The organism is Nocardia sp. NPDC055029 (assembly GCF_053608525.1).
Genome location: NZ_JBSGVQ010000024.1, coordinates 55,450 through 109,303, shown reverse-complemented (window position 1 = coordinate 109,303; position 53,854 = coordinate 55,450). Strand labels below are relative to the sequence as shown.

49 protein-coding genes and 1 riboswitch (1 of these 50 cut by a window edge) are annotated in these 53,854 nt (G+C 69.7%); of the genes, 33 read left to right on the top strand and 16 right to left on the bottom strand.

From position 1 onward, the window contains the following. Positions 1-59 precede the first annotated feature (59 nt). Together ACWF9G_RS21095 and ACWF9G_RS21090 are read right to left on the bottom strand one after the other, a co-directional pair. Positions 60-488, bottom strand: a complete 429-nt coding sequence (locus ACWF9G_RS21095; protein ID WP_452517221.1) for a DUF3040 domain-containing protein — start codon at positions 486-488, stop codon at positions 60-62. Positions 489-613: 125 nt separating this feature from the next. Then, positions 614-1,063 carry an SAV_6107 family HEPN domain-containing protein gene (locus ACWF9G_RS21090; protein WP_452517220.1) on the bottom strand — a complete coding sequence of 150 codons (450 nt, stop codon included), beginning with the start codon at positions 1,061-1,063 and terminating at the stop codon, positions 614-616. Positions 1,064-1,179: 116 nt separating this feature from the next. On the opposite strand from ACWF9G_RS21090, the gene ACWF9G_RS21085 reads away from it, so the two are divergent. The 7 genes from ACWF9G_RS21085 (at position 1,180) to ACWF9G_RS21055 (ending at position 8,396) form a co-directional block, all read left to right on the top strand. Beyond that, on the top strand, positions 1,180-1,812 hold the full coding sequence (locus tag ACWF9G_RS21085) for a GNAT family N-acetyltransferase (RefSeq protein ID WP_379310683.1): 633 nt from the start codon (positions 1,180-1,182) through the stop codon (positions 1,810-1,812). Then, positions 1,809-3,386 carry a phytoene desaturase family protein gene (locus tag ACWF9G_RS21080; RefSeq protein WP_452517218.1) on the top strand — a complete coding sequence of 526 codons (1,578 nt, stop codon included), beginning with the start codon at positions 1,809-1,811 and terminating at the stop codon, positions 3,384-3,386. Before ACWF9G_RS21085 ends, ACWF9G_RS21080 begins: the two co-directional genes overlap by 4 nt. Next, entirely contained in the window at positions 3,383-4,243 is an 861-nt protein-coding gene (locus ACWF9G_RS21075; protein ID WP_452517217.1) for a carotenoid biosynthesis protein, read from the top strand. The genes ACWF9G_RS21080 and ACWF9G_RS21075 overlap by 4 nt, the downstream gene beginning before the upstream one ends. A gap of 133 nt (positions 4,244-4,376) precedes the next feature. Then, on the top strand, positions 4,377-5,123 hold the full coding sequence (locus ACWF9G_RS21070) for an LppM family (lipo)protein (RefSeq protein ID WP_379310699.1): 747 nt from the start codon (positions 4,377-4,379) through the stop codon (positions 5,121-5,123). A gap of 1 nt (position 5,124) precedes the next feature. Further along, positions 5,125-6,297, top strand: coding sequence for a glycosyltransferase family 2 protein (locus ACWF9G_RS21065; RefSeq protein WP_452517214.1), 1,173 nt, complete (start codon positions 5,125-5,127; stop codon positions 6,295-6,297). A 212-nt stretch (positions 6,298-6,509) separates the two neighbouring features. After that, complete coding sequence (locus ACWF9G_RS21060; protein ID WP_452517212.1) at positions 6,510-7,745, top strand: lipase family protein; 1,236 nt, start codon at positions 6,510-6,512, stop codon at positions 7,743-7,745. A gap of 48 nt (positions 7,746-7,793) precedes the next feature. Next, a complete protein-coding gene (locus tag ACWF9G_RS21055; RefSeq protein WP_452517210.1) occupies positions 7,794-8,396 on the top strand; it encodes a DUF6892 domain-containing protein in 603 nt (200 codons plus the stop codon). 180 nt (positions 8,397-8,576) lie between these two features. On the opposite strand, the gene ACWF9G_RS21050 is transcribed toward ACWF9G_RS21055, so the two are convergent. Beyond that, the gene (locus ACWF9G_RS21050) at positions 8,577-9,275 is read right to left on the bottom strand and encodes a hypothetical protein (protein WP_379310689.1); all 699 of its coding nucleotides are present in this window, start codon (positions 9,273-9,275) and stop codon (positions 8,577-8,579) included. A 212-nt stretch (positions 9,276-9,487) separates the two neighbouring features. Continuing rightward, positions 9,488-9,582: riboswitch (SAM riboswitch) on the top strand. 16 nt (positions 9,583-9,598) lie between these two features. Between ACWF9G_RS21050 and ACWF9G_RS21045 the strand changes: the two genes are divergently transcribed. From ACWF9G_RS21045 to ACWF9G_RS21010, 8 genes are read left to right on the top strand one after another with little or no spacing between them, the layout of a single operon-like run. Further along, positions 9,599-11,218 (top strand): ABC transporter substrate-binding protein, encoded by a 1,620-nt coding sequence (locus ACWF9G_RS21045; RefSeq protein WP_452517208.1) that lies wholly within the window; start codon positions 9,599-9,601, stop codon positions 11,216-11,218. Positions 11,219-11,220: 2 nt separating this feature from the next. Beyond that, positions 11,221-12,252, top strand: a complete 1,032-nt coding sequence (locus tag ACWF9G_RS21040; protein WP_452517206.1) for an ABC transporter permease — start codon at positions 11,221-11,223, stop codon at positions 12,250-12,252. A 56-nt stretch (positions 12,253-12,308) separates the two neighbouring features. Continuing rightward, entirely contained in the window at positions 12,309-13,199 is an 891-nt protein-coding gene (locus tag ACWF9G_RS21035) for an ABC transporter permease (protein ID WP_379310692.1), read from the top strand. Then, the gene (locus tag ACWF9G_RS21030; RefSeq protein ID WP_452517204.1) at positions 13,196-14,953 is read left to right on the top strand and encodes a dipeptide ABC transporter ATP-binding protein; all 1,758 of its coding nucleotides are present in this window, start codon (positions 13,196-13,198) and stop codon (positions 14,951-14,953) included. The genes ACWF9G_RS21035 and ACWF9G_RS21030 overlap by 4 nt, the downstream gene beginning before the upstream one ends. Further along, positions 14,950-16,071, top strand: a complete 1,122-nt coding sequence (locus ACWF9G_RS21025; protein ID WP_452517202.1) for an LLM class flavin-dependent oxidoreductase — start codon at positions 14,950-14,952, stop codon at positions 16,069-16,071. Before ACWF9G_RS21030 ends, ACWF9G_RS21025 begins: the two co-directional genes overlap by 4 nt. Next, on the top strand, positions 16,068-17,435 hold the full coding sequence (locus tag ACWF9G_RS21020) for an NtaA/DmoA family FMN-dependent monooxygenase (RefSeq protein WP_452517200.1): 1,368 nt from the start codon (positions 16,068-16,070) through the stop codon (positions 17,433-17,435). The genes ACWF9G_RS21025 and ACWF9G_RS21020 overlap by 4 nt, the downstream gene beginning before the upstream one ends. After that, the gene (locus tag ACWF9G_RS21015) at positions 17,432-18,241 is read left to right on the top strand and encodes a DUF1684 domain-containing protein (protein ID WP_452517198.1); all 810 of its coding nucleotides are present in this window, start codon (positions 17,432-17,434) and stop codon (positions 18,239-18,241) included. Before ACWF9G_RS21020 ends, ACWF9G_RS21015 begins: the two co-directional genes overlap by 4 nt. Next, positions 18,238-19,389: an LLM class flavin-dependent oxidoreductase gene (locus ACWF9G_RS21010; RefSeq protein WP_452517196.1), complete on the top strand. Its 1,152-nt coding sequence runs from the start codon at positions 18,238-18,240 to the stop codon at positions 19,387-19,389. The genes ACWF9G_RS21015 and ACWF9G_RS21010 overlap by 4 nt, the downstream gene beginning before the upstream one ends. 95 nt (positions 19,390-19,484) lie before the next feature. Here the strand turns inward: ACWF9G_RS21010 and ACWF9G_RS21005 are convergent, their stop codons facing one another. Next, positions 19,485-20,354: a hypothetical protein gene (locus ACWF9G_RS21005; RefSeq protein WP_452517194.1), complete on the bottom strand. Its 870-nt coding sequence runs from the start codon at positions 20,352-20,354 to the stop codon at positions 19,485-19,487. 230 nt (positions 20,355-20,584) lie between these two features. Between ACWF9G_RS21005 and ACWF9G_RS21000 the strand changes: the two genes are divergently transcribed. Then, positions 20,585-21,187, top strand: a complete 603-nt coding sequence (locus tag ACWF9G_RS21000) for a DUF2867 domain-containing protein (protein ID WP_452517192.1) — start codon at positions 20,585-20,587, stop codon at positions 21,185-21,187. Positions 21,188-21,231: 44 nt separating this feature from the next. Beyond that, positions 21,232-22,716 (top strand): AAA family ATPase, encoded by a 1,485-nt coding sequence (locus ACWF9G_RS20995; RefSeq protein WP_379309525.1) that lies wholly within the window; start codon positions 21,232-21,234, stop codon positions 22,714-22,716. Positions 22,717-22,720: 4 nt separating this feature from the next. On the opposite strand, the gene ACWF9G_RS20990 is transcribed toward ACWF9G_RS20995, so the two are convergent. Next, positions 22,721-23,722 carry a methylenetetrahydrofolate reductase gene (locus ACWF9G_RS20990; RefSeq protein WP_379309524.1) on the bottom strand — a complete coding sequence of 334 codons (1,002 nt, stop codon included), beginning with the start codon at positions 23,720-23,722 and terminating at the stop codon, positions 22,721-22,723. Positions 23,723-24,003: 281 nt separating this feature from the next. On the opposite strand from ACWF9G_RS20990, the gene ACWF9G_RS20985 reads away from it, so the two are divergent. The 4 genes from ACWF9G_RS20985 (at position 24,004) to ACWF9G_RS20970 (ending at position 29,543) form a co-directional block, all read left to right on the top strand. Then, entirely contained in the window at positions 24,004-25,158 is a 1,155-nt protein-coding gene (locus tag ACWF9G_RS20985; RefSeq protein WP_452517230.1) for a polyprenyl synthetase family protein, read from the top strand. Positions 25,159-25,165: 7 nt separating this feature from the next. Further along, on the top strand, positions 25,166-26,740 hold the full coding sequence (crtI, locus tag ACWF9G_RS20980) for a phytoene desaturase family protein (protein WP_452517190.1): 1,575 nt from the start codon (positions 25,166-25,168) through the stop codon (positions 26,738-26,740). Between the two features lie 101 nt (positions 26,741-26,841). Beyond that, positions 26,842-28,494, top strand: coding sequence for an alpha-(1->6)-mannopyranosyltransferase A (locus tag ACWF9G_RS20975; RefSeq protein ID WP_452517188.1), 1,653 nt, complete (start codon positions 26,842-26,844; stop codon positions 28,492-28,494). Then, positions 28,491-29,543, top strand: coding sequence for a phytoene/squalene synthase family protein (locus ACWF9G_RS20970; protein WP_452517186.1), 1,053 nt, complete (start codon positions 28,491-28,493; stop codon positions 29,541-29,543). The genes ACWF9G_RS20975 and ACWF9G_RS20970 overlap by 4 nt, the downstream gene beginning before the upstream one ends. A 12-nt stretch (positions 29,544-29,555) precedes the next feature. On the opposite strand, the gene ACWF9G_RS20965 is transcribed toward ACWF9G_RS20970, so the two are convergent. Next, positions 29,556-29,915 carry an ArsR/SmtB family transcription factor gene (locus ACWF9G_RS20965; RefSeq protein ID WP_379309520.1) on the bottom strand — a complete coding sequence of 120 codons (360 nt, stop codon included), beginning with the start codon at positions 29,913-29,915 and terminating at the stop codon, positions 29,556-29,558. Between the two features lie 90 nt (positions 29,916-30,005). Here ACWF9G_RS20965 and ACWF9G_RS20960 point away from each other — a divergent pair, with 90 nt between their 5' ends. Continuing rightward, positions 30,006-32,186 (top strand): heavy metal translocating P-type ATPase, encoded by a 2,181-nt coding sequence (locus ACWF9G_RS20960; RefSeq protein WP_452517184.1) that lies wholly within the window; start codon positions 30,006-30,008, stop codon positions 32,184-32,186. Positions 32,187-32,293: 107 nt separating this feature from the next. Here ACWF9G_RS20960 and ACWF9G_RS20955 read toward each other — a convergent pair whose 3' ends face one another. Next, positions 32,294-32,662, bottom strand: coding sequence for an Rv2175c family DNA-binding protein (locus ACWF9G_RS20955; protein ID WP_379309518.1), 369 nt, complete (start codon positions 32,660-32,662; stop codon positions 32,294-32,296). Positions 32,663-32,822: 160 nt separating this feature from the next. Between ACWF9G_RS20955 and pknB the strand changes: the two genes are divergently transcribed. Further along, a complete protein-coding gene (gene pknB / locus ACWF9G_RS20950; RefSeq protein ID WP_452517228.1) occupies positions 32,823-34,760 on the top strand; it encodes a Stk1 family PASTA domain-containing Ser/Thr kinase in 1,938 nt (645 codons plus the stop codon). 73 nt (positions 34,761-34,833) lie between these two features. Here pknB and ACWF9G_RS20945 read toward each other — a convergent pair whose 3' ends face one another. Next, complete coding sequence (locus ACWF9G_RS20945; RefSeq protein ID WP_379309516.1) at positions 34,834-36,219, bottom strand: class II 3-deoxy-7-phosphoheptulonate synthase; 1,386 nt, start codon at positions 36,217-36,219, stop codon at positions 34,834-34,836. A 280-nt stretch (positions 36,220-36,499) separates the two neighbouring features. Here ACWF9G_RS20945 and ACWF9G_RS20940 point away from each other — a divergent pair, with 280 nt between their 5' ends. Continuing rightward, complete coding sequence (locus tag ACWF9G_RS20940) at positions 36,500-36,997, top strand: polyadenylate-specific 3'-exoribonuclease AS (protein ID WP_379309528.1); 498 nt, start codon at positions 36,500-36,502, stop codon at positions 36,995-36,997. A 65-nt stretch (positions 36,998-37,062) separates the two neighbouring features. Here the strand turns inward: ACWF9G_RS20940 and qcrB are convergent, their stop codons facing one another. The 4 genes from qcrB to ctaE are packed head-to-tail and all read right to left on the bottom strand — an operon-like array spanning position 37,063 to position 41,351. After that, positions 37,063-38,688, bottom strand: coding sequence for a cytochrome bc1 complex cytochrome b subunit (gene qcrB, locus ACWF9G_RS20935; protein ID WP_379309515.1), 1,626 nt, complete (start codon positions 38,686-38,688; stop codon positions 37,063-37,065). Further along, positions 38,685-39,824: a cytochrome bc1 complex Rieske iron-sulfur subunit gene (gene qcrA / locus ACWF9G_RS20930; protein WP_379309514.1), complete on the bottom strand. Its 1,140-nt coding sequence runs from the start codon at positions 39,822-39,824 to the stop codon at positions 38,685-38,687. The genes qcrB and qcrA overlap by 4 nt, the downstream gene beginning before the upstream one ends. After that, a complete protein-coding gene (gene qcrC / locus ACWF9G_RS20925; protein ID WP_379309512.1) occupies positions 39,821-40,684 on the bottom strand; it encodes a cytochrome bc1 complex diheme cytochrome c subunit in 864 nt (287 codons plus the stop codon). The genes qcrA and qcrC overlap by 4 nt, the downstream gene beginning before the upstream one ends. A 55-nt stretch (positions 40,685-40,739) precedes the next feature. Beyond that, the gene (gene ctaE, locus ACWF9G_RS20920; RefSeq protein WP_452517181.1) at positions 40,740-41,351 is read right to left on the bottom strand and encodes an aa3-type cytochrome oxidase subunit III; all 612 of its coding nucleotides are present in this window, start codon (positions 41,349-41,351) and stop codon (positions 40,740-40,742) included. A 248-nt stretch (positions 41,352-41,599) separates the two neighbouring features. Here ctaE and ACWF9G_RS20915 point away from each other — a divergent pair, with 248 nt between their 5' ends. Together ACWF9G_RS20915 and trpD are read left to right on the top strand one after the other, a co-directional pair. Beyond that, positions 41,600-42,019: a hypothetical protein gene (locus tag ACWF9G_RS20915; RefSeq protein WP_452517179.1), complete on the top strand. Its 420-nt coding sequence runs from the start codon at positions 41,600-41,602 to the stop codon at positions 42,017-42,019. 93 nt (positions 42,020-42,112) lie between these two features. After that, the gene (trpD, locus tag ACWF9G_RS20910) at positions 42,113-43,174 is read left to right on the top strand and encodes an anthranilate phosphoribosyltransferase (protein WP_452517177.1); all 1,062 of its coding nucleotides are present in this window, start codon (positions 42,113-42,115) and stop codon (positions 43,172-43,174) included. A gap of 9 nt (positions 43,175-43,183) precedes the next feature. Here trpD and ACWF9G_RS20905 read toward each other — a convergent pair whose 3' ends face one another. The 4 genes from ACWF9G_RS20905 to ACWF9G_RS20890 all read right to left on the bottom strand — a co-directional run bounded on the left by ACWF9G_RS20905 (position 43,184) and on the right by ACWF9G_RS20890 (position 47,345). Beyond that, positions 43,184-43,459: an Lrp/AsnC family transcriptional regulator gene (locus ACWF9G_RS20905; protein WP_379084093.1), complete on the bottom strand. Its 276-nt coding sequence runs from the start codon at positions 43,457-43,459 to the stop codon at positions 43,184-43,186. A 4-nt stretch (positions 43,460-43,463) separates the two neighbouring features. After that, complete coding sequence (gene trpF / locus ACWF9G_RS20900) at positions 43,464-44,015, bottom strand: phosphoribosylanthranilate isomerase (protein WP_379309508.1); 552 nt, start codon at positions 44,013-44,015, stop codon at positions 43,464-43,466. Between the two features lie 70 nt (positions 44,016-44,085). Further along, the gene (locus ACWF9G_RS20895; protein ID WP_452517175.1) at positions 44,086-45,870 is read right to left on the bottom strand and encodes a DEDD exonuclease domain-containing protein; all 1,785 of its coding nucleotides are present in this window, start codon (positions 45,868-45,870) and stop codon (positions 44,086-44,088) included. A gap of 248 nt (positions 45,871-46,118) precedes the next feature. Continuing rightward, entirely contained in the window at positions 46,119-47,345 is a 1,227-nt protein-coding gene (locus ACWF9G_RS20890; protein WP_452517173.1) for an ATP-binding protein, read from the bottom strand. Positions 47,346-48,012: 667 nt separating this feature from the next. On the opposite strand from ACWF9G_RS20890, the gene ACWF9G_RS20885 reads away from it, so the two are divergent. The 7 genes from ACWF9G_RS20885 to ACWF9G_RS20855 all read left to right on the top strand — a co-directional run. Further along, the gene (locus ACWF9G_RS20885; protein WP_452517171.1) at positions 48,013-48,582 is read left to right on the top strand and encodes a C40 family peptidase; all 570 of its coding nucleotides are present in this window, start codon (positions 48,013-48,015) and stop codon (positions 48,580-48,582) included. Between the two features lie 227 nt (positions 48,583-48,809). Continuing rightward, a complete protein-coding gene (locus tag ACWF9G_RS20880) occupies positions 48,810-49,823 on the top strand; it encodes an NlpC/P60 family protein (protein ID WP_379309504.1) in 1,014 nt (337 codons plus the stop codon). Between the two features lie 7 nt (positions 49,824-49,830). Then, positions 49,831-50,844: a hypothetical protein gene (locus ACWF9G_RS20875; protein ID WP_452517169.1), complete on the top strand. Its 1,014-nt coding sequence runs from the start codon at positions 49,831-49,833 to the stop codon at positions 50,842-50,844. Between the two features lie 32 nt (positions 50,845-50,876). Further along, positions 50,877-52,004, top strand: a complete 1,128-nt coding sequence (locus ACWF9G_RS20870) for a glycosyltransferase family 4 protein (RefSeq protein WP_452505353.1) — start codon at positions 50,877-50,879, stop codon at positions 52,002-52,004. 43 nt (positions 52,005-52,047) lie between these two features. Continuing rightward, the gene (locus ACWF9G_RS20865; protein WP_379309500.1) at positions 52,048-52,443 is read left to right on the top strand and encodes a polyketide cyclase / dehydrase and lipid transport; all 396 of its coding nucleotides are present in this window, start codon (positions 52,048-52,050) and stop codon (positions 52,441-52,443) included. A gap of 53 nt (positions 52,444-52,496) precedes the next feature. Then, a complete protein-coding gene (locus ACWF9G_RS20860; RefSeq protein WP_379309499.1) occupies positions 52,497-52,934 on the top strand; it encodes an SRPBCC family protein in 438 nt (145 codons plus the stop codon). Then, on the top strand, positions 52,931-53,854 hold the 5' portion of the coding sequence (locus ACWF9G_RS20855) for an ArsA family ATPase (RefSeq protein ID WP_452517226.1). 357 nt of this gene lie beyond the right edge of the window; only the first 924 of its 1,281 coding nucleotides appear in the window; its start codon is at positions 52,931-52,933; the stop codon falls past the right edge of the window. Before ACWF9G_RS20860 ends, ACWF9G_RS20855 begins: the two co-directional genes overlap by 4 nt.

Sequence of the window (53,854 nt, the reverse complement as noted above, 5' to 3'; positions counted from 1 at the left end):
CCGCACCCCATCGGGTGCGGCGCCGCCTTCGATGCCGTTACGCTCCGGCTACAGCCGAGCTACTCCTGCTCGAACCTTCGGCGGAACCGATCCTCCATCCGCTCGGAGAAGCCGCCCGACTTGCGGGGGCGGTTACCGCGCCCGGTCGAGCCACCCGACGGGCCACTGCCCGCGGCGGGAGTCTCGGTCGAGTCCGGACGAGCGGACCTGCGCAAGTTGCCGATCATGAGCAGGACGCCCGCACCGAACATGGCGATGAAGCCGACGAGACTGATGATCGGGAAACCGCCCGGCTTGAACGGGGCGGCGATGCCGGCGACGAGCAGGAACAGGCCGATGGCGAACAACGCCGCGGCTTGCAGTCTGCGTCGACTCGACGTGGAGCGAAGTCGTCCGCCGCGGACGGACGAGGCGAACTTCGGATCCTCAGCATAGAGAGCGCTCTCGATCTGTTCGAGCATGCGCTGCTCGTGCTCGGAGAGTGGCACGGTACCTCCCCCGGCACTAGGCGTGGCTGGTCGCCTCCGGGTAGGCGACGGGTAGCCGACCTTGGCGGCTATCTGCTCCCCATGATACGAGTTCGATCGAAGCCGTACCACCTACTCGGTGATAACTAAGCAGTCATGTCCCGGTCGCGACTCGGCTGCGGGCGTGTCTTGGCCGCGGCGACCAGCGCATCGTCGACGTCGTACAGGAATGCGCCGACCCGTGAACAGAACTCGTCGGCTCGGGTGTCGGTGATCGCGCGGTCCAATCCGGCCTCCAGATCGGCCCGCAGCTGCGAATGGGCCTCGAAGTAATCCGCCCACATCGCGAACTCGGGTGTCGCGCGTCTCAGCAATACCCACGCGCTGCGCGACCTGGCCCGCGGCGCCCGGTCGGCGCCGGTGAGCGCGATCATGGCGCCCGCTGCGCGCAGGGCGGCCAGGTAGGCGGTGCGGAATCGCTCGCCCGGCTCGTGTTCCCAGGCCGAATCGGTGAGCAAGGCGTCGGCCTGACGTAGCAGCCCGCCCGCGCGACCGTCGTGCCCCGTGTGCTCCCGACCATCGTTGCGACCAGCCATCTGCTGCCCCTTTCGCCCCTCGCACAGATCGAACAAGCATTCGAACGTTTGAATTGAGATTGAATATAGGGACACCCACCGACAACTTCCGCGCCTGCGCGCCATCGACGAGAGCCATGACAGCCGTCAAGCCCAATCACACCCCCGCACCCGTCGTCGTCGACCTCACCGTCGCCGCCCTGCGGTCGCGCCTGCACGACGCCCTCTCGGTGTATGTCGCCGCGATGGACTATCCCCGCGGCACCGAACACCACCGCGCGCCGATGTGGACCGAGCACACCACCCGCGCGGGTTGGCGCGCCGTGGCCGCCCTGCTTCCCGACGACTCGGGTTCGGTCGACCTGCGCACCGCCCCGATCGTCGCGATCGCCTACGGCTACAGCGGCGCACCGCGCCAGTGGTGGCATCAGCAGGTGCACACCGGAATGCGCCGGTGCGGCTGGCCGGAAGCGGCCGCCCGCGACCTGCTCGCCGACTATTTCGAGCTCACCGAGTTGCACGTGCACCCCACCGCGCAGGGTCGCGGGATCGGGTCGACGCTGCTCGAGCGCCTGCTGGCGGATCGGCCGGAGGCGGCCGTGCTGCTGTCGACGCCGGAGGTGCCCGAGGAGGCCAACCGGGCGTGGCGGTTGTACCGGCGGGCCGGATTCACCGATGTGATCCGCGATTTCGTGTTCGCGGGCGACACCAGACCGTTCGCCATCCTGGGGCGGCGGCTGCCGCTGCCCGCGTCCGGCAGCCGAGCGTGAGGTCGGCGGGAACGACGGTCGTCGTCGGTTCCGGTCACAACGCGCTGGTCGCCGCCTGCTATCTGGCGCGGGCCGGGCAGCGGGTGCAGGTGCTGGAGCGCGACGAGGTGCCCGGGGGCGCGGTGTCGACGGTCGAGCGGTTCCCCGGTCATCTGGTGGATCGCGGGTCCTCGGCGCACATCATGATCCGGCACACCGGGATCATCGAGGAGCTCGAGCTCGAGCGATTCGGGTTGCGCTACATCGACTGCGATCCCTGGGGTTTCACGCCGTCCGACGGCGTCCGCCCACCGATCGTCTTCCATCGCGATCTCGACCTGACCTGTGCCTCGATCGCCGCGGCCTGCGGTACACGCGACGCCGACGCCTATCGCCGATTCGTCGCGGTGTGGGGTGAGCGCAGCGCGCGGGTGATGCGGTCCTTCGGTGGTCCGCCGACGCCGGGCAGGCTGCTGCGCTCGTTCTGGGGGCTGGACGCGCGCGACGGCGGCAGCGCGCTGTCGCGGGAGTTCCTGCAGTCCGGTGACGCGCTGCTGGACTACTGGTTCGACGACGAACGGCTCAAGGCGTCGCTGGCCTGGTTCGGCGCGCAGTCCGGCCCACCGATGTCGGAACCCGGCTCGGCGCCGATGGCCGGTTTCGCCGCACTCATGCACACCCTGCCGCCGGGCCGTGCCGTGGGGGGAAGTGGGGCGCTGTGCGCCGCCCTGATCGCCCGGCTGCGCTCCGACGGCGGGGAACTGCACACCGGTGACGCCGTCACCGCGCTGCGCCGCACCGGCGGCGGCTGGCAGGTCACCACGGAATCCGGCCGAAACCTGCACGCCGACACCGTGGTCGCCGGCTCCCACATCCTGGCCACCCTGGATCTGCTGCGCGCGGGCAGTTTCGACGCCGGCACCCTCGACGACTGGCAGCGCCGGATCCGAGTCGGCCCCGGCATCGGCATGGTGGTGCGTCTGGCCACCGACCGGCTACCGGAATACCCCGGCGCCTCCCCCGCCGAATCCGCCCGTGGCCTGCAGTTCCTCGTCTCGGACCGGAATCAGCTGCGCCTGGCCCACGGCGCGGCACTGGCCGGTTCGCTGCCGCCGCGGCCGGTGGTGCTGGCGATGAGTTTCAGCGCACTCGACCCCACCATCGCGCCGCCCGGCGAACATCAGCTATCACTGTGGGCGCAGTGGCACCCCTACGAGCTCGCCGACGGCAGCGACTGGGCAGCACACGCCGAGCACGAGGCGGATCGGATCATCGCCGAGGTCGACCGGTACGCACCGGGATTCGCGTCCTCGGTGCGGCAGCGGTTCGTGCAGACCCCGGTCGATCTCGAACGCGAGATGGGACTTCGCGGCGGCAATGTCATGCATGTGGAGATGTCGCTCGACCAGATGATGCTGTGGCGGCCGCTGCCTGAGCTGTCGGGTCAGCGCGTCCCGGGTGCTCCCGGCCTGTATCTGACAGGCGCGTCCACCCATCCCGGCGGCGGAGTGTCCGGTGCCAGTGGACGCAGCGCCGCACGGCTTGTTCTCGGCGATCGCCGGACCCGCCTGTTCTCGCTACCGCACAGACGATGAGGCCACTCGCGAACCGGTTCGGCTACGGCGCCGAGGCGTTCTGTCGTTGGCTGCGCGCCGATCCGCAGCGCGCGCTGCCGACCGCCACCGCGATTCTGCTGGTACTGGTGCAGATCGCCTACCCGTTGAGCGCGGGCACGATCCGCGATCGGATCACGATCGTCGTCGTGGTGCTCTCGGCGGCGACCGCCCTCCTGCACGCGGCGACGACCCGCGGATGGCGCTGGGCCACCGGGTTCTTCGTCGTCGTCTCCGGGCTCGGGCTCACCGCCGAGACCATCGGTACGGCCACCGGGTTCCCGTTCGGCGGCTACGCCTACGCCGTCGACCGGATCGGGCCCGCGCTCGCCGAGGTTCCGCTGGTCGTCCCGCTGGCCTGGACCGGCGGGCTCTACCCGATCTGGATCGTCGCGGGTCTGATCGTGCACCGCGACGCGAGCCTCGGGGCGGCCGCGCGACGCGCCGGGCTGTTCGTCGTGGGTGCGGTCGGCTGGGATCTGTTCCTGGATCCGCAGATGGTGGCCGACGGCCAGTGGACCTGGCGGGTCACCGACGCGGGGCTGCCCGGTCTCCCGCAGATCCCGTACACCAACTACCTCGGCTGGGCGCTGGTCGCCGCGTTGATGGCGCTGCTGCTCACCGTGCTGGACCGGCAGGTGCCGCCTGCCCGTGACCCCTCGGTGGCGGTCCCGGTGGCCGTGTTCGTGTGGACCTGGCTGGGCTCGACGCTCGCGCACGCGGTCTTCCTCGGACTGCCCGCCTCCGCGATCTGGGGTTTCCTCGGCCTGGCGCCGCTCGGCATACCGCTCCTGCTGCGTGCCCGATCGCGCGAAAGTGACGCGGACCGCGCGAGCTGAGGCGCCACGGCCCGGAATCATGGGCGAAATGCCTGTTCGGCACGGGTCCGCGCGACCTGGTGGGCCCGTCGTGTGTGTTCTCGGGCCCGGGCCTGGCACGATGTCAACCGTGCAGCCGAGTCTCGTCGCCGACATGCCCACTCCTTCGCCGCGTCGTCATGGGCCCGCGCGGCGCGTCGCGGCCGTCGCCGTCCTGCTGGCACTGCTGGTGCCCGCGCTGGCCGGGTGCCTGCGCGTGCAGGTGTCGATGGGCGTGTCGTCCAACGACCGGGTGTCGGGGCGGATCGTCGCCGCCGTCGTGCCGACCGGCCCCGACGACAAGGGTCCGCAGCTGAAGGCGCCCGATTCGGTGGCGGCCAAGGTCCGCGTCGAGACCTACGACCAGGACGGGTACGTCGGCACGCAGGTGTTCTTCGACGACCTGTCCTTCGGCGAGGTCGGCCAGCTCGGCGGCCTGTCGGATCAGACCCAGGGCATGTTCACCCTGGAGTTCCAGCGCAACGGCGACCTGGTGAGCCTCACCGGCCGCGTCGACCTGGAGTCGGTGCCGCCGCACGGCTCGGACGTGCAGTTCTCCATCGCGTTCCCGGCGCGCGTCGCCAAGACCAACGGCACCCGCGAGGGCGACAGCACCGTGTCGTGGAAGCTGCCCGCCGGTGAGGTCTCGACCCTGCGCGCCGAGGTGAAGTACGCCGACCCGAACACGCGCTCGTTCGCGGGCTGGGCGGGCATCGTCGGCGGCATCACCCTCGCCGTCGCCGCGCTCGTCGCGGGCCTGGCCTTCCGCGACCGCAATCCCGGCCCGCCGAACGCGCCGCGCGGCGGTTTCTCGCCACAGGAGATGTGGCGCGAGATCACCAGCCGCAGGCTGGGCCGCTGACATGGGCGCGGCGGTCCGCTACCTGACCTGGGCAGGCACCGGTCTGGCCGCGCTGGGCGCGACCACCGCCGCCTACAACCTGGTCACGTTGCGCACCCTGCCGCGCCGGGTCGCCGGCGTGATCGAACCCGTGACGGTGTGCGTGCCCGCCCGCGACGAAGCCGACCGCCTGCCCGACCTGATCGCCGACCTGCGCGCCCAGACCGGCGTACCGCGCCTGCGGGTGCTTATCCTCGACGACGCCTCCACCGACAACACCTACGAGGCCGCCCTCGCCGCCATCGGCGACGACGACCGCTTCAGCGTGCTCCGCTCGGCCGCCCACCCGGCCCCCGGCTGGACCGGCAAGGCCGCCGCCTGCGCCCGCCTCGCCGCCCGCACCAACGCGGCGGCCTTGGTCTTCGTCGACGCCGACGTCCGCCTCGCCCCGCACGCCGTCGCCGCGGCTGTCACCGAATTGCGCAGGCGCGCAGCCGGTCTGGTGTCGGCCTGGCCGGTGCAGGAGTCGGGGACGACCGCCGAGCGCCTGGTCCAGCCGCTGCTCGCCTGGTCGTGGGCCTCGACGCTGCCGCTCGGCCCGGCCAACCACAGCCTGCGCCCGTCGACCGCGGTCGCGTGCGGGCAGTTCCTCGCCGTCGACGCCGAGGCCTATCGCGCGGGCGGCGGTCACGCCGCCGTCGCCGCCAGCGCCACCGAGGACCTCGACCTGGCCAGAGCTCTGCGCCGCGCGGGCCACGGCACCGCCCTGGTGACGGCCGGTCCGGCAGCGAGCACCCGGATGTACACCGGCGCAGGCGAACTCACCGACGGCTACACCCGCTGGCTCTGGTCGGCCTACGGCGGCCGGATCGACGCGGGCGCCGCGATCGGAGCCCTTGCCGCCCTTGCCTATTGGATCCCCCCACTCGCCGCCCTCTGCGGTCGAGGCCGGACCCGCCGCGCCGGCCTGCTGGGCTACCTCACCGCGGTAGCGGGCCGACTCGCCGCCCGCAGCACCGAAACCCGCCGCGCACCCACTCCCGCCGACATCACGTCGGCGGTGGCCCACCCCCTGGGCGTAGCCCACTACCTGATCCTGTGGACACGCTCGCACCACCACCACCGCACCGGCAGACTGCACTGGAAACAACGCCCCCTCGTCGCCCCGCAAACCACGACCGCGCGGCGCGCCTGACAGTTCCGTGTCAGCACGGATGTGGTGGACCAGTGGGCAGCCTGACACTGGACCCAGTCGACCACTTTCGAGCTGTCACATCGCATGCGCAGTGTCATTTTCGCGCATTCGGCCCCGTTTCGGCGTGTCGCTGGTAGTTTGCCGGCGGTAGCGATTGAATACCGCCTGGCTGGTCGACGAATTGCCCCGCACAACCAGTGGAGGTCAAGGTCGTGAAGCGTCCGTTTCTTGCGTTCCTCGGTAGCCGAGGCAGCGGTTGGACCCGCGTCCTCGGTGCGTTCGGCGGTGCCCCACTCGCGCTGCTGCTCGCGACGACGGCAACCGCGGAACCGTTGTACCCGCATTCCGATCCGGACCCGTTCTACGCCGCCCCGGCGGATTTGGCGGGGTACCGCCCCGGCGATGTGCTCGACATGCGGGCGCAGCCGCCGCTGCCCCTCTTCCCCGGCGCCACCGTCACATTGGTCAAGTACCGGTCCACCGATTCGCACGGTGCGCCGATCGCGGCGACTACCACGATCCTGACCCCCGCCGGCCATCGGCCCGACGGGCCGTTGCTGTCGTATCAGCACTTCATCAATGCGCTCGGCACCGGCTGCGGGGTATCGCACATGCTGTACAACAGCGACCTGAATCTGGTGGCGACGACGCCGATCTTGAACGTTGTGCTGCAGCAGGGTTGGAGTGTCGCACTGCCGGATCATCTCGGACCTGAGTTCGCCATGGGAGCCGCGCGTTTGGGTGGCCAGATCGTCTTGGATGGCATCCGGGCGGTGAAACGGCTGCCCGTACTCGCCGTGCAGCACAGCCCAGTGGTGATGACCGGCTACTCCGGTGGCGGCATGGCCACCGCATGGGCGGCAGCGCTGCAGCCGTCGTACGCACCGGAGCTCGAGCTCGCGGGCGCGGCCATCGGTGGCGTCCCGGTGAACCTGGTGACGATGGCGCAGGCTCTGGGCTTGGACCCGCACCCGGCCTTCGGGCTGGCCATGGCGACGGCGATCGGTCTGGAGCGGGAGTATCCGGACCAGGTGCCCATCAGCGCGTATCTCAATCCGCGTGGCCTCGCACTTCGTGACGCAATGGCCAACAGCTGCACCAACACCATCCTCGCCATGGGCGCCAACGGCAGCGCTCGCGAGTACGTCACCAACTCCTCGATCTTCGACAGCCCCGACGCCCGGTCGGTGGTCGAGCAGAACAGTCTGGAGCTCTACGCCGGGGTGCCGGAAATACCTATGTTCGAATGGCATTCGCCGACCGACCCGTTGATTCCGGTCGACGCCATCAACAACACCAACCGCCGCTGGTGCGCGGCGGGGGTACGGTTGCAGACGCTGTGGGTGCCCTCGGTCGAGCATTTGACCGCGGCTGTCGCGGGCGCCCCCGCGGTACTGCAGTGGCTCGACGGACGGGTTCGCGGAGAGCCTGCGCCCGTCGCCTGCTGAGATCTGGGACCATGCTGGTCGAGGCTCCGGGGCCCGTACGCTTCGCTGATGGCGATTATCGAACTGGCTGACCGCAACCTTCGACTCGCGCTGCTCGACGAGGTGTATAGTGCTCGACTCGAAGACTACTGGTGGCTGTCGTCGCTGCGGGAGGAATACGCCGCCTACCAGGCCTCAGCCGGTGGTCCGGCTTGGGACGAGATCATCGAGCAGCTCGGTTACGACTACCTGCCACAGCTGCAACGGTTTCTTCTCACCCTCCCGTTGACCTCGGACGATCTGGCACAGGTGACTGACCTGTGTCTGGACGGCGATCGTGAGGTCTATCAGCTCTACCCCGGGTGGTGGCACTTCGGCAGGCATTTCTCGATCACGAACCTGGACGGGATCGCCTACTGTGCGGCACTCGAAGATCTCGATCTCAACTCGATGGTCGAAGCCACCAGTCTCGCCCCGCTTGCGGGGTTGACCAGGCTACAGCGCCTCAGACTGGATTCGGGCATCCAGAATCGTGACGTCGGTGTCATCGCCGCTCTGCCCGCGCTGACCGAGCTGGTGATCTTCAACGGTTTCAAGGCACACGACAACGAGGAGTGGCGCAGTGTGGTCGGTGCGCTGCGGACACGCGGCGTGGCGGTGCACGGCTGGTAAATCCCGGTGGGTGGTTTCGAGTGAGTCGCGCATGGCCGTGTAGTCGGGGGCAGCGAGAGCGGCCACGTCATCTGGCATCGGGACTGGCCGCCCGCCATGCCTGCCCCATGACCTCACCAGGCGACGGCAGCGGAGAGGTCCATGCCGAGAACGTCGAGCGGCGCGGGCGGACTGAGACGATCAGGGGACTTCGGTGATGCCGACGGTCGGGAAGAAGAAGCAGGAGCGGCCCGCGTTGTCGGTGGTGCCGAAGACGGCGGCCAGGACGGTGCCGTGGCCGGTGTCGACGGGGACCGCCCGCACTCCGCCGACGGGGATGGCGGTGAACAGGAAGTCGCGGATGGCGGTTTCGGCGAGGGGGCGCAGTTCGACGGGTACCTCGGGCGGGACCATCGCGCGGACGATGTCGGTGATCGAGCCCATCGAGGCCAGACCACCGCGGCCGGTGCTGATGTTGAGCCAGGCCACCTGCATGCCGGAGGTCTTGGTGGTGGCCGTGTCCGGCGACAGGCCGTAGGGCAGGAAGGTGAACATCGTCTGGCCGGACTTCACGGCGGTGAGGTCGAGGCCGGGGACCTGGACGGTATTCGCCGGCCACGGGCCAGGGACCGCACCCGCGACGGCGGGGATCAGGCCGAGGTCGTCACCGGCGCAGTTCGCGGCGACCGTCGGATACAGGAACGGCTGGACGCCGAGCGCTTCGAGGGTGTCGACGACGGTCTGATACGCGCCGAGCAGGTCGCCCGGAGCCGCCGTCTGCGCCGCCGGCGCATCCCTGGTTACCTCGGGCGCCGCCGCCGCGGTAGGCGCGGCCAGTAGCAGCGCGGCGGCACAGGCCGCCAGCGTGGTCAGTGTGGTGAAACGACGCGGCTCGGTCACGGCGCACTCCTCATGGACGCGAAGACATCCGACGCTACTCCCGTACCGGGCGTAATCCGCGCAGGTGAGATGGCACCGAGCCGTCGGCGCGTCGCACAGTGTGCCCGAGTACGCCCCGCGTTCCAAGCTCTGCGCTCACGCTGATCCTTACCGTTGTGAAGGATCCCGCCAGTGCCACATGCTGATTCGGTACCGGCCCCTGCGGCCGGTCACAACCATCCAGAGCGACCGAGAGACCCGGCTCGACGACGTCGCAGCAACCCGCCCGTTCCCCGGGTGTGGGTGCTTCCGCCGGGTTCGATGGAAGGAAGAAAGTGCACCCCGTGATCGGTCCCCATCATCGTCTCGCCGCTGTCGCCGGCGTTCTCGCCGTCGCCACCTCCGTGGTCGCGTGCGGTAGTGACAGCGCAGGCTCGGGTGGGCAGGCCGGTCCGCCCCAGCCCGGCGGCACGCTGCGCTACGGCCTGTCGCAGGCGCCGTCGTGCTCGGATCCGGCGCAGGCGGGCTCGAACCAGTCCATCTACGTCGCCCGTCAGATCGTCGACTCGCTCACCGATCAGGACCCGAAGACCGGCGCGATCACGCCGTGGCTGGCCACCAGCTGGGAGGTCAGCTCCGACGCGAAGGTGTTCACGTTCACGCTCGCCGACGGCGTCACCTTCAGCGACGGCACGCCGGTCACCGCGGACTCGGTGCGCGACACCTTCGACGCGATCGTGAAACTCGGTGGCGCGAAGGCGCCGCTCGGCACGAGCTACCTCACCAACTACGTCGGCACGACCGCGGTCGACAAGCTCACCGCCCGAGTGGAATTCAGCCAGCCCAACGCGCAGTTCCTGCAGGCCTCCTCCACACCGCAGCTCGGAATACTCGCCAAGGCGACCAATGCCAAACCGGCCGAGGCCAGGTGCGCAGGCGACAATATCGGCAGCGGGCCGTTCACCTACGCCGGCTACAAGCAGGACGTCTCGGTGACGCTGGCGAAGCGGGCCGGATACCACTGGGGATCGGCGGTATTCGGGCATCAGGGCGAGGCGTACCTGGACCGGATCGAGTTCACCGTCGTCCCCGAATCCGGGGTGCGCACCGGCAGTCTCGTCTCCGGTCAGCTCGACGCGATCAGTGACGCGCTGCCCCAGGACGCACCGCAGATCGAGGCCGTCGGCGGCCAGGTGCTGTCCACGTCCAACCCCGGCACGCCGTTCGGCCTGCACCCCAACGTGACTCGTGGCCCGCTGCGCGATCCGGCGGTGCGCCAGGCACTGCTGCCGGCGCTGGACCGCAAGCAGCTCGTCGACACCGTGCTCGGCCCGCAGTTCAAGGTCGCGACCTCGACGCTGGCCTCGGCGACACCCGCGTACGCGGATCTCTCGGCACAACTTCCCCACGACCCGGCCAAGGCGAAGTCGATTCTCGACCAGGCAGGCTGGGTTCCCGGCGCCGACGGCATCCGCGCGAAGAACGGTGAGCGCCTGAGCTTCTCGGTGACGTTCAGCCAGGTGTTCGCGGGCAACCAGGCGATCCTGGAGCTGGTGCAGCAGCAGCTTCGCCAGGTGGGCGTCGACCTGACACTCGACCTGGTGTCGCTGCCGGAGTGGACCGCCAAGATGAACTCCAAGGACTACGACGCCACCTACGGCAATTCCACCCGCGCCGACGGCGACATCCTGCGCACGCCCTTCTCGATCACCGGTCGCAACCTCAATGCCCGCGGACCGATCCCGGCGCTGGACGAGACCCTGGACAAGCAGCTGGCCGCCAATGATCCGGCCGCACGGGCGACGCTGATCAAGACCGCGCAGCAGCAGATCCTCGACAACGGCCTCTACATCCCCACCGTCGAGCTGTCCCAGGCGATCGGCGCGGCCGCGACCACCCAGGATCTGAAGTTCGAGGCCTCGGCCCGGCTGCAGTTCTTCGACACCTGGCTGAGCGGGCGCTGATCATGAGCCGATACGTGGGTTCCCGGGTGCTGCAGGCGCTCTGGGTGTTGTGGGCGGCGTTCACGATCTCCTTCGTCGTGCTCTACCTGCTGCCTGCGGATCCGGTGTCGATGGCCGCCGACGGCGGTGGGCCCGGCACCGTCGTCGACAAGGCGGCGATCGCGGAACTGCAGGCCCGCTACGGCCTGGACAAGCCGCTGTGGGAGCAGTATGTGACCGCGCTCGGCAATGCGGTCAGCGGTGACCTCGGGCGGTCCATCAGCACCGGTCAGCCCGTGACCGAAGCGCTCGGCGACGCCCTGCCCCCGACTCTCGGATTGGCGCTGCTAGCCCTGGTGTTCGCCGCGATCGGCGGCACCGCATTGGCGTTCGCCGCCACCTACACGCGGCGGCCGTGGCTGCGCAATACGCTCAGTGCCCTACCACCGCTGGCTGTTTCGGTGCCGACGTTCTGGACCGGTCTGATCCTGTTGCAGCTGTTCTCGTTTCGGCTGCACTGGTTTCCGGCCTTCGGCGGGACGGGACTGCGCGGCACCCTGCTGCCCGCGCTCACCCTGGCACTGCCGATCGGTGCGGTGATCGCCCAGGTACTCGCCGCCGGGCTGGAACAGACCTGGCGGCAGCCGTTCACCGAGGTCGCGCTCGCCAAGGGCGCCTCGCGGTGGTGGGTGCAGCGGCGCCACGTCGCCCGGTTGGCCAGCGTGCCCGCGTTCACCATCGCCGGTGTGCTGGTGGGCACCGTGCTGGCCGGGTCGGTGGTGGTGGAATCGGTGTTCGCCCGCGCCGGTGTCGGCAGGCTGACCCAGACCTCCGTGCTCAACCAGGACATCCCCGTCGTGCAGGGCGTGGTGCTGCTGTCGGCGCTGATCTTCGTCGTCGTGAATCTGACGGTCGATCTGCTGTATCCCCTGCTCGATCCACGGATCACCGGTAGCAGGTGGCAGCGCGCGAAGACGAACACCAGGCCCGGTGACAGCACCGAACTCCCGGACACGAAGGCCGATGTCGCCGCGAAGGCGGTGCACGGTGCCTGAGGTCATGCGGCCTCAGGACGCCGCCGGGACCACCATCGATACCGAAGGGAACGACCATGGTTGACCTCCTCGTGCGCCGTGGATCGGTCGCCGAAAGACCCGAAGTGGCAGACGACAGTACTGTCCGGGCCACCGAGATCGCACGGTGGGTTCGGGCCCATCTGGGCCTGCTGGTCGCGGTCGTGGTGCTCGCCGTCGCGATCGGATGGGCGGTGGCGCCGTCGGTCTTCGCCCCCGGCGACCCGCTGACCGGCGTGCCCGCGGAGAAGTTCCAGGCTCCCAGCGCGGCGCACTGGTTCGGCACCGACAATCTCGGCCGCGATCTCTACACGCGGGTGGTGCACGGCGCCGGTCTCTCACTGACCGCGACACTGACAGCGGTCGGCATCGCACTGGTGGTCGGCTCGCTGCTCGGGCTGCTGTCCGGCGCGGCGGGCGGCATCGTCGACACCACGATCATGCGGGTGGTCGACGTCCTGCTGTCGATCCCAGCACTGCTTCTCTCCCTGGCACTGGTGACCGCGCTCGGCTTCGGCACCCGCAATGTCGCTCTCGCCGTGGGCATCTCGCTGATCGCGAACTTCGCCAGGGTCATGCGTTCGGAGGTGCTGCGAGTGCGGCACGCGCCGTATGTCGAAGCGGCACACGCGTCGGGGGTGCGCTGGTACACGGTTCTCGCCCGGCACATCCTGCCGAACTCGTTTCAGCCGGTCCTGGCGCTGGCCGCCGTGGAATTCGGGATGGCGGTGCTGGCGGTGTCCTCGCTGAGCTTCCTCGGCTACGGCACCAAACCGCCCACCCCCGAGTGGGGTTCGCTGATCTCGGAGGGCCGCAATTTCCTGGCGTCGGCGTGGTGGCTGACCACCCTGCCGGGTCTGGTCATCGTCGCCGTCGTGCTGTCGGCACAGCGTCTCGGTCGTTTCGCGGGGAAGGCGGAGAAGCGATGAGTGCGAACGAATCGTCGACCGGACCCGGCGGCGAACACGCCACCGACCACGCGAATGTCTCGCCAAGCCGGTCGAGGTCCGAGTCGTCGGCGACAACGGAGCGATCGGCGGGTGTCCTGCGTGGTCGTGACCAGACAGGGCCGCTGCTACGCGTGGCGGACCTGCACATCGCCTACCGATCGAGCTCCGGGCCGGTCGACGCCCTGCGCGGCGCCTCGATAGAGGTCGAGCGCGGCGAGGTGGTGGCGCTGGTCGGCGAATCCGGCTCGGGGAAGTCCACGCTGGCGCACGCGGTGATCGGCTTGCTCGGCGATTCCGCGCGGATCGTCTCGGGCAGTGTCGAATTCGCCGACGAGCACGTCGATCCGACGGACGAGAAGGCGCTGCGTCGCCTACGCGGCGCGCGAGTCGGCTTCGTCCCACAGGATCCGGGCCTTTCGCTGAATCCCGTCCTGCGGGTAGGCGATCAGGTCGCGGAAGCGCTGCTGGTGCATCGCCTGGCGGATCGGCGCGGCGCCCGGTTGCAGGCGCTGGACCTGCTCGAAGAGGTCGGGCTGGACCGGCCGGAGATCCGGGCGCGGCAGTATCCGCACGAGCTGTCCGGCGGGCAGCGCCAGCGGGTGCTGATCGCGATCGCGCTGGCCTGCGGGCCGGAGCTGATCATCGCCGACGAGCCGACCAGCGCGCTCGACGCGACGGTCGCACGGCAGGTGCTGGATCGGCTGGCCGAGCGGATCGCGGCACGCGGCACGGCGGTGCTGCTGATCACCCACGATCTGGCCGTGGCCGCCGAGCGGGCCGATCGACTCGTGGTGCTCGCCCAGGGTGAGGTCGTGGAATCCGGGCCGACTGCCCAGGTTCTTTCCCGTCCGGCGCATCCCTACACGCGACGTCTGCTGGCGGCATCGCCCGCACTCGCGCCCACCGGGTTCCGTCCGCCCCGCGCCCGCGCCGAGTCGCCGCTGCTCTCAGTGCACGCCCTGCACAAGCGATTTCACGCCGCCGACGTCACCGCCGTCGACGATGTCGAGTTCACCCTCGATCGTGGGGAGACCCTGGCCCTGGTCGGTGAGTCCGGGTCGGGCAAGTCGACCACCGCGCGCATCGCCTTGCGTCTGACCGAACCCGACAGCGGCACGGTGACTTTCGACGGGCACGACCTCACCACCGCGCGCCGCCGTCGTCTGCGCGAACTGCGCAGGCGCTTCCAGGTGGTGTATCAGAACCCGTACTCGTCGCTGGACCCGCGCTGGCAGATCGGCGACATCATCGCCGAGCCGCTGCGCGCCTACCGTGTCGGACGGCGCGCCGAGCAGGACCGCCGCGTGACCGAGCTGCTCGACCAGGTCGCGCTGCCCGCCGACTTCAGCACGCGCAAGCCCGCCGAACTGTCCGGTGGTCAGCGGCAGCGGGTGGCGATCGCCCGCGCGCTGGCTCTGCGCCCCGATCTGCTGGTGCTCGACGAACCGGTCTCGGCGCTCGACGCCTCGGTGCAGGCGCAGATCCTCGATCTGCTCGACGGCCTGCAACGCGACCTGGCCCTCGGCTACCTGTTCATCTCCCACGACCTCGCCGTCGTCCGCCAGATCAGCGACCGGGTGGCGGTGATGCGCAACGGCCGCATCGTCGAAACCGGGCCGACGGCAACCCTGTTCACCGATCCGCGGCACGCCTACACCAGGGAGCTGCTCGCGGCGATCCCGGCGCCCGGCATCCGGATCGATCGCATCGACGGAAAGGACCTGATCCGATGAGCAAGGCCACACTGTTCCTCGGCATCGAAACAGCGGGCACCGGAACGCATCCCGCGTCCTGGCGGCGTGCGGATTCGCGGGCGGAGGATCTGTTCACCGCCCGGTACTGGACCGAGGTGGTCGCGCGGGCTGAACAACTCGGGTTCGACGCGGTGTTCCTGCCCGACTCGTTCGGTCTGCAGGAGGGCGGCACGGCGGTGACCCGCGGCAGGCTCGACGCGGTCGCGATCGCGGCCCGTACCGCGCCGCTCACCGGGCGGATCGGGCTGATTCCGCAGGTACCGGTCACCCACACCGAACCGTTCCACGTGTCCAAGGCGATCGCCGCGCTCGATTTCGCGAGCCTGGGCCGCGCGGGCTGGGAAGCCGGGGTGTCCCTCGGCTCCGCGCAGGCCAAGGCGTTCGGCCGCAAGGATGTTCAATCCGACGCGGCGCTGTGGCACGAGGCCGACGAAGCGGTCGAGGTCGTGACTCGCCTGTGGGACAGCTGGGAGGACGGCGCCGAGATCCGCGATGTACCCACCGGCCGGTTCATCGACCGGGATCGGCTGCACTACATCGACTTCGCCGGCGAGAACTTCTCGGTGAAGGGTCCGTCGATCACCCCGCGCTCACCGCAGGGTCAGCCGATCGTGACCGTGCGCGCCGACGATCCCGTGTCCACCGATGTCGCGGTGCGCCGCGCCGACCTCATCCGGTTCTCCGCCCCCGACCTCGCCACCGCCGCCGAACGCCGAATCTCGCTGCGCGCCGCCCTCGCCACGGCGGGCCGCGATCCCGACACGGTGCAGGTGCTACTGGATCTTCCTGTCCACCTGGCCGATTCGGCCGATCACGCGTACGCCGAGGTCGCCGAGCTCGACAGGTGGTTCGCGCAGGACCCCGGCACCACGCTGCGGTACGTCGGCACCGCCACCGCGCTCGACGAGTTCCTCGACGAGACCGCCCACACCGACGCCGCCGACGGTGTGGTCCTGCGACCGCTCGCGCTGCACGCCACGCTCGCGGCGCTCACCGCTCGTCCCCCGGCCGAATCCGCACCGGGCACCCTCCGCGACCGCCTCGGTCTCCCCCGCCCCGCCAGCCGCTACGCGATCACGCAAGGAGCCGCGCTGTGACCTCGAAGCCGCGCAAGCAAGTCCATCTCGCCGCGCACTTCCCCGGCGTCAACAACACGACCGTCTGGGCCGATCCGGCGTCGAAGTCGCAGGTCGACTTCGCCTCGTTCGAGCACCTGGCCCGCACCGCCGAACGCGGCCTGTTCGATTTCTTCTTCCTGGCCGAGGGGCTGCGGCTGCGCGAGCACCGAGGACGCATCCACGATCTCGATGTGGTGGGCAGGCCGGACACGTTCACCGTGCTCAACGCGGTCGCCGCGGTCACCGAGCGGCTCGGGCTGGCGGGCACCATCAACAGCACCTACAACGAACCGTTCGAGCTGGCCAAGCAGTTCGCCTCGCTGGATCATCTCTCCGGCGGCCGCGCGGCTTGGAATGTTGTCACCTCCTCCGACGCGTTCACCGGCGAGAACTTCCGGCTTGGTGGCTATCTGGAGCACAGCGAGCGCTACCGGCGCGCGGCCGAGGTGGTCGAAGCGACCAGGGCACTGTGGGACAGCTGGCCCGCCGACGCGCTCGTCGTCGACCGGGAACGCGGCATCTTCACCGAGGAGGTGCCAGGAACCGCCTTCCGCAGTGGTCAATTCGACATCGATGCCACGTTCGTCCTGCCGCCGAGTCCCCAGGGGCACCCGGTGTTGCTGCAAGCGGGCGATTCCGACGAGGGACGCGAATTCGGCGCGAAGACCGCCGACGCGATCTTCACCGTGCACGGCACACTCGAGGCGGGCCAGAAGTTCTACGCCGACATCAAGGGCAGGCTCGCGAAATACGGTCGTGCGCACGACGAGCTGCTGGTCTTCCCGGCCGCCACCTTCGTCCTCGGCGACACCGAAGCCGACGCGCACGAGCGGGCCAGGGAGATCCGGTACCAGCAGGTGAGCCCGCAGACCGCGATTGCCTTCCTCGAACAGGTCTGGGGCCGTGACCTTTCCGGCTACGACCCCGACGGGCCGCTGCCCGACATCGAACCCGATACCACCACCGAGATCACCCGGGGCCGGGTGCGGCACGCGAAAGATCCACTGGCCGTGGCGAAGGCGTGGCGGGAGCAGGCCGAAGCCGGGAAGCTCAGCATCCGCGAATTGATCATCGAGGTCACCACCCGCCAGCAGTTCATCGGCACCCCGGTCCAGGTCGCCGAGCAGATCGATCACTACGTGCAGTCCGACGCCGCCGACGGGTTCATCCTCGTCCCGCACCTCACACCCGCCGGGCTCGACGAGTTCGTCGACACGGTGGTGCCGGAACTGCAGGAACGCGGCAGTTTCCGCACCGCCTACACCGGCACCACGCTGCGCGACCACCTCGGTCTGCGTCATCCCCATCACCCCGCCATCGCCGAAGGAGCACGCGCGTCATGACGATCACCGTCGACACCACCAGCACCGCAACAACGTTCAGCGACGACTGGCACCGCTGGCACGACGCCCGCGAGGACGGCCTGCGCGACCCCCTCGGCTGGCTCAGCCTCGCCGGCCTGCACTGGCTCACCGACAGCCCGGAACGCCTCGACGGCGTCCCCGGCACCTGGTGGGTGACCGACGAGAAGGTGTTCATCACCGCCCAGCCCGCCGACCGGCTCGACGTCGAGGGCGAGCGGATCGCGGGCGTGCGGATTCTGACTCCCGCCGAGGGCGCGCCGGGGCTGAGCGTGTTCAACGAGGAGCGGGTCTTCGAGGTGATCCGGCGCTCCGGGCAGTTCGCGGTGCGCGTGCACGACCCGGCCGCGCCCACCCTGGCCGGGTTCACCGGCGTCCCCGCCTATCCGGCCGACCCGCGCTGGGTCGTCACCGGCCGGTTCACTCCGTTCGACACCGCCCGCACGGTCACCACCGGCGCGGTCGTGGACGGGCTCGAACACCACCACAGCGCGGCGGGGACCATCGAGTTCCGGATCGGCGACGCCGTGGAGACGCTGATCGCCTTCGGCACGCTCGCGGATCTGCGGGTGCTGTTCACCGATGCCACCAGCGGGGTCACCACCTACCCGGCGGCGCGGTCGCTCGCGATCGGTGCGGTCGAGGCCGACGGCACCGTGACCCTGGACTTCAACCGGGCGGTGAACCTGCCGTGCGCGTTCACCGATTACGCGACCTGCCCGGTGGCACCGGCCGAGAACCGGCTGCGGGTGGCGATCGAAGCGGGAGAACAGGATCCGGCGCTATGACCGTTCCGCTCTCGATCCTCGACCTCGCGCCGATCAGCGAAGGGTCGACTGCCGCGCAGGCATTGCGCAACACGATCGATCTCGCCCAGCATGCCGAACAGTGGGGCTACCACCGGTATTGGCTGGCCGAACATCATTTCGTGTCGGTGGCCAGTTCGTCCTCGCTGACCCTGCTCGCCCTGGTCGCGGCGGCTACCTCCCGCATCCGCGTCGGTACCGGGGCGGTGCAGGTGGGTCATCACACCTCGGCCTCGATCGTCGAGGCGTTCGGCACCGTCGACGCGCTGCACCCGGGGCGGCTCGATCTGGGTCTCGGCCGGTCGGGGCATCGGCGCAGCCAGTTCGGGGCGGAGGCGTCCACCGCCAAGGGCGGGCATCCGGTGCTGGACACGGTCACCGGGCGCACCCGGATCCGCGACGGTGTGGTGGTGCCGCCGCCGTTCGACCCGCGCGGGATCACCGACCGGTCCAAATTCGTCGCCTCGCTCGAAGCGCTCCAGCAGCCGCATGCCGAGGCGCTGGACTTCCCCGATCAGATCGCCGAGGTCCGCGCCCTGCTCGACGGCACCTACACATCGTTCGATGATGTTGCGTTGCACGCGGTTCCGGGTGAGGGGGCCGATGTCGAACTGTGGTTGTTCGGCAGCACGGCCGGTGAGAGCGCCGAAGTGGCAGGCAGGCTCGGGTTGCCGTTCGCGGCGGCCTATCACGTCGCCCCCGGCACCGCACTGGACGCGGTCGAGGCCTACCGGGCGGCCTTCCGGCCCTCGCCCACCCTCGCCGAACCGCACGTGATCGTGTCGGCCGATGTCGTGGTCGCCGCCGACGACGCCACCGCCCGCCACCACGCGAGCACCTACGGTCACTGGGTCCACAGCATCCGCAGCGGTTCCGGCGCGGGCGAATACCTCGACCCCACCACCGCCTCCCCCCTCACCCCCGACCAGCTCCGCCTGGTCGAGGACCGCCTCGCCGCCCAGATATCCGGCTCCCCCGACACGGTCACCGAACGCCTGGAAGCCCTGGTCAAGGTCACCGACGCCACCGAACTCCTGATCACCACCATCACCCACAACCACGCCGACCGCCTGGAATCCCACCGCCTCCTGGCCGACGCCTGGGGCCTGCGCACCGCCCGCGCGGCCTGAACCCCTCGCTGCGGGGTCGTCACGCAACGACGGCCCCGCAGCGCCGCCCGCTCCCGCGATCCCGCCGTACCCGGCAGCGCCAGTGTCGCGTGGATTCAGTCGAAAAGATCTGCTGTCGTGGCAGCGTCGATCGCGCGCCGCAGCCAGCTGTCGAGCTGAGCCAGATCCCGGCACTGCTCGATCCGGGCCCGCTGATCCTCCGTGACAGCGATTCGACGCGCGCTGAGGACGGTGATGATGCTGGCCGCGACGCCCTCCTCGCGGCCTTCTTCACGCCCCTCTTCGACATATTTGCGGGCGATTCGGCCCTGGTATTCGTAGGTCATCGTCATCAGTTCCTCCAACCGTCGGCTGGCCGCCTCGGACAACACCTCGTCGACCAGGTCATGGTACATCCGTGCTCGTTCGTCGTCGGTCTTCGTCAGGCCTACCAAGAGCGCGGTGAAGACCGCCTCGGCGTGGGGGCCGTTGCCGTGTGCCATGGCCGAAAGGACTGCTCGCTCCGGCGATGATGCGGCCTCCAGTGGGTCGGTGACGATCGGCATCCGGTCCGGTCCGACGATGAGTGGACGCAGCGCGAATCCCGGGTGGCCGATGTCGATCGGTTTGGCCGCCCAGGTGGCCACGCTGGTGTTCGGCACGACGACCAGAAGCACCACCGGGCAACGCAATCGGGCTCGCAGAGTTGTCAGGTATACCGGCCAGCTCCACTGTTTGTGGGGCTTCTCCGAGAGCTGGACCTCGACGCAGATACCGAGCACGGCGGCGCCGTCGGCGTTGTGGAGACTCAGCGCCAGGTCACCGCGGAACTCCTTGGGCCCGATATCGGAGAAGTCGCACTGCTCGGTGGTCGCCGCGGTGTAGCCGGGGACTGCGATCCCGCAGACCTCGGTGATCAGCGCCGGAGCCAGTGTCAGGTCGGCACGGAATAGTTCCAGAACACCTTCGTGCAGGTAGCTGGGCATGACCGGCACCCTAGGTCGTGGGGCGGGTGGGGAGCCAGTGCCGATCGGCGGGTCTGGTATGCCACGCCGTTGCTGTCCGAAATTTCCACCGGCTCAATGACTTACCCGACCGCAGGTCGGGTGCAGCCGACATGTCAAGCCTTCCTTTGTCACACGGGTCGTCTCTATACGTAGGCGTATATCAGGAGTAGCCTCTTCTCCATACGCATCCGTACGGATAGGGGTTTCTCATGCGGCTTCCCGCAGCGGCGCATACCGATCGACCGTGGCGCATCCACGAGATCGCCGGGGATTTCGAGGTCGAAGACGTGTGGCGGTATCGGACGCCCGGCGGCAGGGTGGACGACTTTCCCGCGTTGCTCGCCGCGTTGCAGGCGGCGAGGGCGTCCGATTCCTCGGGGATCAGCGGGCTGCTGTTCAAGATCCGCTGGAAGCTGGGTGAGGTGTTCGGGTGGGATCGGGAGTCGGCCGGAACCGGGAGCAGGGTGGAATCGCTGCGGGATCGGCTGCCCGCCGATCTGCGGGATACACCGTGTCCCGACGACACGGGCAGCCCGTTGACCAGCGTGTACGTCCTCGACGACGAGTACGCCGCGGAGATCGCCAACGGCACCATGCATGGCGTCATGCACCTGGGCTGGGTGCCCGATGAGACCGGTCCGGGCTACCACCTGCAGATGGCGGTGCTGGTGAAGCCGAACGGCCTGTTCGGCCGCGCCTACATGGCGTTCATCAAGCCGTTCCGGTACCTGATCGTCTACCCGGCGATGACCAGGAGCTGGGAACGCGCCTGGAACGAGCTGACGGCTGCGCGCCGAGCGGGCCACCATTAGGAGTACACTTCTAAGGACTGCACTCCTAATGACTGGGGAAGGTCTTGACGAAGCCGGACTATCTGTTCGACCGCGACACCGAGTGGAACGCCCTGGTCACCTTCGCGTCGCGAACGGCGCCGACGGCGATGCTCGGCATCGTCAGCGGGCGGCGGCGTATGGGCAAAACATATCTACTTCGAGCGCTGGCTGAACAGCGGGGCGGTTTCTACTTCGGCGCGACCACCGCGACCGGTGCCGAATCGCTGCGGCAGTTCGGGGCGGCATTGGGTGAGTTCGCCGGCGCTGGCGCGCCCATCGCCTTCGACAACTGGGATCATGCGATCAGCTACCTGTTCGCACTCGGCGCACGAGATCAGACAGCCGACCCGCGGTTGGTCGTTCTCGACGAGTTCCCCTATCTGGTCAAAGCCGTGCCGGAACTGCCGTCGCTGGTGCAGCGGGAGATCGACCGGTACCAGACCGAGCCGAACAATGTCCGGCTGTTGCTGTGTGGGTCCGCGATGTCGGTGATGGGTGGGCTCCTGTCGGCCAACGCACCACTGCGCGGCCGAGCACAGCTCGAACTTCTGGTGCAGCCCTTCGGATATCGTGCCGCCGCCGAATTCTGGGATGCCGCCCACGACCCGGCACTGGCAGTACGGCTGCACGCTGTCGTCGGCGGAACACCCGCCTATCGCAGACAGTTCCTCGCCGACGACGTGCCCGCCTCCGCCGCCGACCTCGACGACTGGCTGTGCCGAACGGTGTTGTCGCCGTTGAGTCCACTGTTCCGGGAGGCCAGGTACCTTCTTGCCGAAGAAGCCGAGATCCGCGACACCGCGCTCTACCACTCGGTGCTTGCCGCCGTCGCTCAGGGACACAACACCCGCGGCGGCATCGCCGGGTACATCGGACGTAAATCGGTCGATATCTCCCACCCGCTGACGGTGCTGGAAGACTGCCACCTCGTCAGTCGCGAACAGGATGTGTTCCGGTCCGGCAAGTCGATCTACCGCATCACCGAGCCGCTGATCTCCTTCTACGAAGCCGTCATGCGCCCGGCTTGGGCCCGCTTGGAAACCGGCCAGGCACAACAGGTGTGGCGCCGATCGACCGAGCGATTCAACGCCCAGGTAGCCGGACCGCACTTCGAACAGATGTGCCGGACATTCCTGTTGACCGGCGGTGTCGACCAGCTCGAGTTGGACACCGAATTCGGTGCGGTCGGCTGCGGCGTGGTGACCGATTCGCACCGGCGGATCCAGATCCAGATCGACGCGGCAGTCACCGAACCCGGCGACGGCGGGCACGCACCCGCGATTTCCCTCCTGGGCGAGGCGAAGTGGGGAACCACCGTCGGCATGAACCACCTCGAACGACTCGCTCGGGCCCGCACCTTGCTGACCGAACGCGGATGGAATACCGCAGCCTGTCGGCTGGCACTGTTCAGCGGTGCTGGATTCAGTGACGCGCTCCAGCAGGAAGCCGACCGCAATCCCGAGGTCGCGCTGATCGGCGTCGACGACCTCTACGTCTGCCCGGACTGACCGGCTACGCGCTGAGCGGGGCCGCTGTGACCCCGTAGCCGAGGTTGGTGAGGACCTCGCTGGTGGCCTTGGCGAAGTTGAGGGTGATGAAGTGCAGGCAGGGGGCGCCCTCGTCGATGAGGCGCTGGGCCATTTCGGTGGCGATCTGGATGCCCTCGGCGCGGACGGCGGCCTTGTCCTCCTCGGGGCCGGTGCCCGCGGCGCGGGTCAGGCGTTCCATCACCGCGGGGGCGAGGGGGCGGCCGCAGAGTTCCTCGGCGCGCTGGACCGTGCGCAGCGAGGTGATGGGCATCAGCTCGGGGATGATCGGCTTGGCGCCCTCGATCGGGTCGGCGGCCAGCACCCGGTCGCGCAGGCGCAGGTAGTGGTCGACGTCGAAGAACATCTGGGTGATCGAATACTCCGCGCCCGCACGCAGTTTCGCGGCGAGGTGGCGGGTGTCGTGGTCGAGGTCGGGCGAGCGGTGGTGGCCCTGCGGGAACGAGGCGACGCCGACGTGGAAGTCGCCGAGGTCGCGCACGATGCGCACCAGTTCCTCGGCATACTCGACGCCCTCGGGGTGCTTGCGCCATTCACCGAGCGGATCGCCGGGCGGGTCGCCGCGCAGCACGAGCAGGTTGCGGATGCCCGAGTCGGCGTAGGAGCCGACCAGCGCGCGCAGTTCACCCATGCTGTGACCGACGGCGGTGAGGTGGGCGACCGGCAGCAGGGTGGTCTCGGTGGCGAGCTCGCCGGTGATGCGCACGGTGCGGTCCTTGGTGGAGCCGCCCGCGCCGTAGGTCATCGACACGAAGGCCGGGTGCATCCGCTCGAACTCGCGGACCGCACGCCACAGCCTGGCCTCGCCCGTCGCGTCACGTGGCGGGTTGAACTCCACCGAGAACGGCACGCCGCTGCCCGAATGAGTGCGCAGGCTCTGCACCACCGAGGGGGTGTTCGAGACGATCGGCTGCTTCTGGGCGGGTCGATCTGGGGTCGAACGTCCCCGTCCATTGTCGAAAGTCACCGGTTCAGTGTAGTGGGGCGGCATGACACCGCTGCGCGCACCGGGAACCGGGCGGCCCGCGGCAGTCCGGAATCGGGCACGGACCAGCCGATCGACCGTCAAGTCCGATGGACACGCGCCGATCGTGGCGCCAGACGCCGCCGAATCGCCAGGTGTGGGGTCGGTCGCAGCGGCCGTGTGCGCCGACGACACCCCCGCGCCACCCGCGTATTCTGCGACCAGACGCCGGTGATCGCATCGCAGCGTGCGACCCCGGTCCATCCGCTCGCCCACTTCCGCACCTGGAGGCCACCCTGTCCGCCGGAATCGGTACCCCGCTTTCCCGGTCCGTCGCCGACACGGCGGCCTCGGTCGACTTCGTCACGCTCACGCCGGGCACGCCCGCCTTCGTCGCCGCGGTCGAGCAGGTGCTGGCCGGTTTCTTCGCCACCCGGCGCGAGATCGTCGACCCGCTCGGGCCGGTGTTCGTCGACGCCGCCGAGGCGCTGGAACAGTTCGTCATCCGCGGTGGCAAGCGGACCAGGCCGGGCTTCGCCTGGACCGGCTGGCTCGGCGCAGGCGGCGACCCGGCCGGGCCCGACGCCGCCGCGGTGCTGACCGCCTGCTCGGCGCTGGAACTGGTGCAGGCGTGCGCGCTGGTGCACGACGACATCATCGACTCCTCGCAGACCCGCCGCGGTTTCCCGACCGTGCACATCGATTTCGAGGACCGGCATCGCGCGGCGGGCTGGCCCGGTGACGGCGCCGAGTACGGCAGGGCCGTTGCCATCCTGATCGGCGACCTGGCGCTGGCCTGGGCCGATGACCTGGTGCACGAGGCCGGGCTGACCCAGGCCGCACTGGCCAGGTTCGCGCCGGTGTGGGCGCGGATGCGGACCGAGGTGCTCGGCGGGCAGCTGCTCGACATCAACGGCGAGGCCGGTGGCGACGAATCGGTCGAGGCCGCGCTGCGGATCAACCGGTACAAGACCGCCGCGTACACGATCGAACGGCCGCTGCACCTGGGTGCCGCGCTGGCGGGCGCCGACGACGATCTGGTGGCGGCGCTGCGGATCTACGGCACCGACGTCGGCATCGCCTTCCAGCTGCGTGACGACCTGCTCGGCGTGTTCGGCGACCCCGCCGTCACCGGCAAGCCGTCCGGCGACGACCTGCGCGAGGGCAAGCGCACGGTGCTCATCGCGGAGGCGCTGCGGCGGGCGGATCCGGAGTCGGCGGCACTGATCCGCACCGGGCTCGGCACCGACCTCGACGACGCGGCCGTGGACCGGCTGCGCGCCCTGCTCACCGAGCTCGGCGCGGTCGACGACGTGGAACGCCGCATCACCGAGCTCACCGACACCGGACTGCGCGCCGTGGCGGCCAGCAGCGCGACCACGCAGGCCAAGCAGTTGCTGCACGACATGGCGCTGGCCGCCACCCGCCGCGCGGCCTGAGGCTGATATGAAAAACGTTGTGGGACAAGCGAATCATGTCGTCGTGGTCGGCGCGGGACTGGCCGGGCTCGCCGCGGCGCTGCACCTGCGCGGCGCGGGCGTCGAGGTCACGGTGCTCGAACGGGCCGACCATCCCGGCGGCCGGGTCGGGCGCTACCGGTTCGACGACTACGAGATCGACAGCGGCGCCACCGTCCTCACCCTGCCGGAACTGATCGACGAGGCGCTGGCCGCCGTCGGGCACTCGCGCGAGAGCGTCGGCCTGCGTATCCACCGCCTCGCGCCCGCCTATCACGCGCGCTACGCCGACGGCAGCGACATTCGCGTCTTCGACGACGCCGCGGCGATGGCCGCCGAGGTCGCCGACACCTGCGGACCTGCCGAGGCGGGCAACTACCGGCGGCTGCGTGACTGGCTGGGCCGGATCTACGGCGCCGAATACGACGAGTTCATGGACGCGAACTTCGATTCGCCGCTGGACCTGGTGCGCAGCCCGCGCTCCCGCGCCTCGCTCGCGACGCTGGTCCGGCTCGGCGGTTTCGGCAGGCTGGGGCCGCGCGTGCGCTCGTACCTGCGCGACGAGCGCCTGGCCAGGCTGTTCACCTTCCAGGCGCTCTACGCGGGGACGGTGCCGGACAAGGCGCTGGCCCTCTACGGCGCGATCCCCAACATGGATACCTGCCTCGGTGTCTTCTTCCCGGAGGGCGGCATGCGCGCGATCACCGCCGCGCTCGCCGAGGCGTTCGTCGCCGCCGGTGGACGGCTGGTGCTCGAGGCCGAGGTCGCGGGCATCGACTACACGGCGAGCGCAGGCACGTCGCGGCGCGCCGAGGCCGTCCGCACCGTCGACGGCCGCGGTTTCGCGTGCGATGCCGTGGTCCTCACCGCCGATCTCGGTTCGCTGCCCCGGTTCGGCCTGCGGTATCGCCGTGGTTTGCGGGCCTCGCCGTCGGCGGTGGTCGCGCACGGCACCGTGCCCGCCGAGGTCGCCGCGCAATGGCCGGTGCAGGCGCATCACACGATCGATTTCGGCGCCGCCTGGGCGATGACGTTCACCGAGATCTCCGCGCGCCGCGGGCGGGGGAAGCTGATGCGCGATCCGTCGCTGCTGCTGACCAGGCCCGCGCTCACCGATCCCGGCCAGTTCGTCGACCGCGCCGACGGCAGGCACGAACCGCTGTCGGTCCTCGCGCCGTGCCCGAACCTGGACGCCGCGCCGCTGGACTGGGATCGCCTCGGCCCCGCCTATCTCGGCGAGCTGCTCGCGGAGCTGGAACGGCGCGGCTACACCGGCATCACCGAACATTTCCGGGTCGACCACGTCGACACACCGGCGACGTGGGCCGCCCAGGGCATGATCGCGGGCACACCGTTCTCGATCGCGCACCTGTTCCGGCAGACCGGCCCGTTCCGGCCACGCAATCTGCCAAGGGGCGTGGACAACGTCGTTCTCGCAGGTTGTGGCACCACTCCGGGGGTGGGTGTGCCCACCACGCTGCTGTCGGGCAAGCTGGCCGCGGCACGAATCACCGGCAGCCGGGCGCGCAACGCGACCGACCACCGGGTTAGTGTTCCAAGTTGAAGCCGTAAACTGACGGCCGAATTATCAGCTCGCGGTTGCGACCGCCGACCATCCGGGGGGACCGACCGAACATGCCGCCCCCCGAGACGACCGTAGGCCCCATGGACACCACGCGCACCCTCGAGCCGCAGCGCCATATGCCCACCGGGACCGATCCCGGCGTCCGGTCCTGGCTGCGCACCGCAGGCGACTTCGCCCGTAGCCCCGAAGGCCACGCGGCCATGATGGGCTTCTTCGGCGCGATCATGATCACGTTCGGCGGTTTCGGCGCTGGCGCGGTCCGCAAGCGTGACCCGCTGCTCGAAGCCCTGCACCTGTCGTGGCTGCGATTCGGGCACGGCTACGCGCTCTCGACGGTCCTCATCTGGGCCGGCGTGCTGATGATGATCACCGCGTGGGTTCGCCTAGGCCGCACCACCATCGGCAAGGACTCCGCGCGGGTCACGCTCAACGAGCTGCGCGCGATCGTCGGCATCTGGATCACGCCGCTGCTGTTCGCGGCGCCGATGTTCAGCCGCGACGCCTACTCCTACCTCGCCCAGGGCGCCCTGCTGCGTGATGGTTTCGACCCGTACCAGGTGGGTCCCGTCGCCAATCCCGGTGTGCTGCTGGACAACGTGAGCCCCGTCTGGACCACGACCACCGCACCCTACGGTCCGGTGTTCCTGCTCATCGGCCGCGCGATCACCATGATCACCGGCGACAACGTCATCACGGGGACCATCGCCCTGCGGTTCGTGATGCTGCCGGGCCTGGCGCTGATGATGTGGGCGGTCCCGTACCTGACCAAGCATCTCGGCGGCAAGCCGACGGTGGCGCTGTGGCTGGCAGTGCTCAACCCGCTGGTGCTGATCCACCTCATCGGTGGCGTGCACAACGAAATGCTGATGGTCGGGCTCATGTGCGCGGGCGTCGCGCTGGTGCTCGAACGTCATCATGTGGCGGGCATCGTGGTGGTCGCCATCGGCGTCGCGATCAAGGCGACCGCGGGCGTCGCACTGCCGTTCCTGGTGTGGATCTGGATTCTGCACGAGAAGGAACGCCGCGCCGCCGCGCATCGAACAGACTCCGACGTCGGGACATCCGAGGACCAGAAGCACCCGGACGCGGCCCGGCCGTCCGCCGATATGCCGCATCCGCTGTTCGTGTTCGCCAAGATCGCCGGCATCGGCGTCGGCGTTTTCGCACTGGTATTCGGCGCCGCGTCGGTGATCGCGGGAGTCGGCTTCGGCTGGGTCACCGCACTGCAGGGCTCGAACAAGATCATCAACTGGCTGTCGCTGCCGACGATCCTCGCGCACATCGGCACCTGGGATCAGAATCCGTCGGGGTCGGTGCTCGGGGTGATCCGCACCCTGTGCCAGGTCGCCCTGATCGCGGTGCTCGTCGCGACCTGGTGGCGGTTCCGGCACAGCGAGCGCGAGGCCGTGATGGGCATCATCATCGCGTTCGTCGCGATCGTGCTGCTCTCCCCCGCCGCATTGCCCTGGTACTACTCGTGGCCGCTGGCGCTGGCCGCGGGGTTCGCGCTCTCGACGCTGACCTTGCAGTGGCTGGTCGGAATCTGCACCTGGTTGATGCTGGTGTTCCAGCCGGACGGATCGATCGGGCTGTACAACTTCTGGCACGTCGCGTTGGCCGTCTTCGCCGCCGTCGTGGCTGCGGTATCCCTGCGTCATGTGGACCCGCTGCACCTGCGTTCAGCCCGTTCCCGTGCGGTCGTCAAGGAACCGGCACCGCCTGTTCGGGCATGAGTGGTCAGCGCCAGGAGAAGGCAGGGCACGGCCACCCGAGCGTGCCGAACGCAGACGCCACCGACCGTCTAGCCGCCGGCGCGGTGACCGGTCTCGAGGCGGCGTACGCGAGCTGCCGACGCATCGCCGCCGAGCACGGGCGCACCTACTACCTGGCGACCACCTTGCTCACACCACCGCGGCGACGGGCGGTGCACGCGCTGTACGCCTTCGCGCGGATGGTCGACGACATCGTCGACCACGCCGACAACCCGGCACGCGTGCTCGATCCGCGCGACGGCGCGCACGCGGCGGTGCCGGACGGCCCCGCCGAGATCAGCCCCGCCCAGCACCTCGACCTGGTGGAGAAGCAGCTCCGGCTCGCGCTCGAACACGGCGACATCGACACCGGTGACCTGCGCCGCCGCCAGATCCTCACCGCGGCCGCCGACACGATCCACCGCTACGACATCGCCCGCACCCACTTCTGGACGTTCCTCGACGCCATGCGCATGGACGTCCCCGGCACCACCACCCACCGCACCCGCTACGCGACGATGACCGAGCTGCGCGAGTACATGCGCGGTTCAGCGGCCGCCATCGGCCTGCAGCTGCTGCCGGTGCTCGGCACCGTCGTCCCCGTCCCCGAGGCCGAACCCGCCGCGGCGGCGCTGGGCGAGGCGTTCCAGCTCACCAACTTCCTGCGCGACATCGCCGAGGATCTCGACCGCGACCGGATCTACCTGCCTGCCGACGAGCTGGCCGCCTTCGGTGTCGACGAAGCCCACCTGCGCGCCTGCTGTGCCACAGGGCGCACCGACCAGCCGCTGCGCCGGGCGCTGGCCCATCTGATCGCCGTCAATCGCGATATCTACCGCCGCGCCGAGCCCGGTATCGAACTGCTCGAGCCACGGGTGCGCCCGGCGATCCGCACCGCGACCGTGCTCTACGCCGAGATCCTCGACCGGATCGAGGCGGCGGATTTCCAGGTGTTCGAGCGGCGGGCGACCGTGCCCAACCACCGCCGGATCCTGGTCGCCGCCAAGGGCTTCGCTACCGCGCGCCGCTGACGCGGCACCTGGTCAGCCCGCGATCTCGGGGCGCTCGGCGAGACCGAGGCGCAGGTGCTCGCTGTGGTAGACGGCCTCGTCGAGCAGTTGGGCGACGTGCTGGTCGTAGAGGCTGTAGACGATGCTGCGTCCGGCGCGGGTGCCGGTGACCAGGCCCAGATTGCGGAGCAAGCGCAGCTGATGGGAGACGGCGGACTGTTCCATCCCGACCGCCTCGGCGAGTTCGGTGACCGGGCGCGGGCCCTGGCGGAGTTCGGACAGGATCAGCAGCCTGCTCGGTGTCGCCAGCGCCTGCAGGGTGGTCGCCACGTGCGCGGCGGCGGCAGCGTCCAGCCGTGTCGCCGGGCGGTCACCTTCCACACCGTGTCCCATGGCGTGGAGCTTAGCGGACAGTAACACATGAAAACCTCTTCATATGATCTGTTATTCTCGGGTCCTCGTTTCCCGCCTCGGAGGTGCCCTGTGGTCTCGTCCACCGCCACGCCCACTCGTCCGGCCGTCACCGCCTCGCGCGGTCCGACCGTGCGGACCCGGCTGTTCGCGATCCCCGAGATGCGCTGGGCCGCCGCGGCGACCGCGCTGTTCGCGCTCGGGCTGGCGGCGAAGCTGACCGGTGGGCCGTCGTGGTTGTGGTGGTCGCTACTGCTGGCCTGCTACCTCACCGGCGGCTGGGAGCCCGGCCTCGACGGTCTGAAAGCCCTGCGGGACAAGACACTCGACGTCGACCTGCTGATGGTGGTGGCCGCGATCGGAGCCGCGGCGATCGGCCAGATCGTCGACGGCGCGCTGCTCATCGTCATCTTCGCCACCTCGGGCGCGCTCGAAGCGCTGGCCACCACCCGCACCGAGGATTCGGTGCGCGGGCTGCTCACGCTGGCGCCCGATACCGCGACTCAGCTCACCGGCGACGGCGAACAGACGGTCGCCGCGGCCGATCTCGCAGTCGGTGACGTCATCCTGGTCCGGCCCGGCGACCGGATCGCCGCCGACGGACGCGTTGTCGACGGGGCGAGCGAGGTCGACCAGGCCACCATCACCGGCGAACCGCTGCCGGTGGACAAGACGCCCGGCGACGACGTGTTCGCCGGGACGCTCAACGGCACCGGCGCACTGCGGGTCCGCGTCGAGCGCAGGGCCGAGGACTCCGTCGTCGCGCGGATCGCGGCGCTGGTCGAAGAGGCAGGCCGCACCAAGGCGCGGACCCAGCTGTTCATCGAGAAGATCGAGCAGCGCTATTCGGTCGCCATGGTCGTTGCCACTCTCGCGGTGTTCCTCGTCCCACTGATTCTCGGTGCGGCGCTGCGGGATTCGCTGCTGCGCGCGATGACGTTCATGATCGTGGCCTCACCGTGCGCGGTGGTCCTGGCCACCATGCCGCCGCTGCTCGCCGCCATCGCCACCGCGGGGCGTCACGGTGTGCTGGTGAAGTCGGCGGTGGTGATGGAACAGCTGGGCGCGACAACGCGCGTCGCGTTCGACAAGACGGGCACGCTGACCCGGGGTACGCCGGAGCTCGCGAAGATCCACCCGCTGAAAGGCAGCCTGCTCTCCGAGGACCAGATCCTGCGGCTGGCGGCTGCCGTAGAGCACCCCAGTGAGCATCCGCTGGCCGCAGCCACCGTGCGTGCCGCCCGTCAGCGTGGTCTCTCGATCCCCGCCGCCATCGACTTCGCCGCCCAGCCGGGTCGCGGCGTGTCCGGCCTGGTCGACGGCAGCTTCATGCGCGTTGGCTCTCCGGTTGGTCTCATGGACTGCGAAAACGGCGCGTGCGGCACCGGCTCGCCGCTTGTACCCGCGGACGGCGAATGCGGGGCGCACGAAGCGCCCGGCACCGGCTCGCCCCTTGTCCACACGAGCGGCGAAACCGGCGACCCGAAGGCGCTCGCCACTGGCTCACCGGCTGTGCTCGCGAGCGGCGACCCCGGTGGCCACCGAGCGCCCGGCGACCGCTCGCCGCAGCTCTCCGCTACCAGGAACCTCGTATCGATCGTGCAAGCGCGCGGACGCACCGCGGTGGTCGTACTCCGCGATGACGAACCGATCGCAGTCCTCGGCTTCACCGATCAGATCCGTCCCGAGGCCGCAGGCGCCGTCGCCGCCCTCACCGAATCCACCGGCAGCGCACCGGTTCTCCTGACCGGCGACAACCATCCCACCGCCGCGCAGCTGGCCCGGCAGGTCGGGATCTCCGACGTGCGCGCCGAATTGCTCCCGCACGACAAGGTCGCGGCCGTGCGTGCGCTGGAAGGCGACGGTGCGCGGGTGACCATGGTCGGCGACGGCATCAACGACGCACCCGCGCTGGCCGCCGCCCACGTCGGGATCGCGATGGGTGGCGCGGGCTCGGATCTCACGCTGCAGACCGCCGACGCTGTCGTCGTCCGGGACGATCTGACCACGATTCCCGCCGTGATCGCACTGTCCCGGCGTGCCCGCCGGGTGGTCCTGGCCAATCTCGCCATCGCCGGCGGCTTCATCGGGGTCCTGGTCGTCTGGGACCTGGTCGGGCATCTGCCGCTGCCCCTCGGCGTTCTCGGGCACGAGGGCTCCACCGTCATCGTCGGGCTCAACGGCCTGCGACTGCTGCGCTCGTCCGCTTGGCGCCGTGCGATGGGCCAGGCTCAGGACGACGGCCGGTTGTAGCCGACCACCACCGCGCTGAGCTTCACCGAACGCTTCGACGGCCTGATAGCGACCGATCAGCGCGATAGTGAACGTTCAGCGCGGTGCCCTCGAGCGGTGCGCCGGGTTCAGAAGGGTTCGGCGGCGGCGCGGCGGACGACTTCGCGGGCCAAGGGGCCGTGCAGGGCGTCGACGGGGCGGCCGGGGAGGGAGTCGTCCTCGGTGTAGATCCAGCGCAGGATGTCCTCGTCGCTGTACTTGCCGTCGCGCATCACCGTGATCAGGCCGGGGAGCATCCGGACGATCTCGTCGTTGTCGTCGAAGAACCGGGACGGAATGCCTGCGACACCGTTGCGGCGGATCGCGAGAATCTGGTGGTCACGCAGCAGCTGGTGCACCGCGGTGACCGGGATACCGAGTATGTCGGCGGCCTCGGGGAGCGAGACGACGGTTTCGGTGTCGGGCAGCACATCGTCGCTGCAGGGAAAGGCACTCACCCGAATAACCGTAGTACGTGTGGGCTGGCCCGCATCGGCTGGCATGCCATCATCACCCGGTTACGATCGTGGTGGCCGCACACGGTGGCCGTTCGCTTGTCGCAGTGTCGCGAGGGGTGAGAAGTTTGTGAAAGCCGGAGGACATCACTTGATCGGCCAGATGCTGGAAGGGCGCTATCGCATCGATGCGCCGATCGCCCGCGGCGGGATGTCGATGGTGTTCCGGGGAACCGATACCCGGCTGGATCGCCCGGTGGCGATCAAGGTGATGGATCCGAAGTTCGCCGGGGATCCGCAGTTCCTGACCCGCTTCGAGTTCGAGGCGCGCGCGGTCGCGAAGCTGAAGCATCCGTCGCTGGTCGCCGTGTACGACCAGGGCGTCGACGGCGAGTACCCGTTCCTGATCATGGAATTGGTCGAGGGCGGCACGCTGCGCGAACTGCTGCGCGAACGCGGCCCGATGCCGCCGCACGCCGTGCGCGCCGTCGCCGAGCCGGTGCTGCGCGCGATCGGCACCGCCCACGACGCGGGCCTGGTGCATCGCGACGTCAAGCCGGAGAACGTGCTCATCTCCGACGCGGGCGAGGTGAAGATCGCCGACTTCGGCCTGGTCCGGGCGGTCGCCGCCGCCAACACCACCTCCGCCAGCGTCATCCTCGGCACCGCCGCCTACCTGGCCCCCGAGCAGGTGACCACCGGCACCGCCGACGCCCGCTCCGACGTGTACGCCTTCGGCATCCTGGTCTTCGAACTGCTCACCGGCCGGGTGCCCTTCACCGGCGACAACTCGCTGTCGGTGGCGTATCAGCGGGTCGAGAACGACGTGCCGCCGCCGAGCCAGTTCATCGGTGGCGTACCGCCGGAGTTCGACGCGCTGGTGGCCAGGGCCACCTCCCGTGACCCGCAGCAGCGGTATGCCGACGCCAACGAGATGGCCGCGCACCTGCAGACGATCGCCATGGAACTCACCCTGCCGCCCTACCGGGTTCCCGCGCCGCGGGATTCGGCCGAGCACCTCAGCGAGAGCTACCGCACCGGCGACGCGCACCATCCCGGCGACCGGCCACTGACCCCGAATCCGGTTGCCGCGCATCCTGTTCCTGCGCCCGACCAGCGGCCCCAGCACACCAGGGTGGTGACCGCGCCCCGGCCACGACCCGACGAGTACCAGCAGGCACACTCCCCCGCCTCGCCGCACAACCCCTTCGCGGCGAACGAGACCAATTCCCGCCGCACCGGCGTGGTGTGGGCGGCGATCGTCACCGCGCTGACCCTGCTGGTCGGGATCGGCGGCTGGTGGCTCGGCGTCGGCCGCTACACCGCGGTGCCGCCGATCGCCGGGATGGACTCCGAGCGCGCCGTCGCGGTGCTGCAGGAGGCGGGCTTCGAGACCGTGCTGCGCAACAAGGCGTCGGACACCATTCCGGTGGGCGGCGTGGTCGGCACCGATCCGTCGGCGGGCTCGCGGGTCACCAAGAGCTCCACGATCGCGGTGCTGATCTCCAACGGCAAGCCCCGGGTACCCGATATCAAGCCGGGCGACCAGATCAGCGCGACCAACCAGGCGATCCGCGACGCGGGCCTGCAGCCGATCGACAGCGGCGAGGCGGCCAGTACCGCGCCGAAGGGCTCCTTGGCCAAGGTGGAGCCGGCGCCGGGCACGATCCTGCCGATGGGCGCGCAGGTGAAGGTCTACCGCAGCAAGGGGTCGCAGCCGGTCAACGTGCCCGATGTGCGCGGCAAGACCGCCGAGGAGGCCGCCCGCGCCCTGACCAGTGCCGGGCTGACCGTGCGCGAGACCCGCGTGCAGTACGACAAGAGCGTCGAGGGCGACAAGGCGATCGGCACCGACCCTGCCGTCGGCACCACCCTGCAGTCGGGCGACAGCGTGACGCTGATCGTGTCGAGCGCGGTGAAGGTGCCCAATGTGATGGGTCAGACCGTCGGCAACGCCCGCTCCAAGCTGCAGCAGCTGGGTCTCCAGGTGGAGGTCAAGTCCCTCACCGATTCCGACAGCTCCCTGGTGATCGGCCAGGTGCCTGGCTTCAACTCGAATGTGGAGGCGGGCAGCGTCGTGACGCTCACCGCCCTGCCTTGAAGAGATCGGGACAAGGACAAGGAAAAGCCCGGGCGCGGTCATCGCTGACCGCCCCGGGCTCGTCCCGCAGGAATCAGCGCAGCATTTCAGCGACCAGGAAGGACAGTTCCAGCGACTGCTGGGTGTTCAGGCGCGGGTCGCAGGCGGTCTCGTAGCGATCCTCGAGGTCGAGGTCGGAGATGTCCTGCGCGCCGCCGAGGCACTCGGTGACGTTCTCGCCGGTCAGCTCGATGTGCAGGCCGCCGGGGTGGGTGCCCAGGGCGTGGTGCACCTCGAAGAAGCCCTGCACCTCGTCGACGATGCGGTCGAAGTGGCGGGTCTTGAAGCCGGTCGAGGACTCGTGGGTGTTGCCGTGCATGGGGTCGCACTGCCAGATCACCTGGTGGCCGGTGGCCTGGACCTTCTCGATGATGGGCGGCAGCACGTCGCGGACCTTGCCGTTGCCCATCCGGGCGACCAGGGTGAGCCGGCCGGGCTCGTTGTTCGGGTCGAGGCGCTCGACGTACTCCACGGCCTGGTCGGGCGTGGTGGTCGGGCCGATCTTCAGGCCGATCGGGTTGGCCAGCAGCTCGGCCAGCGCGATGTGGGCACCGTCGAGCTGGCGGGTGCGCTCACCGATCCACAGGAAGTGCGCGGACAGGTCGTAGAGCAGCGGCTCGCCGGTCTCGCTTTCGCTCAGCCGCAGCATCGCGCGCTCGTAGTCGAGGACGAGGGCCTCGTGCGAGGCGTAGATGCGGGCCGACTTCAGGCTCGGGTCGTTGACCTGGCAGGCGGTCATGAACCGCAGGCCGCGGTCGATCTCCTCGGCCAGCGCCTCGTAGCGGGCGCCCGCGGGCGACTGGGCGACGAAGTCGCGGTTCCAGTCGTGCACCTGGTGCAGGTCGGCCATGCCTGCGCTGGTCAGCGCGCGGACCAGGTTCATCGCCGCGCTGGCGTTGGCGTAGGCGCGGACCAGGCGCGACGGGTCGTGGCGGCGGACCGCCTCGTCGGCGACCAGCGAGTTGACCATGTCGCCGCGGTAGGACTTGAGGCCGAGCGCGTCGACATCGGAGGAGCGCGGCTTGGCGTACTGGCCCGCGATCCGCGCCACCTTCACCACCGGCAGGCTCGCGCCGTAGGTGAGCACGACGGCCATCTGCAGCAGGGTGCGGATGTTGCCGCGGATGTGCGGTTCGGTGTTGTCGGCGAAGGTCTCCGCGCAGTCACCGCCCTGCATGAGGAACGCCTCACCGCGCGCGACGGCGGCGAGCTGGGATTTGAGCTCCTCCACCTCGGCGGGCAGGCAGATCGGCGGCACGCTCTCGAGCACGGTGCGCATCGTCGCGGCCTCCTCGGCGTCCCACGACGGCTGCTGCAGGGCGGGCCGAGCCAAGGCGGCGTCGAGTCGGCTGCGCAATTCCGCGGGCAGCGGCGGCAGTTCCGGCAGGCGGTCAATGGGTACGTCGACGGTCCAGGTCACCAGATCAGAATACGTAACCCGCGCGCGGAACCCCACCGCCGGGCCGGTCGGTGCTCAAGTCCGCCGCGCTGCCTTCACGCCGGGCGAACAGGCGAGTTGGTGGACCGCATGCGGGTCGCGACCCGCTCACCCCTGTTTGTTCGCTGTGCGGTCACTGCCTACCCGTGCGCGTCGCGTGCGAACCGCCGACATAGGGTTTCGGTCAACCCATCGTGGGTCACGGACCGCGCCGTCCCGCCGGACGGTCACGGCCGCCCACCGGCACGAAGAGGCGATCTCCCTGCGATATTTCTATGACTCAGAATTCGTCGAGGACGGCGTGACGATCGATCTGATCTCGATCGGCGTCGTCTGCGAGGACGGCCGCGAATACTACGCGGTGTCCACCGAATTCGACGCGGGGCGGGCAGGGCCGTGGGTCCGCAGGCACGTGCTGCCGAAGCTGCCGCCCGCGGGATCGCCGCTGTATCGCACCAGGGAACAGATCCGCGACGACCTGTTCAAGTTCTTCCTGCCCCGGCCCAGCGTGCAGCCGGAGCTGTGGGCCTGGGTGGCCGCCTACGATCACGTCGCGCTGTGCCAGCTGTGGGGTGACATGACCGCGCTGCCCAAGGGCATGCCGCGCTACACCAACGAGCTACGTCAGCACTGGGTCGCGCACGGCAGCCCCGAACTGCCGCCGATCCCCGGCGACGCCCACGACGCGCTGGCCGACGCCAGGCACAACCTGGCCAAGTTCGAGGCGATCGAGGCCTACCGGCGCACCCCGCGCCTCTGAGCCGGAAACAAGGGAAAGGCCCCGAGTCGCATCGACTCGGGGCCTTTCTCGTTGTGCTGACGCGATCAGTGACCGTGCGGCTCGTCACCGTTGGCGCGTGCCTGCTCGTTCGCGAGCGCGGTGAGCATCTTGTGCTCCTCGATGTGCTCGTTCTCGAAGTAGGCGTCGGACTCGGCCTTCGGGTCGGCCCGCAGGAAGCTACCGGTGCCCGGCTTACCCGCCGAACCCAGCTTGTTCATCTTCTTGGGCACCGGGGCGCCCTGGTACTCCAGCGGGATCGCGTGGCCGTGGTCGTCGACCGGGCCGAGCGGCTGGTGCACCTCGATGTACTCACCGTGCGGCAGGCGCTTGATGACACCGGTCTCGATGCCGTGCTCGAGGACCGCCCGGTCACTGCGCTGCAGGCCGATGCAGAACCGGTAGGTCACGAAGTACGCCAGCGGCGGCAGCAGCAGCACGCCGATGCGGCCGATCCAGGTCGTCGCGTTCAGCGAGATGTCGAACTTGAACGCGATGATGTCGTTGACACACGACAGCGTCAGCACCACGTAGAACGCGATGGCCATGGCACCGATGGCGGTACGGACCGGCACGTCGCGCGGACGCTGGAGCAGGTTGTGGTGCGCCGTGTGATCGTTGGTGAGGCGCTTCTCGATCCACGGGTAGGCGATCAGCAGGGTGAACACCAGACCCATGACGAGGGCGACCCAGAACACCGCCGGGATCGTGTAGCGACCCAGGTAGATCTCCCACGGCGGCATCAGGCGCGCCATGCCGTCGGTCCACATCATGTAGAAGTCGGGCTGCGAACCCGCCGAGACCTGCGACGGGTTGTACGGGCCGAGGTTCCAGATCGGGTTGATCTGCAGGACACCACCCATGATGCCGACGATGCCGAGGGTGAACGCGAAGAACGCGCCCTGGTCCGCGGCGAACACCGGCACGATGCGCGCGCCGACCACGTTGTTCTCGGTCCGGCCGGGGCCGGGGAACTGGGTGTGCTTCTGGTACCAGACCAGCGCGACGTGCGCGCCGATCAGCGCCAGGATGATGCCGGGCAGCAGCAGCACGTGCGCGACGTAGAGGCGCGGGATGATGATGTCGCCGGGGAAGTCGCCGCCGAACATCAGCCAGTGCATCCAGGTACCGATCACCGGGATACCGATGGTGATACCGGAGAACGCGGCGCGCAGACCGGTACCGGAGAGCAGATCGTCGGGCAGCGAGTAGCCGAAGAAGCCTTCGAACATCGCCAGGATCAGCAGCAGCGAGCCGATCACCCAGTTCGCCTCACGCGGCTTGCGGAACGCGCCGGTGAAGAAGATGCGGAACAGGTGGATGATGATCGACGCCGCGAACAGCAGGGCCGCCCAGTGGTGGATCTGCCGGACGAACAGACCGCCGCGCACCTCGAAGGAGATGTTCAGCGCGGTCTCGTACGCCCGCGACATGCCGACGCCGCGCAGCGGCTGGTAGGCGCCGTCGTAGGTGACGTGCGCCATCGACGGGTCGAAGAACAGCGTCAGGTACACACCCGACAGCAGCAGGATGATGAACGCGTACAGCGCGATCTCACCGAGCAGGAACGACCAGTGGGTCGGGAAGACCTTGTTGATCGACCGCTTCATGAACGCGGCGGCGCGATACCGCTCGTCCATCTCGTTGGCTTGGTTCGCCACCAGAGTGCTCATGAACGACGCTCCCAGAAAGCCGGGCCGAGCGGCTCGATGAAGTCGCCGTTGGCGACCAGGAAGCCCTCGGAGTTGACGGTGATCGGCAGCTGAGGCAGCGCGCGGGCGGCCGGACCGAAGACCGGCTTACCCCACTCGGTCGCCGAGAACTGCGACTGGTGGCAGGGGCACAGGATGCGGTTGGTCTGCTGCTCGAACAGTGAGGTCGGGCAACCGAGGTGGGTGCAGATCTTCGAGTAGGCGAAGTAGTCGCCGTAGTTGAAGCTCTCCTGGCCCTTGCGCTTGATCGCCTTCTCCGCGTCGGCGGTGCGCAGACGGATCAGCATGACCGCGTTGCGGATGCCACGCAGCGACTGCAGCGTCTCGTGCGCGTCGCCACGCCACTTCTCTTTCCACGGGAACACCGTTTCCATGGCGCCCGCGTCCAGGTCCTCCGGACGGACCAGCACGATGTCCTCGGGACGACCGGTGTCGCGACGGATGTAGATGGTCTCGCCCGGGTAGTCCGGGGTCCAGCCCGACACCCACAGCGGCGACTTGTCGCGCTTGGCCCACGGGTTCTTCACCATGCCGCCGATGAACACCAGCAGCGAGCCGATGCCGAGCACGCCGACGCCGGCACCCGCGGTGCCGAGCATCATCTTGCGACGACCCAGGGTGGAGGTGTCGAGCGCGTCCTGCAGCTCGGCCGCCAGGGTCCGGCGCTCGACCTCGTCCGACGGGCCGTCGTGGCGCTGCTGGATCGAGATCTCGGCGGGGATGAACCGCTTGCGGATCAGCACGACCGCGATACCGATGACCAGCACCGAGATGCCGAAGGTCAGGCCGACGAGCGGGGTGAACAGCGCGTAGGCCTGGTGGCCTTCCTGGCGGTTGCCCTTCCACTCCCACGGCCAGAACAGGAAGACACCGATCAGCGCGGCGGCGGCGAGGCCGGAGATGGCGAACCAGAACGTGACCGCACGCTCGGCGCGCTTCTCGGCGCGGGTGCCTGGCACCGGCCACCGCTCGCCGCGGTACGCGACCTCGACGTCGTCACGCGCGGTACCGAGCTGGACCAGCTCGTCGCGCGTCATCGCGTCCAGTTCGTCTTCGGTCGGTTCCCGACCCATGTCGTTGTGCTCCTGTCCACTCATGTCCGAGATCCGATCCACATCGCGGCACCGACCACGGCGGTGATGCCGATAACCCAGATCGCCAGGCCTTCGGTCGCCGGACCGAAACCGCCGAGGTCCCAGCCGCCGGGCGACTTCTCTTCGGCGGCGTTCTTGACGTAGGCGACGATGTCGCGCTTCTCCTCCGGCGACAGCTGCCGGTCGGAGAACTTCGGCATGTTCTGCGGGCCGGTGACCATCGCGTTGTAGATCTGCGCCTCGTTGGCAGGCGCCAGCGTGGGCGCGAACTTGCCGCTGGAGAGCGCACCACCGCGGGCGGTGAAGTTGTGGCAGGAGGCGCAGTTCATGCGGAACAGCTCCGAACCACGGGCGATGTCGTCGCCACGCAGCGATTCCTGCGCGATCTCGCCGTTGGCGTCGCGGATCACCGAGGGGCCACCGCCGTTGGCGGCGACGTACGCGCCGATCGCGTCGGTCTGATGCGCGTCGAACTTCTCCGGCTTGCGCATCGCCTGGGCTTCGTTGCGGGTCATCGGCATGCGGCCGGTGGACACCTGGAAGTAGACGGCGGCCTCGCCGACGCCGATCAGGCTGGGACCACGTTCTTCCACACCCTGCAGGTTGGCGCCGTGGCAGGTGATGCACGAGGTGTCGTAGAGCTGCTTGCCCTCGCGGATGAGCGCGGACTGATCCTCGTGCGCGGTGGCGATCTGCGGCTCGGGAGTGAGCGCCGTGGCCAGGAAGCCGGCTCCGACCAGACCAACGAGCAACGCGAGACCGCCCGCGATACGACGGCGAACGCGACGCTGCTTACGCGTCTTGGCGGCCTGCCCGTTGCCGGGGCCAGCGGGCTCTGGGGCCGACGGGGGAGATGAACTCATCTGTGTCCCTTTGGAGTAGACGGAACCGACTTGTGCAAATGTTGTGCGCCCGCGCCTAGCGGACGAAGTAGATCGTGGCGAACAGCCCGATCCAGACGATGTCGACGAAGTGCCAGTAGTAGGACACCACGATCGCGGCTGTCGCCTGCGCGGGCGTGAACTTGCTCAGCGTGGTGCGGACCAGCAGGAACACGAACGCGATCAGACCGCCGATCACGTGCAGGCCGTGGAAGCCGGTGGTGATGTAGAAGACCGAGCCGTAGGAGCTGCCTGCGATCGAGGTTCCCTCGTGGACCAGGTTGTAGTACTCGTAGCCCTGGCCGAACACGAAGAAGGTGCCCATCGCCAAGGTGATCAGGTACCAGCGGCGCAGGCCGAACACATCGCCCCGCTCCGCGGCGAACACGCCCATCTGGCAGGTGAACGACGATGCGATCAGCACGGCCGTCACCGGGATGGCGAGCGTCATGTTCAGCTCGGTCGGCTCCGGGGGCCAGTTGCCGTGCGCCTGCGCGCGCGCAACGAAGTACATGGCGAAGAGGCCGGCGAAGAACATCAGCTCGCTCGACAGCCAGATGATGGTTCCGACGCTGACCATGTTGGGCCGGTTCAGCGAATGCACACGCTGAGTAATGGCCGATCCTGGGGTGCCTACTGCGGTCGTCACGGGGTAAGTATGACTCTTCGTAGTACGACAGCTGTACCCGGGTACGAAACTTTGTCGCGCAGGGCGGAAAACCCACGCACAGAGGGGGTCCGCGACATCGGTCGGCGTGTTGGCGACGATCACGTGACGACCTGATCGGCACAGGCGCGTCAGCGCTCCTCAGCTCTTCGCGCACGGCCGGAGCGAATGCGGAGGTACGCCCATTGTGACAGCGTTGGATGTGGATAACCTGAGACGAGGAGGCGGCGATGGTCGTGGTGCGGATGTGGCGGCGGTTGTTCGGTGGAAACGCGCAGGCGCTCGACCCCGCGCGTGCCGATCTGGTCGTGGTCGCGTCGAGTTTCGACGACGTCGAGGCCTGCTCGGCGGTACTGGACCGGGCGACCGGCCTCGACCGGGAGGCCGAGGCGGTGCTGCGCCACCACCTGCGCCTGCCCGCCGGGCAGCTCGACGCGGCCTGTGAGATCGCCGGCTACGACGGCTACACCCGCGCCGAGCCGGTGCGGGCGGCCGACGACGAGCTGGTGCCGATCATCCTGCAGCGGGTGCAGCTGCTCGACCCGCTGAGCTGTTCGCAGGAGCGTTCGCGGATGGCCGGGCTCGCGCAGCGCCACGACGGTGTCGCCGACGGCTGGGACGCGCTGCAACCGCCTCGTCCCGCCCCTTAAACTTGCTCAGCGGCGCAATAGGGTTGCGCACTACAGGCGCGCGCGAGAAGAGTTCGCGCGACGGTGTCGGTCGAGAAGAAGGATGCGGAGCAGATGAGCGTGCGCAGCTGGCCCCAGGTGCTCGGAACCCTCGCCGACGGCGGTGACCTGGCCGCGGACGACACCACCTGGGTGATCGACGAGATCTTCACCGACAACGCAACCGCGGCCCAGATCGCGGCCTTCGGCGTCGCGATGAAGATCAAGGGCCCCACCCCCACCGAGCTGGCAGGCATGGTCGCGGGCATGCTCGGACACGCGCGCCTCGTCCATGTCGACGGCGACGCGGTCGACATCGTCGGCACCGGTGGCGACCGGTCCGGCTCGGTGAACATCTCCACCATGTCATCGGTGGTCGTCGCCTCGGCCGGTGTGCCGGTGGTCAAGCACGGCAATCGGGCCGCGTCGTCGAAGTCCGGTGGCGCCGACGTGCTGGAGGCGCTGGGCGTGCGGCTCGCGCTCGGTCCCGAGTCGGTGGCGCAGTCGGTGCGCGAGGCGGGCATCGGTTTCTGCTTCGCGCCGCTGTTCCATGCCGGGCTGCGCTTCGCCGGGCCCGCGCGCAAGGAGATCGGCATCCCGACCGTGTTCAACGTGCTCGGGCCGCTCACCAACCCGGCACAGCCGCGGGCGGGGCTGATCGGCTGCGCGTTCGCCGACCTCGCGCCGGTGATCGCGGGCGTGTTCGCCGAACGTGACGCCAGTGCGCTGGTGGTGCGCGGGCGTGACGGGCTCGACGAGATCACCACCTCCGACCTCACCGACGTGTGGGTGGTCAGCGGCGGGCGGATCAGGCAGACCGTGATCGATCCGACGCGCCTGGGTATCCCCCGGGTCGAGCTGGACGCGCTGCGCGGCGGCGACGCCGAGGTCAACGCCGGGATCGCGCGCGAGGTGTTCGCCGGGACGCCGGGCCCGGTGCGCGACGCGACCCTGCTGAACTCCGCCGCCGCGATCGTCGCCTACGACCTCTCGCGCGAGGTCGGCGATGCCGACCTGGACCTGGACGCCGCGCTGGCGGGCGGGCTCGAGCGCGCCGCGGCCGCCGTCGACAGCGGCGCGTCGGCCAAGCTGCTGCAGAGCTGGGCCGAACTCACCCAGACCCTCGACGAGTCCTGAGCGAAAGCCTTACTCCCCCAGCGAGAATCCGGCTTCCACGTCGGCGCTCGAATACGACTTGAAGGCGATGTGGGTGGTGGTGCGGACCACGCCTTCCACCTTGTCGATGCCGCTGGTGACCACGTCGGCGATCCGCGCGTGATCGCGGACCCGCACGATCGCGATCAGGTCGACGTCACCGGCGCAGGAGTACACCTCGGCGACTCCTGCGGTGTCGGCGAGCGCCTGCGCGGTCTCGGGGATACGAGAGTTCTCGGCCTGGATCAGCACGATCGCGGTAATCATGGGATCAGCCTAGAACTTCCGGTTGCTCGGTGGCCGCTTTGAACCGTCGCATCAGGTCACGGCTCTTCACGCCGGGCGCCGATTCCACCGAACTGGACACGTCGACGCCGTAGGGGCGGTGGCGGGCGATGGTGTCGGCGACATTGTCGGCGTCGAGTCCACCGGCCAGCACGACCTTGCCCGGCAGCGCGCGCACCCAGTCGGGGAACTCCTCGAAGATCCCGGAGCCCGCGCTGGCGTCGTAGAAGAAGTATTCGCTGGTCTGCTCGGGTGCGGGCGGGGTCGAGGAGCAGAAGGCGAGGTTCGGCAGGTCGGCCCACTGATAGAGCTGCACGACGTCGAACGCGTCGGCCACCTCGGCGACCTCGGCCGCTTCCAGGGCGACCGCGAAGGTGGTGATCCGGCCGCGCGCGTAGCCGGCGAGAGCGCGGGCCTGCTCGGGGGTGCGGTACCGCTTGCTCTTGGGCGTGACCATGACGCCGATCGCCGAGTACCCGAGCTCGACGGCCCAGTCGATCTGTTCCTCGGTAGTCAGGCCGCACACCTTCACGAACATTCGCGCCTTCGCCCTTTCTCCCGCTGTCACCGGACGTGACAGGCGGTTCCATGATCCTCCCGCCGGGTGGTCACCGTTGCGCCAGGTATTGCTCCTCCTCGCTGACGGTGGTCGCGGCGGTGCGCGCCAGCTGGGCCCAGTCCTGCCAGCGGGCCGCGCCGTGCAGTGGTTCGCGGTAGCCCTCGCTGGTGCGGACGATGCGGGCGCCGGGTTTGGCGAGCCAGCGGGCGATGACGCCGACTTCTTCGGGCGGCGCTCCGCGCAGGGGCGGAATGTCGTCGTCGGGAGGTGGCTCGCCTGATGCCGCGTCGCCCAGATCGGGGATCACTGTCTCGGCGGCCGCGACGATCTGGTCGACGATCGCCATGGGTGGGGTGCCGCGTTGTGCTGTGCCCGCCGCGGCGAGGCGGCCGTAGCGGATGACCGAGAATTCCCAGCCGCCCGCGCCGTCGGGCAGGGCGATGATCAGCTCCGGGATGCGGGCGAGCGCGGCGAGGCGCTGGGTGCGATGCAGCATGGTGACGACGGTGGCGGTGCGGTCACGCAGGCGCGCCGCCGCTTCGAAATGTTCGGCGGCGGAATGGGTTTCGATGCGATCGAGCATGGCGCGCAGCAGTGCGTCGGAGCGGCCGGTGAACAGGTCGCGTACCGCGTCGACCGCCGGGGCGTAACCGGTGGCGTCCAGGTCGGCCTCGGGGCGAGCCGCGGGGCAGCCGCCGACCACCGCGGGCGGGCAGGTGTGTCTCGCCGTGCGGGTGAGGCGGGTGGCGCAGGTTCGCAGTCCGGCGAACTCGGCGATCGTCGCGGCCACGTCGACGGCGTCGGTGCGAGAACCGAACGGCCCCAGTGCTGTTCGGGTCGGGGTGCGCACGGCGACGAGCCGGGGAAAGGCCTCGTCGCTTGTCGTCAGCCACCAGCCGCGCCGGGGGAACTTCGAGCGGCGGTTGTACGGCGGCGCGTGCGCGGCGAGCAAGCGCAGTTCGCGCACGCCCGCTTCCAGGCCGTGCGCGCACACCACATGGTCGACCCGGATCGCCAGTGCCACCATCTCTTTCATCCGGCCGCGGGTCTCCGAACCGGTGAAGTAGTTGCGGACGCGGCGGCGCAGATTGACCGCGGTCCCTATATAGAGGACTTCGTCGGACGGACCGCGGAACAGATACACCCCGGGCGCGCTCGGCAGATCGCCGGCGAAAGTGCGCTTGGCCCGCTGGGTTCCGGTGACGCCGGGCAGGTAGTCGAGCAGTTCGGTGAGGCTGTGCACGCCCTGGTTGCCGACCCGGCCGATCAGCGCGTGCAGCACGTCGACGGTGGCGCGGGCGTCGTCGAGGGCACGGTGTGTCGGGGTGGTCGAGGCACCGAGGATCTGGGCGAGCACCCCGAGGCGCGCCGAGGGCGCCTCGTCGCGGGTGAGCACCCGTCGCGCCAGTTTCACCGTGCACAGCACCTGCGGGTTGGGCCAGGCGATGTCCTGGCGCGCCGCAGCGGCTTTGAGGAACGCGGTGTCGAAGCGGGCATTGTGCGCCACCAGCACCGCGCCCGCCGCGAACTCGAGAAAGCCCGGCAGCACCGCCTCGATCCGCGGCGCCTCGTACACCATCGCCGTGGTGATCCCGGTGATCTGCACGATCGCGGGCGGGATCGCGAACCCCGGATTCACCAGGGTCGCGAACTCCCCCAGCACTTCTCCCCCGCGCACCTTCACCGCCCCGATCTCGGTGATCGAATCCCCGTCCGGGCTGGTCCCGGTCGTTTCCAGGTCGACGACGACGAAGGTGGTGTCGTACAGCGGAGTGTCGAGTTCGTCGAAGGCCAGCTGACGGGCGGCAGCCGGGAGCGGAACGGGATCGGGCACGGCGAGCAGCGTAGGGCGAGGGTCCGACACGCTCACCGTGCTCGACGGTCCGCGCGGTGCGCGCCGAGTCGGCGGCCGTGGCGCCGGCACCGGATCGCAGCCGGCTGTAGGCCAGCTGAGCGTGGGCGTCGCTGTTGTCGGGGTCGGCGGCCAGCACCGGCGCCAGCTCGGCCCGCGCCGCCTCGTACCGGCCCAGGTCGATCAGCGTGGCGGCCCGGTCGAGTTGTTGTTCGCTCATCGCGCTCGGCTCAGCGCTGTTTCATCCGCTCGAGATAGACAGCCAGATCGTCATAGCTGCCGTCGCCGTTGGCGAATTCGACCACATTGCGGGCGGATTCGAACCAGGCGCCGGTGCTCGGCCGGATCTGGGCCAGCGCGGCCTGCACGTCGGCCATGCCGATCGGGCGCACCTGCCCCGAGCGCAGGGAGTCCGCCATCGCGAGCTGGGTGGCCGAGGTGCACACGTGGGCGAGGTCGGCGCCGGAGAGTCCCTTGGTGTGCGCGGCCAGCGCGGCCAGGTCGATGCCTGCCACCGGGCGGTCGCGCAGGTTGTAGTGCAGGATCGAGCGGCGGGCGGGCGCGTCGGGCAGGCCGACGAAGATCATCCGGTCGAACCGGCCCGGCCTGCGCAGGGCGACGTCGACATCCCACGGATGGTTGGTCGCGCCGAGCACGAAGACGCCCTCGTTGCTGTGGGTGGCCGAGTCCATCTCGGTGAGCAGCTGATTGACCACGGTGCGCATGGTCGAGGAGCCGTGCATCTGGCTGCGCTTGTGGCCGAGCGCGTCGACCTCGTCGAGGAACAGCACACACGGCGCGTTGCGGCGGGCCATCTCGAAGATGCTGTGCACATTGCGCTCGCTGGCGCCCGTATAGATGTCGAGGATGTCCGCGATCTCGATCGGATAGAAGTTGGCGCCCAGCTCACCCGCGACCGCCGAGGCGAGGAAGGTCTTGCCGCAGCCGGGCGGGCCGTAGAGCAGGAGTCCGCCGCGCGCGGAGGTGCCGAACGCCTTGGCCAGGTCCGGATTGCGCAGCGGGGCGAGCAGGGTCAGGTCCAGCTGGCGCTTCACCTCGTCCATGCCGCCGACATCGGCGAGGCGCAGGGTCGGGCGCTCCACCGTGGCGGCGTCGTCGTCGGTGACGAACTCGGTGGGCGCGGCGTCGACGAAGGCCGGTTCGATGATGTCGCCGACCTGATCCTCCGCGGCGGCCCAGTCGTACTCCGGCGCCGGACCGGTTTCCGGAGCGGGCGCCGGTGAACCGCCGGACAGTGCGTTCGTGCAGCGCGTCATCAGGGCCAGGACCTGCGCGTTTCCCGGATGGTGGCCGAGCGCGACGCCGCAGTGGGCCAGCGCGTCGGCGTAGCGACCGCGGTCGAGATACAGCTCGATGACGCAGACGCGCAGCGCGAGCACCCCCGGACTGCGCTCCACCATCGTCAGCAAGTCGGTCAATACCTGGTCGTCGGCCACCCGCGCCCCCCTTCGAACTGCGAACATTCGGCCGTACCCTAACCGCCGCAACAGGATTGACGGAACCGGTAAACGCCGAGTCCCATCCACCGGGACGGTGCCCTGGCGCCGGGCCGACATGCTCGCCGTCGGCGATTCGCCGCGAGACTTTCGTTCCGATGCGAACAAAATGACCTTGGTCAGACCCGATTGAGACCGGGCTCACAGTTTGCTGGAAATCACATGACCGCGCCGAATTTCATCGGGTAAGAGTGATTACCGATCTGAGCATGCCCGGACGGGCGGCGCGCCGCCTGCGCGTGCGACTGGGCGACCGACCGGTTAATAACGCGACGCGCGGAAACGACCTGGGGATTCACCCCTAGGGGTAGACCAATAGGCCGCGAAGAAGCCCAGCGGCGACGCGCCGGGTAGCGGCCCGGAAGCCCGCAGAGACGACCTGGCGTTATCGTTTCGTGATTGGTGTGACGCAGCTCGCAGGCGAAGTCGGCCGATATCGCGGAATTTGCTTCCCGGACCGATGTCCGACTTTACAAACCACCGTGATGTCTTCGTAACCTTTTTGAGACCTCACGGAGTCCCCTCGGACCGGAAACGGTGCACCGGGATGAAGCCCGCCGCGTCATACGGACACGGCGTCGTGGGGCAGATTGGAAGTACCCGCATCATGGCGACCAACACCGTCAAGCGTCAGGCGCAGCGAGCCGTTGCCGCCGGAGCCGTCGGCGCTGCCACCATCGGCGCGTTCCTCCTGCCGGCCGCTCCCGCGTCGGCGACGCCGGTCACCGTTCCCGGAATCGGCACCTTCGAGGTGCCCAACGAGATCCCGGTCCCCCAGGGCATCCCCGGCATCGAGATCCCCGGCGCGCCGCCGGTGTTCACCGCGCCGCGTGCCACCGCCGCGGACATCGCGCTCGACGCCGCGCTGAGCAAGGTCGGCTCCCCCTACGTCTACGGTGCCGCGGGCCCGGACGCCTTCGACTGCTCGGGTCTGGTCCAGTGGGCCTACCGTCAGGCCGGCATGGAGCTCCCGCGCACCAGCGGCGCCCAGCTCGGCGCGGGCACCCCGGTCTCGATCGACGACCTGCGCCCCGGCGACCTGGTGTCGTTCTACGGTGGCGGCCATTCGGGCCTGTACGCGGGCGACGGCAACGTCGTGCACGCGTCCACCTCGGGCACCCCGGTGCAGCTCGCCCCGGTCTCCTCGATGCCGTTCGCGGGCGCTCGCCGCTTCTGATCGAAGGAACGGTGCGTCGTTCACGGGGAAGGGCGCACCGTGACCTCTCCGTGGCCTACTGGACACGGGCATACGCGGTTCCGTAACCTGATCGAGACCTTCTCGCCGGACGCGGGGATCCAGTTCGGGTAAGGCGCCGTAGCGGCGGACAACGAGAGAACGGGGCACGGCGCACTGTGACTGCACACCACCGGAATCCGCGCGTGCCGCGAGGCATCGCCGGAGCCATGTCCGCCGCGATCCTGGTGTGCGCCGCGTACGCCGCCGGCCCCTCCCTCGCCGATCCGGTCGCCCTGCCGAGCACCGCGGGCGACGCGATCGCCAGGATGGTCGACCTGTCCCGGCAGGCCGAGGCACTCAATCAGGCATCGCTCACCGCGCAGCAGGACCTCGACGCCAAGCTGTCGGTCCAGCGCGAAACCGACGACAAGCTCGCCGCGAGCACCGCCGTCGCCGATGCCGCCCGCGCCGAGGTGCGCAAGTTCCAGCCGATGATCGATCGCACCGCGATCGCCACCTACACCGGCGCGCGCACCGATCGCATGTTCGCGGTGCTGTCGAGCAATTCGCCGCAGCAACTGCTGGACAAGATGTCCATGCTCGACGTGCTCTCCCAGCAGACCGCCGCGAGCGTGCGCGAGTTCAAGAAGGCCGCCGACAGCGCGACCGCCGCCGAGTCCGTCGCCCGCGCCGCCGCCGACACCGCCCGCGCCGCGACCGCGGCCGCGGAGTCCGTGCGCGCCGACGTCGACCGCAAGCGCAACGACCTCACCGTGGCCACCACCCAGGTCGTCGAGGCCTGGGGTGCGCTCTCGGCCAGGGACAAGTCCACGCTGGCCGGTTCGCCGTTCCCGCCCGGATTCGATCGCGACTCGCTGCTGCAGGGCCTGGTCCCCGGCAGCGGCACCAGCGCGCTGGCCGCGGCCCTGACCCGCGTCGGCGATCCGTATGTCTGGGGCGCCACCGGCCCCGACCAGTTCGACTGCTCCGGGCTCGTGCAGTGGGCCTTCAAGCAGGTCGGCAAGAACGTGCCGCGCACCAGCTCCCAGCAGGCGAACTTCGGCACCCCGGTGGCCAAGGACGACCTGCAGCCCGGCGATGTCGTGCTGTTCTATCCCGGGATCTCGCACGTCGGTATCTACGCGGGCAACGGCATGATGGTGCACGCCTCCACCTTCGGGGTGCCGGTGGCCGTCGCGCCGATCAACACCACCCCGTACCACTCGGCCCGGCGATACTGAGCCGACGGTGACCGATCCGTCGCGCCGCTCGTCCGGCCTCCGTTCCTGGTTCTCGGCCAACGGCCGCCTCGAATTCGTCCTCACGCTCGCCTCGGTCACCCTGCTGACCGGGGCGTGCCTAGCCCTGATCCTGGTGCCGCGCAACGCGGGCCCGCTGCAGCTGGCCACCGACGAGGCCGAGGTGCTCGACACCACCGAGGGCATCGACGACCCCCGGCTGACACCGGTGCGGCGCGAACTACAGCCGTTCGGCCCGATCCTGGTGCGCCGGGTCGCCGCGGGCGGCGAGGCCGACGCGCTGCTGGTGGCCCATCCGGGTCATCGCGCCGATCTGGATGTCCTCGAACACGAACTCGAGCTGGCGATCGCCGATGTGAGCGCCGCGTGGGGTGTCGACTGGAATCGCGCACCGGTGATCGTCGTCGCGGGAACCCCCACCGAGTTCACCGCCCTGACCAGGGCCGCGGGCGCGACGACCACCGCGGATGTGGCCGCCGTGTCGCTCACCGGCTCGTACGCGCCCGGTACACGGCCCACCGACCAGCGGATCGTGTTCAATCCCGACGCGCGCCGCCGGGTCGGCGACGAGGGTCTGGCGACGCTGCTGCGGCATGAGCTCACCCACGTCGCGACCAGGGGCGTCACCACCGACGGCGCACCGCTGTGGATGCTCGAGGGCTACGCCGAGTACGTCGCCCAGCGCGGTCAGGGCGCCACCTTCTCGCAGATAGCACCGACGCTCACCACCCGGCTGCGCGCGGGCGCCCTGCCCACCGAGCTGATCGGCGACGCCGACTTCACCGGGACCGACGCCGCCTACGCCTACGAATCCGCCTGGAGCACTTGCGCTTTCCTCGCCGATCGCTACGGCCCCGCCACCCTCACCGAGCTGTACAAACGGCTCGCGACCGGCCCACAGTCCCCCGCCGCCCAGGACGCCGCGTTCACCGCCGTGCTCGGCGCCTCGCGCGCCGAACTGCTCGACGGCTGGCGCGCCTGGCTGCGCGGCCGCGCCGTCTGACCACCGACGCTTACCTATTAGGTTGTTCACTTATGGCCCGAACTCTGCTGGTTACCAACGATTTCCCGCCTCGGCCGGGTGGAATCCAGTCGTATCTGCACGCGCTGGCGAATCAGCTGCCGCCCGACGACCTGGTCGTCTACGCACCGCGCTGGCGTGGTGACAGTCACGAGAAGTTCGACGCCGCGCAGAAGTTCCGCGTCGTTCGGCATCCGACGACGCTCATGCTGCCGACCCCCGGCGTGATCAAGCGGGCGGGCGCGCTGCTGCGCGAGCACGACTGCGACACCGTCTGGTTCGGCGCCGCCGCACCGCTGGCCGCCATGGCGCCGATGCTGCGGCGCGCGGGTGCCGAGCGGATCCTGGCCAGCACCCACGGCCACGAGGTCGGCTGGTCGATGCTGCCGGGCGCGCGGCAGGTGCTGCGCTCGATCGGCGAGAACACCGATGTCGTCACCTATGTCAGCAAATACACCCGTGGCCGGTTCGCCTCGGCGTTCGGCCCGCGGGCCGCGCTCGAGTACCTGCCGCCGGGTGTCGACCCCGCCGAGTTCCGGCCCGACCCGGCCGCGCGCGCCGAACTGCGCGCCCGCTACGGCCTCGGCGACCGGCCGACGGTGCTGTGCCTGTCGCGCCTGGTCGCGCGCAAGGGCCAGGACATGCTGATCGTCGCCATGAACGAGGTGCGCGAACGCGTCGACGGTGCGGTCCTGGTGATCGCGGGCGGCGGACCGTACGAGACGCGGCTGCGCGGGCTGGCCGAGGCGCTCGGCGTCACCGACAGTGTCGTGTTCACCGGCCGGGTGCCCTCGGGTGAGCTGGCCGCCCATCACACCATCGCCGACGTCTTCGCCATGCCGTGCCGCACCCGCGGCGCCGGCCTGGATGTCGAGGGGCTCGGCATCGTCTTCCTGGAGGCGTCGGCGACCGGGGTTCCGGTCGTCGCCGGCAGCTCCGGCGGCGCGCCCGAGACCGTCCGGGAGGGCGAGACCGGGCTGGTCGTGCACGGACGCTCGGTCGAGCAGATCAGCGACGCGCTCGTCGAACTGCTCACCGACCGCGACAAAGCGGCCGCGATGGGCGCCGCGGGCCGCGCGTGGGTGGAGCGGAACTGGCATTGGGACCGGCAGGGCGCCCGCTTGCGGGAGCTGCTGCGGTGACACCCCGGCCGGTATCGGTGTGGCGTCCACTACGCTCAGCGAGGTGAGCAGTATCCAGGTCGCAGATCAGACCTTTCTCGCGGCGCCGCCCGCCGCGATCGCCGACGTGCTGAGCGCCACGCACAACTGGCGTCGCTGGTGGCCCGACCTGCGCCTCGACGTGCGCGAGGACCGCGGCGACAAGGGCATCCGCTGGACGGTGGCAGGCCCGCTGACCGGCACCATGGAGGTATGGCTGGAGGCCTGCGCCGACGGCGCGATCCTGCACTACTTCCTGCACGCCGAACCCACCGCGGCCAAGCCGATGTCGCCGCGCGCGCTGGCCGCGGCGAACCGGGCCCGCCGGGTCGCGGGCAAGACCATGTCGTTCGAACTGAAGGCCCGGCTCGAGGCCGGTCGACCCGCCGGCGTCGCGCCGGCGGCCGTCGCGGCGCCCTGACGACGCCACCGGCACCGACTGCTCGTCCCGCACGAAAGGAACCGTTGTCCGCCATGGCCGACCGGACCCAGAGATCGATTGTCATCGAGGCGCCGTCCGAGCAGGTGATGGCCGTCATCGCGGATCTGGAGTCCTATCCGGAGTGGGTGGCGGCAGCGCAGTCGGTCGAGGTGCTCGACACCGACGCGGCGGGCAGGGCGGCGACCGCGCGGTTCGTGCTCGACGCGGGCGTCGTCAAGGACACCTACGTGCTGTCCTACAACTGGCGCGCCGACGGCAACGCGGTGAGCTGGCGGCTGCTCAGCGGTGACCTGCAGAAGGCCCAGGACGGCAGCTACGAACTGCGCGAGGGGCCCGACGGCAGCACCGAGGTGATCTACGAGCTGACCGTCGACTTGAACATCCCGATGATCGGCATGTTCAAGCGGAAGGCCGAGAAGGTGATCACCGATACGGCCTTGAAGGAACTGAAGAAGCGGGTCGAGGGCTGAGCGCCCCGGGCGGTACCCGCGTCGAACTGTTCGTCGGCAAGGGCGGTGTCGGGAAGACGACGCTGGCCTGCGCGACGGGCATGAGCTATGCCCGCGCCGGGCGGCGGGTGCTGATCGCCTCGCTCGATCAGGCGCATTCGCTCGGCGACGCGCTCGGCTTCCGTTTCCCGCACGATCCGGGCACCGTCGCCGGGGTGGCCAGGGTGGCGCCCGGGCTCGAGGTGATCGAGATCGATTCCCTCGCCCTGCTCGAGGACCGCTTCCGTGACGTGGTGCGGATGCTGGCCAAGGGCGGCGGGCACGACCACGGCGTCGACCTGACCGCCATCGACCCGGCCGAACTCACCGGCCTGCCCGGCGTGCAGGAACTGCTGATGCTGGTCGAGATCGCCCAGTACGCGGAGGAGGACGACTGGGACGTCATCGTCGTCGACTGCCCGCCCTCGGCCGACATGCTGCGCATCCTCACCGCCCCGGACACCCTGCTCAACTATGTGGAGCGCCTGTGGCCCCGGCATACCCGCACGATGAGCGCGATCGGCCTCGATCTGCGCAAGGCGGTGCTGGCGGCCACGGTCGAGCGGATCGTCGGCGCGGTCACCCAGGTCCGGGATCTGCTCGCCGACCGCACCCGCACCAGCGCGCGGCTGATCACCGGACCCGAACAGGTCGCCGTGACGGAGGCGCGGCGGGTGCGCTCGGCGGCCGCGCTGCTCGGCCTTCGCCTGGACGCGGTGGTGGTGAACAAGGTGCTTGCCCCGGTCCCGCCGCCCGGCGACAACGCCCATCCGGCCGTGCACTGGTACCTCAACCGCCGGGCCGAGCAACTCGAGGTGGTCGCGCGGCTGCACGAGCAGCTCACCGACGTCCCGATCCTGCTCGCCCAGCACGCGGGCGCCGAACCGGTGGGGGTGAACGCG

What these genes read in the sequence shown, in the direction of transcription:
- ACWF9G_RS21090 (WP_452517220.1), bottom strand. Translation starts at nt 1,063, where the DNA reads ATGGCTGGTCGCAACGATGGTCGGGAGCACACGGGGCACGACGGTCGC.
- ACWF9G_RS21085 (WP_379310683.1), top strand. Translation starts at nt 1,180, where the DNA reads ATGACAGCCGTCAAGCCCAATCACACCCCCGCACCCGTCGTCGTCGAC.
- ACWF9G_RS21075 (WP_452517217.1), top strand. Translation starts at nt 3,383, where the DNA reads ATGAGGCCACTCGCGAACCGGTTCGGCTACGGCGCCGAGGCGTTCTGT.
- ACWF9G_RS21070 (WP_379310699.1), top strand. Translation starts at nt 4,377, where the DNA reads ATGCCCACTCCTTCGCCGCGTCGTCATGGGCCCGCGCGGCGCGTCGCG.
- ACWF9G_RS21065 (WP_452517214.1), top strand. Translation starts at nt 5,125, where the DNA reads ATGGGCGCGGCGGTCCGCTACCTGACCTGGGCAGGCACCGGTCTGGCC.
- ACWF9G_RS21055 (WP_452517210.1), top strand. Translation starts at nt 7,794, where the DNA reads ATGGCGATTATCGAACTGGCTGACCGCAACCTTCGACTCGCGCTGCTC.
- ACWF9G_RS21040 (WP_452517206.1), top strand. Translation starts at nt 11,221, where the DNA reads ATGAGCCGATACGTGGGTTCCCGGGTGCTGCAGGCGCTCTGGGTGTTG.
- ACWF9G_RS21035 (WP_379310692.1), top strand. Translation starts at nt 12,309, where the DNA reads ATGGTTGACCTCCTCGTGCGCCGTGGATCGGTCGCCGAAAGACCCGAA.
- ACWF9G_RS21030 (WP_452517204.1), top strand. Translation starts at nt 13,196, where the DNA reads ATGAGTGCGAACGAATCGTCGACCGGACCCGGCGGCGAACACGCCACC.
- ACWF9G_RS21025 (WP_452517202.1), top strand. Translation starts at nt 14,950, where the DNA reads ATGAGCAAGGCCACACTGTTCCTCGGCATCGAAACAGCGGGCACCGGA.
- ACWF9G_RS21015 (WP_452517198.1), top strand. Translation starts at nt 17,432, where the DNA reads ATGACGATCACCGTCGACACCACCAGCACCGCAACAACGTTCAGCGAC.
- ACWF9G_RS21010 (WP_452517196.1), top strand. Translation starts at nt 18,238, where the DNA reads ATGACCGTTCCGCTCTCGATCCTCGACCTCGCGCCGATCAGCGAAGGG.
- ACWF9G_RS21005 (WP_452517194.1), bottom strand. Translation starts at nt 20,354, where the DNA reads ATGCCCAGCTACCTGCACGAAGGTGTTCTGGAACTATTCCGTGCCGAC.
- ACWF9G_RS21000 (WP_452517192.1), top strand. Translation starts at nt 20,585, where the DNA reads ATGCGGCTTCCCGCAGCGGCGCATACCGATCGACCGTGGCGCATCCAC.
- crtI (WP_452517190.1), top strand. Translation starts at nt 25,166, where the DNA reads ATGAAAAACGTTGTGGGACAAGCGAATCATGTCGTCGTGGTCGGCGCG.
- ACWF9G_RS20975 (WP_452517188.1), top strand. Translation starts at nt 26,842, where the DNA reads ATGGACACCACGCGCACCCTCGAGCCGCAGCGCCATATGCCCACCGGG.
- ACWF9G_RS20970 (WP_452517186.1), top strand. Translation starts at nt 28,491, where the DNA reads ATGAGTGGTCAGCGCCAGGAGAAGGCAGGGCACGGCCACCCGAGCGTG.
- ACWF9G_RS20965 (WP_379309520.1), bottom strand. Translation starts at nt 29,915, where the DNA reads ATGGGACACGGTGTGGAAGGTGACCGCCCGGCGACACGGCTGGACGCT.
- pknB (WP_452517228.1), top strand. Translation starts at nt 32,823, where the DNA reads ATGCTGGAAGGGCGCTATCGCATCGATGCGCCGATCGCCCGCGGCGGG.
- qcrB (WP_379309515.1), bottom strand. Translation starts at nt 38,688, where the DNA reads ATGAGCACTCTGGTGGCGAACCAAGCCAACGAGATGGACGAGCGGTAT.
- qcrA (WP_379309514.1), bottom strand. Translation starts at nt 39,824, where the DNA reads ATGAGTGGACAGGAGCACAACGACATGGGTCGGGAACCGACCGAAGAC.
- qcrC (WP_379309512.1), bottom strand. Translation starts at nt 40,684, where the DNA reads ATGAGTTCATCTCCCCCGTCGGCCCCAGAGCCCGCTGGCCCCGGCAAC.
- ACWF9G_RS20915 (WP_452517179.1), top strand. Translation starts at nt 41,600, where the DNA reads ATGGTCGTGGTGCGGATGTGGCGGCGGTTGTTCGGTGGAAACGCGCAG.
- trpD (WP_452517177.1), top strand. Translation starts at nt 42,113, where the DNA reads ATGAGCGTGCGCAGCTGGCCCCAGGTGCTCGGAACCCTCGCCGACGGC.
- ACWF9G_RS20905 (WP_379084093.1), bottom strand. Translation starts at nt 43,459, where the DNA reads ATGATTACCGCGATCGTGCTGATCCAGGCCGAGAACTCTCGTATCCCC.
- trpF (WP_379309508.1), bottom strand. Translation starts at nt 44,015, where the DNA reads ATGTTCGTGAAGGTGTGCGGCCTGACTACCGAGGAACAGATCGACTGG.
- ACWF9G_RS20885 (WP_452517171.1), top strand. Translation starts at nt 48,013, where the DNA reads ATGGCGACCAACACCGTCAAGCGTCAGGCGCAGCGAGCCGTTGCCGCC.
- ACWF9G_RS20880 (WP_379309504.1), top strand. Translation starts at nt 48,810, where the DNA reads ATGTCCGCCGCGATCCTGGTGTGCGCCGCGTACGCCGCCGGCCCCTCC.
- ACWF9G_RS20870 (WP_452505353.1), top strand. Translation starts at nt 50,877, where the DNA reads ATGGCCCGAACTCTGCTGGTTACCAACGATTTCCCGCCTCGGCCGGGT.
- ACWF9G_RS20860 (WP_379309499.1), top strand. Translation starts at nt 52,497, where the DNA reads ATGGCCGACCGGACCCAGAGATCGATTGTCATCGAGGCGCCGTCCGAG.